This is a genomic window from Ochrobactrum sp. CGA5 (assembly GCF_006345815.1).
Lineage (GTDB): Bacteria > Pseudomonadota > Alphaproteobacteria > Rhizobiales > Rhizobiaceae > Brucella.
The window spans coordinates 786,539-842,487 of record NZ_VCIG01000038.1 but is presented as its reverse complement, the minus strand read 5'-3'; the positions used below and the strand labels follow the sequence as shown (position 1 = coordinate 842,487).

Here is a 55,949-nt window from a genome sequence, read left to right as displayed (position 1 = left end):
ATTCCTTATACACTGACCGATAGTTTCGAGGGGTTCCATGAGCGAGAGCATTTTTGAGCGGATTACGGCTTTTCTCAGCAAGAAGAGCGCCGTGCAGCGCGTAGCCGACGATCCGGCTCTCGCGTCTGAACTGCTTTTGCTGTTGCATGTGGTGTTTGCCGATGGTGACCAGCATCCGGCTGAAATAGCCGCGTTCAAGGAAATTGCCGAGAAGAATTTTGGCATTCCACCGGAAGAGCTTCCGGAAGTCGCGGAGTATCTCAAGGACTTTGCCTATGAGACGACAACCAAGCAAGCGGCCAATATGCTCGCGGAGATGGCGCCGGAGCGCCGTCTGGCGTTGCTTGGCGACCTCGTGAAGATTGCATGTTCGGATAACCGGCTGGACCGTTCCGAAGCGACGCTGATCCAGCGCATCGCCGATACGCTGGGCGTGAAACCGGAAGAGCTGCACAAAGCGCGGCAGTCTTCACCCTGTGGGTTCTAGTAACTACAAAACGATCCTTGGCGTGGGCGGTTCGTTGGGCGTGACGCTCGATGAGCTCGTGGCCTTGGCCGACCTCGTGTTGTCACAGGGAGGGGCCCCGCAGCCCGATGCCATAGCGACGTTGAACACCAAGCTCGGTGAGCCGGTATGGAGCGAGCTTGCGGCGCGCTTTAAGTGTCCGCTTTGTTTCTTCGATGCGTGGCATCTGGAGCAGCAAACCCCACGTCTTAAAAATCCATCGGAAGCGGTTTTTCGTTCTGTCGGATGTCATGGCGTAGCGGAAGCAGCGGCGTTAGCTGCTATCGGGGCGAATGGCTTTCTCGTCGTTGGGAAAACCATATCGGGACGGGCGACCGCCGCCTTAGCTGTCGCCCAGTCCTGACTTCGGATTATGCAGGAATGGTCTTGCGTCGCTGAACAATGTAGACGACGAACGTAGCGACCGAGAGCAGAGCTGCGGTTGCTACAATCACAGCAACATAAGCATTTTCAAAGGCTGCCGAGGCCAATGCCATGAGGAGTTGTGCATCAGATGGTGGCAACGATTGAGTCGCTAGAATTGCCTCGTCCAGACTATCGCGTACAATCACCGGAATGCCCGCATCTTCGGGAATCACAAGGCTTGCCGTGTAGAAGACTGACAAGATGCTTCCGAAGATAGTGACCCCAAGAGCGTTGCCGAGTTCATAGGAGACTTCTTCAACGGAAGCCGCCATGCCAGCCTTTTCAGCGGGCGCGTTCGTCATGATGGCGGACGATGCACCGGTCATCGCTGCACCGACGCCGAAGCCCAGGATCGCAAGTCCGGCCAGATAGAGCGAAGCGGAAGTTTTATAGGTCAGGATATAAACGATCACGCCAAGCGCCGTGATCCCGAGCGATGACCACAGAAGCTTGCCCGTGCCAAGACGTGGCAGCATGATGCCTGCGAGTGGACCTGCGACAAAGGCAGCCAGAGGAATGGGCAAGATTGATAATCCAGCATGCAAGGGCGTCATACCTTCGATCAGTTGCATGCGCTGGCTGAAGACGAGCTCCATCCCCGTCATTGAGCCGGACGCTACCAAAGCCGCAAAAACTCCCATAGAAAACAACCTGTTGCTGAATAGGGAAAAATCGATCAGCGGTTCTTGGCTTGCGAGCTGTCTGCGCACAAAGATGGATGACGCCACCAATCCGACAGCCAGGGCGATTGCGAATACGGTCATTGATGCATCGCGCTTCGCGAGTTCCTTCACGGCGTAGGTCAGTGCAATCAATCCGACCATGATCTGGACCGAGCCGATCAAATCCCATTTCCGTTTTAAACCAAGCGGACGGTTTTCGAGCGTAAAGACGGAGAGTAGCAGGGCAATCAGCACGACGGGAACATTGATGAGAAACACTGATCCCCACCAGAAATATTCGAGCAGAATGCCGCCCGCCACCGGGCCGATAGCCGCGCCGCCCGACGCAATGGCTGCCCAGATGCCGATTGCGAGCGAACGTTCCTTGTCATCTGTGAAGGTCAGCCGAATGATCGAAAGCGTTGCAGGCATCATCATGGCTGCGCCACAGGCCAGAAATGCGCGGGCAGCAATGAGGAGTTCCGGGTTGGAAGAGTAGGCTGCGCAAAATGATGCGAGCCCGAATGCCGCCAATCCAGACATGAACATGCGCTTGTGGCCGACCTTGTCGCCGAGCGTGCCGAGGCCGGGCAGAAGGCCTGCAACGACAAGCGGGTAGATGTTCATGATCCAGAGCTTTTCCGAAGCACTGGCCGCCAGATCGTGGGTGAGGCGCGGCAGCGCCGTGTAAAGCACTGTCATGTCCAGGACGATCAGGAACAATGCGCTGGAAACAATAGTTAGAACCAGCCAGCGATTTTTCGGCCACATTGGAAAACACCTTTTCAATACGCTTGTATTCAAACTTGCAAGGAGGGCCCACTTAATATAATTCCGTCTGTATGGAAAGTAATAATTTACACAAATTGGGCCGGCCACGTTCAATCGACCGCGACCATGTGCTCGATATGGCGGAAAAGCTTGTCGCTGAAGGCGGTCTGGCGGCCCTGACGATGGATGCCGTCGCACAGGCTTCCGGTGTCACCAAAGGAGGCATCCAGTATTGCTTCGGCAATAAGGATGGACTTTTAAAGGCAATGATCGGGCGGTGGGGCGACCGTTTCGACGCCCAGGTTGACAAGAAAAAGCAAGGCCGCATGGACGCGCTTTCTCATATCGCGGCTCATATCCGGGTGACGCGTGAAAGCGATGCCGAAGACGACTCACGCTTCGCGGCCATGATGACCAGTCTCATTCCCAACACCGAGCATCTGGATGAAACTCGCCTTTGGTATCGCAAACAATGGGAAGGGCTTGATGTCTCCACGCCGGAAGGGCGCAAGGCTCGTCTGGCCTTCATAGCCAATGAAGGTGCGTTCCTGTTGCGCAGCTTTAATTTCTTCGAGCTGACGGACGAAGAATGGCAGTCGATTTTCAACGATATCGAAGCGCTGCTACCGGAAACAGATTGACTTTCGATGCCGCGGAAAGCCATGTCTGCGGGTCAGGAAGGGAAAATCGTGACTGTTCATTTCATTGGAGCCGGTCCCGGCGCGGCTGACCTTATTACTGTGCGCGGATTGCGTCTGATCGAGCAATGTTCTGTTTGCATCTATGCTGGATCGCTGGTGCCGAAGGAGGTTGTTGCTGGAGCGCCGAAGGGCGCGCATCTTGTCGACAGTTCATCGCTTACCCTTGATCAGATTATCGCTGAGATGGAAGCCGCCCATGCACAGGGACTCGACGTTGCGCGAGTGCATTCGGGCGACCCGTCGATTTATGGCGCGATGGCTGAACAGATGCGTCGGCTGGACGGCCTCGGTATTCCATATGACGTGACGCCCGGAGTACCTGCTTTCGCGGCTGCGGCCGCTGCCATGAAGCAGGAGCTGACTATTCCCGAGGTCAACCAAACCATCATTCTGACCCGCACCTCAATGAAATCGTCTGCCATGCCGGAAGGCGAAGACCTTGCCACGCTCGGGCGGTCGGGTGCGACGCTGGTGATTCATCTTTCCATTCGGAACCTCGGTAAAATCGAGGCAGAGCTGACTCCGCTTTATGGTGCGGATTGTCCGGTGGTGATCGCCTATCGCGTTGGATGGCCAGACGAACAGATTCTGAGAGGGACGTTGTCGGATATGGCGGGGAAAGTGGCTGCGTCCGGACTGACACGCACGGCAATGATTTTTGTCGGGCGCGGACTGGACCCCAAAGGCTTCCGCGATTCTGCGCTCTATCATGAGGCGCATGGCCATACAGCGCGTTCAAAAGCCTAGTACCGTGCGGGCCAATGCAATTGCATCTTCTGGTGAGGCGACCACGTTTTTGGCTGCAACTGGTGGCCGGGAAATCATCATGACCGGCAGTCCCAGCGCGCGGGCAGCCTCGATTTTTGCATAGGAAATGCTGCCACCTGAATTGCGACTGACAATCAGCCCGATCCGGCGGATTTCCAGAAAATGCTTCTCTGCGGCGTAATCGCCAGGTCTCGCCAGCACGATCTCGCAATCCTGCGGGACGGTTACCTCGGGAGGATCGATCATGCGCATGACGAAATGCACGTCGGCGCGCTCCGCGAATGGGGCGATATGCTGGCGACCGAGCGCCAGAAACACACGTTCGCCGGATGGGATCGCGGTTGCCGCTTCAGCTTCATGTGAGATATTGATCCAATGATCTCCCGGCTTTTCCTCCCATGCCGCGCGCTCCAGCCTCACTAATGCTATGCCGCGCATGCTCGCCGCCTGAACTGCATTTTGTGAAATGCGCACAGCATAGGGGTGGGTTGCATCAATGACGAGATCGATACCTTCGCTATCGAGATAAGCGGCAAGGCCGTCGGCGCCGCCGAAGCCACCGCTTCGAACCGTGCCGGTCAGGTTCGCTGGATTTCTGGTGCGTCCGGCAAGGGAGGTAATGGCATTGACGGGCAGTTCCGCAAAGGCGGCTGCAAGTGCGGCAGCCTCAGTCGTCCCACCGAGAATGAGAATCCTAGGGTCAGACGCGCGCAAGGATATTTCCACTGCGGTCGGTCACGATAATTTCCACTTCCACAGGCGCGCCGCGAAGGGTTTCAAGTGCTGTTTCTCTCGCTTTAACAGCGATTGGCGTTGCCATGTCGATGCCAATTGATCGAGTCAGTTCAAGGACTTCCAAGGCAGTGTTTGCAAAGAGAATCTGATCCTTCATGCTTTCCTGGGCACCGGCCTTTTCAGCGATGGTCCATAGGAAATTCTTGTCCACCTGTGACCGTGAGGAATGAAGATCGAGCGCACCTTGTGCAAGCTTTGTCAGCTTGGCGAAGCCGCCTGCGATCGTAAGTTTTTCGATGGGGTGATCACGTAGATATTTGAGCACACCGCCTGCGAAATCACCCATGTCAAGAATGGCAAAATCCGGTAGATCATAGAGCGCCAGAGCAGCGTCTTCGGACGTAGAGCCAGTCGCACCAAGGACATGTTTCTGCCCGGCGGCACGCGCGACGTCAATGCCGCGATGGATTGAATGAATCCACGCTGAGCAAGAAAAGGGGTGGACCACACCGGTGGTGCCGAGAATGGAAATACCGCCGACGATACCGAGACGCGGGTTCCAGGTCTTCTTGGCAATCTCCTCGCCGCCCGGCACCGATATTGTAACAACGAGGTCAGCGGGCAGGCCATATTCGGCGCATATCTGCTCGCAGATTTCCGTCATCATGCGGCGCGGGACCGGATTGATGGCAGCTTCGCCCGGAGAGATTTGCAAGCCGGACCGTGTCACTGTTCCAACCCCTTCACCGGCGCGAAAGACGACGCCTGTTCCGGGTGGGGCCGGGAATACAGTCGAGATGATCGTTGCGCCATGGGTCACGTCAGGATCGTCACCCGCATCCTTGACGATGCCTGCCATCGCATAGCCTTCGCCCAGCCCCTCATAGGCAAGCTGAAAATAAGGTACATCGCCTTTGGGCAGAATTATGCCGACGGGGTCGGGAAATTCTCCGGTAATGAGCGCCGTCAAGGCCGCCTTGGTGGCAGCCGTCGCGCAGGCGCCAGTGGTCCAGCCGCGGCGGAGCTCGACTTTTTTCTGGCTTTTATTCGTTGGAGCGGTTTCGTCATTCATGGACGCCTTATAATGTATCTGATAGCTGTGCCGCCAGATAGAATAGTGGTTGATGAAAATGAATAAGGCTGAAGAATCGGCGGCATGTGTCATTGCGCGAAGCAAAGTGCCCCTGCCTGTGATGGAGCCCGGCCATGTCTGGCTCGTTGGTGCAGGGCCGGGCGATCCCGGTCTTTTGACGCTTCACGCCGTCAATGCGCTGCAGCAGGCGGATGTCATCGTTTATGACGCGCTGGTGGATGATGCCTGCCTTTCTCTCAAAAATGCCGCTGCCGTTCTGGAATATGCAGGCAAACGCGGCGGCAAACCGTCGCCGAAACAGCGTGATATTTCCCTGCGACTTGTCGAACTTGCGAAACAGGGCAAGAAGGTGTTGCGTCTGAAAGGTGGTGATCCCTTTGTGTTCGGAAGGGGTGCAGAGGAGGCTTTGACGTTGGTGGAACATGGCGTTCCGTTTCGCATCGTTCCAGGAGTTACCGCAGGGATTGGCGGCCTTGCTTATGCCGGTATCGCCGCTACCCACCGCGATATCAATCAATCGGTGACATTCCTCACCGGTCACGACGCCAGCGGCTCAATGCCTGACGGGATCAACTGGGCTGGCATCGCCACGTCAGCGCCGGTTATCGTTATGTATATGGCGATGAAGCATATAGACCTTATCGCCAGGCGGCTGATTGAGGCTGGGCGTTCGCCGGAAGAGCCTGTCGCCTTCGTATGCAATGCAAGTCTCCCCACCCAGACCGTGCTTGAAACGACATTGGCGCGGGCGGCCAAAGACGTTGAAGCTGGAGGGCTGAATCCGCCTGCAATCGTGGTTGTGGGCGAAGTGGTTCGCTTGCGCCCCGGGCTGGACTGGATGGGCGCGTTGAACGGTAGAAACCTTTCCAGTGACCCGCTTTCCAAACGAAACCAGAATGAAGGAGTGCAAAGCGCATGAAGGGTTTCATGATAGCAGCGCCAGCTTCCGGGTCTGGCAAGACAACGGTAACGCTGGGTTTGCTGCGCGCCTTGAAGCGGAGGGGAGAAGCGCTTGCGCCGGTGAAGGTCGGTCCCGACTATATCGATCCTGCCTATCATAAAGCTGCGAGCGGTACGGATTGCTTCAATCTCGACCCGTGGGCGATGCGCGGTGAACTCATTAGCGCGTTGTCCTCCCGCATGACGGAAAGCGGCGCCAAACTTTTGGTTGCTGAGGGCATGATGGGGCTCTTTGACGGTGCGATAGACGGCAAGGGTTCTTCTGCCGATCTGGCTCGCCTCATCGATCTGCCGGTGGTGCTGGTGGTGGATTGCGCCCGACAATCGCACTCCATTGCTGCACTGGTGTGGGGTTTCAGCCAGTTTCGCACGGATGTGCTGATTGCGGGAATTATTCTCAATCGCGTCGGTAGTTCCCGGCACGAGGCAATGTTGCGCGGTGCGCTTGAACGTCTCGGTATTCCGGTTCTTGGTGCCTTGCCTCGTGATGCAGCTCTTTCGCTGCCAGAAAGGCATCTGGGACTGGTGCAAGCGGGCGAGCATTCCGATCTTGAAAGTTTTCTCGAACACGCTGCCGATGTGATGGAAACGCATATCGACTTGAACGCGCTGCAAACAATTTGGTCGCGACAGAAGCGTTACGATGCGATGGCAAATGTTCCACGCCTGGAGCCGCTTGGCAACCACATCGCCGTTGCTCGCGACGATGCGTTCGCCTTTGCTTACGCGCATTTGTTTGAAGGCTGGCGTCGGCGCGGGGCGGAAGTTTCGTTCTTCTCGCCGCTCGGCGATGAGGGCCCGAAACACGGGGCCGACGCTATCTATCTGCCTGGCGGCTATCCTGAATTATATGCAGGACGTTTGGCACAGGCTGAGCGTTTTCAGTCGGGGATACGCGAAGCCGCAGCGCGTGGGGTAACGGTTTATGGCGAATGCGGCGGCTATATGGTTCTTGGCGAGAGCTTGCGGGATGCCGAGGATGTCGCGCACCCGATGCTTGGTCTTCTGCCCCTTGAGACAAGCTTTGCGACAAGAAAGCTGCATCTTGGCTATCGTGTGCTGGAACCGCTTGAAGGTTCACCCTGGGCGAGGTCGCTAAAGGCCCATGAGTTTCACTATGCCAGCATCGTGCGCGAAGGAAAGGCGAAGCGTCTTTTCCGTGCGCGTGATGCTGCCGGCGACGATATTGGTGAGGTTGGCCTGCGGGTCGGTTCCGTTGCTGGCTCGTTTATGCATGTCATCGATTCTTGCGGAGAGAAGGCTTGAGTGCAGAAATCGAGCATGGCGGTGCGCTCGACAAGGCTGCCGCGCGTTTTGGTGGCAGACCGCAAGATTGGCTCGACCTTTCGACGGGCATCAATCCAGAGCCGTTTCCACTTCCTGAACTGACACCGGCAATCTGGAACCGCTTGCCGGACGAGGGGCTGTTGCAGGAAACTCTGCGGTTGGCCCGCAGCTATTATCGTTTGCATGAGAAAGCGCCAATTGTTGCATCGCCTGGTACGCAGGCCTTGATCCAGCTTGTCCCGACACTGGTTACCCCGTCGACAGTTGCCGTCCTCGGACCGACCTATCAGGAACATGCGGCCTCATTCGCGGCTTCCGGCTGGAAGGTCATGCAGTGCACGACGATTGATGAAATTCCACACGATGCAACTGTCGCGGTCATCGTTAACCCGAACAATCCCGACGGTCGGGTGATTTCGAGTGAGACTGTCCTGCATCTTTCGCAAAAGCTCGGTGCTCGCGGTGGATTTCTGGTCGTTGACGAGGCTTTCGCCGATGCGAACGAGGCCGTCAGCATTGCGGCAAATGCGGAAGATGCACCGATGATCGTGCTGAAATCGTTTGGCAAATTCTTCGGGCTCGCGGGCGTTCGCTTGGGCTTTGCAATTGCATGTGCTCGTTTTGCGGATGTGTTGGAGCGGCGGCTTGGGCCCTGGGCGGTTTCCGGCCCGGCGCTGGCAGTCGCCAATCATGCTTTCAGCAATTCCCGAGAGCTCGTGGCATATCGCGCCCGTATTGATCTGCGGCGGCTGGAATTATCAGCGGCTTTGGAAAGAAGTGGCCTGAAGGAGATTGGCGGAACGGCGCTGTTTTCTCTCGTTGAAAACGCGAATGCACTCAAGATTTATACCAGATTGTGCGAGAGACATATTCTGGTCCGGAAATTCGATTATGCCCCGCGCTGGCTGCGCATTGGTTTGCCTTTGGATGATCTGGCAGTTGCGCGGTTTGAAAAGGCGTTGAAATTTTGATTCAGTTTTTCTGGTCAAGCTCATGGAAATAAAGCTTATTGTTCTCTCGCTGGCGCTTCTCCTGGATCGCTTTGTAGGCGACCCTCCACAACTATGGCAGAGGGTGCCGCACCCGGTTGTCTTGTTTGGGAAAGCAATCTCGTGGGGCGAAAAACGTTGGAATAATCCGAGTCTCTCCGCCTCGGTGCTTTACCGAAATGGTATGTGGCTGACGACTGGGCTGGTGATGGGCTGCGTCGTTCTGGGGCTTATCCTTCAACTTTCGTTACCTTTCGCCGGTATCGCTGGTGCCATTGCCGAAATCCTGATCGTGACGGTGCTGCTTGCGCAGAAAAGCCTTGCCGATCATGTACAGGCAGTCGCACTGGCTATGCGTCGGGAAGGGATTGAAGGCGGTCGTCGGGCTGTGTCGATGATTGTCGGGCGCAATCCCGAACATCTCGATGAAGCCGGTGTCAGCCGTGCGGCGATCGAAAGTCTTGCCGAGAATGCATCAGACGGCATTGTTGCGCCTGCGTTCTGGTTTCTGGTCGGCGGTTTACCCGGCCTCTTCGCCTACAAGCTGATCAATACTGCCGACTCCATGATCGGCCATCTGAATGACCGTTATCGCTATTTCGGTCGTTTTGCTGCAAAACTGGACGATGTTGCCAATTATATTCCCGCCAGACTGACGGGGCTGCTCGCTTCGCTTGCGATTGCAATCACGAAGGACAGACTTTCTGGACGAGAGGCGTTCTCCGTCATGCGCCGTGACGCGCGTCTGCATCGCTCGCCCAATGCCGGTTGGCCGGAAGCAGCTTTTGCGGGCGGATTGGGATTGGCGCTTGCCGGTCCGCGCCAATATGGAGCTGAAAAAGTCGCAGGGCCAATGCTGAATGCGTCCGGCAAACGTGAGGCCAACGCTGACGATATTGACGCTGCGCTTCACCTTTTCTGGTCGACTATGAGCCTAATGACTGGGCTGGTGATCGCTGCGAGCCTGATTGGTTTACTTGTCGGTTAGCACGAACCGTTTGCCATCGAAACGCTGCAGGCGGTTCGGATTGTCGGTTCGGATACCATTGCCATCAAACTTGATTGTACCAAGCACGGTTTCAAAGGAATTATTGCGGAGTGTGTCGATAATGGGTTGCTTGTCCCTGTCGGCACGCTCGATCACATCCGCAGGAATTTCCGCACTGGCATAGCCTATAATTGCAAAAGCGTCTGCAAGTTTCCCGGCCTGATGCAGCGCATCTATTGCCGGTTTCGCCGTCGAAAGATCCTGGGGGCGAAGGGGAGCGATCATTAACGTGCCCTGAGTTAGAGGCTGGGCACCAGGGGCTGCATCAAGCAGGCTGCCACCTACAATCGTCAGCGGGTAGTTGAGCGCGGCAGCACTAGCACCTATAGCCGCGATATCATCACGCGCGCCGCCGACATAAACATGGGTAGCGCCCGCACGCCGAAGCCGTGCGACCAGCGCATTCTGATTGTCGAGCCCCGGACGGTAGGTATCTGTAAAAACCGGCTGCAATTGTTGTTCTTTAAGGCTGGTCAGAACGCGTGCGGCGCGTTCGCGCCCTTCGATGGTGCCGTCACCGATGATTGCGAAAGCTTGCGCGCGCCAAAGGCTGCCAAGGAAGCTTCCAGTTGCCTGCGTTTCCTTGTCGAGGCCGGTCGCAAGGCGGAATACCTCCATCGGTGCGGCCGCGCGCCTTTCAGTCAGGGTTGGTTCACTGACGCCAGATGTCACAACGGGGATATTGCCGGCTGCGAGAACGGGCAGGGCCGCCTCAAGCGCTTCGGGGCATAGGAAACCGGCTGCTATACGAACGTTTTCCTTCACAAATTGCTCTGCGGCTTCCTTACCGCCTTCGGCATCGCAACGATCATCAAAGATAACGAGTTCTGCGCCTTTCGCGGTCGCCGCGACGCGGGCGCCTTCGGCGAGTTGATTACCCAGTGGAGCGAAGGTCCCGGACAGCGGTGCGGCGAGCCCGACGCGCATATCTTCCGCCTGCGCCAGCATTGAGCTGGCCAGTAATGTCAGGATGATACTTGTCAGCGTTGCGGTCGGACGTCTTCCAAACTCGATCACGTGATCCGTCTTCATTAAACAATTCGTGGCATTTTTAACGGAAAGTGGGTAGCTGTTTCCTGGCCTTTGTGCAATGCCCGTTATGGGGCCTGTTATTTGGGCCGTTATTGCGTGCTTGTTATCGAGGTGGCTGGCTGCAGGTAACAAGCCTTGGAGCGCATTTCGATCTGATTGGATCAGATCGGCGCTCTAACTATTGGTTTTAACGCGCATCTTGTCCGAAAGCCGTTTCACACTTTTCGGGATGCGCTCTAGGGCGAGACGGATTCTGTTTGACGTGCAAACGATTAAGAACATCAATTCAAGTGCAGTTTCGGTGGAATCCAAGTCCTATCGGGATGCGATGAGTCATTACGCCGGGGCAGTGCAGATCGTTACCACAGCCGGTAGTGCGGGAAGGCGCGGTTTGACGCTGACTGCCGCATGTTCGGTTTCGGATAATCCACCGACGCTCTTGATCTGCCTGCAGAAGATACATGTAGAAAACCGGCTGTTCATTGAAAACGGTGTTTTCGCTGTCAACACGCTCGCGGGATCACATCAGCAGCTTGCGGATGCGTTCTCTGGCCGTATCGGATTGACACAGGATGAGCGCTTCGAGCTGGCCCGCTGGGATATTCAGGTGACGGGGGCGCCCATATTGCAGGGCGCGCTTGCTGCTTTCGACTGCCGGGTCGTCAGCGTACAAGATCATTCCACGCATCACGTACTCTTCGGAGAAGTCGTGGGCTTGCGCTCCAAATCCGAGGACGAGGCGCTGGTCTATCTCAACAGACGCTACCATACGCTGGAGCTTTAATCCGATGAGTCATGAAATGTCGAAACATGGAATTGGCAGCCTGTTTGGGGCATTGTTTCTGTTTTCGACCGTGACGGCATCGGGGGCAGCTTCGTTGCCGCCGTATAAGGACGACTATTTCGCCTATCCCGCCATTATCAGCAGCGCTGACAATGGTGATTATAAGGTCATCGATTACAACGAGATGCGTGATATCAATGGGCGCGATGCGGTTCCCGAAAAGCGTGTAAAAGATACCTATGTCTCGCTGAAGGCACGTGCCTACCAGAAGGATGTCACCTTTCAGACCGCTGCCGGGCCGGTGAAGGCTATGGCCGCAGGCAAGCGCGAGGGCGCGTCGTTTATTGTCCTCTATCTGCATGGTCGGGGCGGGAATCGCCTGCAAGGCATGAATGATTTTACCTTTGGCGGCAATTTCAACCGCGTGAAGAATCTCGCCGCACTCAATGGCGGTCTTTATATCACGCCGGATTTCAAGGATTTCGCCGATAAAGGGGAGGCTCAGATCGCCGGGCTGATCGAAGCAGTAAAGGCATCGGCACCGAATGCGCCATTGATCCTGTCCTGCGGTTCCCAAGGTGGGGCGCTGTGCTGGCGCATAGCCTCCAATCAAAAGGCAGGGAGCCAGCTTGCCGGTCTCATTCTGCTTGGCTCGCTGTGGGATGACGGATTTTTCGACTCACCCGCTTTCAAGAAGCGTGTGCCGGTCTTCTTCGGACATGGAAGCCGTGATCCGGTTTTTGCCATCGACAAGCAGGAGGCATTTTATCGCGAGATCCGAAAGCGTGCGCCGGGCTATCCGGTGCAGTTCCGGCGTTTCGAGAGCGGTAATCATGGTACGCCGATCCGAATGTCCGACTGGCGTGAGATGCTGAACTGGATTCTCGCAAAACAGTGATGCCAGACTGTGGATGCGAATCGAAATTCTGGCAATGTGACCTTCCTGCCACTCGACAATCGAGTAAAACCGAATAGTTATCGAACTTAAAATTTTACCTACTCAGCAGACCCTATGAGGTAGATCATGTACGGACGCGCCCGCACTGGAGCCCGTTTTCTTGCCATTGCCATGTTGGCCCCGCTTGCCGCTGCCTGCACGACGACTGTTCCGACCACGACGGCGAAGCCGGGCAAGACCGATGCCCCGATCAGCGCCCCGACGATTTCGATGCCCCGCTTTACGCCGACCAATTATGTCGATCCGGCGCTTGCGCAGCCTTGTATCACTGCCGCTGCCAACAAATATTTCCTGCCGGAGCGGGTTATCTCCGCTGTCAATTCCCGTCCGGGTGCAGCAGGCGGCACTGACGTTGACCTCAAGGTGGACCTCCGCACGGCTGTTTGCCAGCTGACAGCTAACGGCGGTGTGCGCGCCGTTATCGATACGTCGCCGAAAAGCGCAGATCAGGTTGCTGCCGAAGCAGCCGCAGCGAAGGCTGAGGGTGCTAGCGCAGCTCGACCGAAAAAGGCCAAGGCGAAGAAGAACTGATTTAAGGATCAGAGCTGGAACATTAAAAAGGCAGGGTTTTCCCTGCCTTTTGCTTGTCATTTCTTTGGCTTGTCACCGTACCAGCGCGGCGTATAAACCCACTTACGTCCATCAGATTTGGCAAAAGTTTGCGTGTGGGACGAACCGACAATCACTACGGTTCGCATGTCGACGTCATCCGCTGTCAAGGCACCGAGCGTTGTTGTGCGTGTCGTCTCTTCTGGTCTGCCTATGTCGCGCCCCAGAACGACGGGCGTGTCGGCGGAACGATACTGGCGCAGTATTTCAAGCGTACGACCAAGCTGATGCGGGCGTGCCTTGGATATGGGATTGTAGAAGGCCATGACAAAATCAGCCTCGGCAGCGAGCGCAAGACGCTTTTCGATGATTTCCCAAGGCTTCAGATTGTCTGATAGCGAAACAATGCAGAAATCGTGCCCCAGAGGCGCTCCGATGCGCGAGGCGGCGGCCATCGCTGCGGAAATACCGGGCTGGATGACAAGCTCCACGCCGTGCCAGGCCGGGTTATCCGTTTCATGAAGCGCTTCGACGATTGCAGCAGCCATGGCGAAGACGCCGGGATCACCTGAAGAAATCATGGCAACATGCCGACCGGAAGCCGCGAGTTCGAATGCATGGCGTGCGCGCTGCATTTCCTCACGATTGTCGGTCATGTGTAGGGTCTGGTCCGCGCGGAAAGGGCGAAAATTCTCTTCAGCCATCCGCACATAGGTTTCATAGCCGAGGATGTCTTCGGCTTGTTCCAGTTCGTGCTGAACGGCAGGCGTCATCAGGTCTCGCGAACCGGGTCCAAGGCCAATAACGACCAACTTGCCGCGTTTTCGACCGACAAAAAGAACATCTGCCGGGGTGGCCGCCACGGCAATAGCGAGTCCGCTACCCTGTTCCAGTTCAACAGGCTTCTCCACTGAACGAAGGACAAGCTCGCGAGCGTCTATTGGTGCATTCGTTACAAAGCGCAGCGGAACATCGAGTTTCTTTGCCGCTTTTTGAAGCTGTGGAGAAGTACAATCTGTTTCATGAGCGAGAAGGAGTGCCAGAGATGCCGTGGCAATGCCTGCATTGGCGAGAGCGTCAGCAATATCGGTTTCGATGCTATCGCTCACCGTACCAATTGCAATCGCGACACTGCGCGGATGATAAATCAGCTCGTCAGGCCGGGGCGTGCGAATGTGGGGCGTGATACTAATCGTCAACGCGCCATCGTCGGCAAAAGGCAGTTTCGAATTTGCAAGCCAGCGTGAGGTTCCATCAAGCTGTACTTTCTGCCCTGCAAGCAGGTTCGACGTAAAATTCTTGGCGTCGTCAGGGTTGGCGAGAAACAGTTCGGCAGGTGGGTGCAGCAGATTGATCCCGAACCGCAGCTCGCCTGACGTGGTTATAGCAGGTGCAACCTGAAATGCCGCCGCAATCTGCCGGGCCATGTCGTTGACGCCGGAGAGACCGCCCAGAAGAGGCACAACAGCGCTTCCATCTTCGGCCATCGCAAGGACCGGCGGTTCGACGCGCTTGTTCTGCAGAAGGGGCGCCAGTGCCCGGATGACGATACCGGCTGCGCAAAGCGCAATGATGGGCCGGCCTTCTTCGTAGAGCAATCTGATCGCATCTCCGAAATGCCCGAAAGTGTTGTCCAGTGACGCAACACGGTTCTGGAGGCCGAGTATTTCGGCATGTCCCAGCGCTGATGCAATCCGCTGCGCTGTAGGAACCGCGGCTTCGCCGAGTATCAGAATCGCGGGGATCATGCGCCGTTCCATTTTTGCCCCGGAACGAGAATGATCGAAAAATAGGGGCAATCGCTGCTGTCGACTTTGGCGAGTGGCACAATGCGCTGATTGGCCATGGTGGCGCGCTCGACATAGAGCGCACGATCCATAAGGCCGAGATCACCGAGCACAGTGCGAACCTTGTCGAGATTTTTGCCAAGCTTCATGATAGCCGCAGCGCCTGTATCCGCGAGCCGCCGGGTCAGTTCTTCCGCGCTCATAACGCCGGAGAGAATGGACAATGTCTGATTGCGATAGACCAGTGGCGCGCCCAGTACCGCCGCTGCTCCAAGGACAGAGCATACGCCGGGTATGACTTCCGTTTCATACTGGTCAGCCAGCCGGTCGTGAATATACATGAACGAGCCATAGAAAAACGGGTCGCCTTCCGCAATCACAGCCACATCCTGACCGCGATCAAGATGGCTTGCTATCGTGCTCGTTATCTCGCCATAGAAATCGCTGACGATCTGTTCGTAATCCATATTCGCGGGGAGCTTCTCTGTCGTCACCGGATAGATCAGCGGCACCAGTATCTGCTCCGGTGAAAGATATTCCTCAACGATAGTGAGGGCGTTGCCCTTCTTCCCCTTGGCGGCGTGATAGGCTACGACCGGCGCGCTTTTTAGGAGGCGCAGGGCTTTCAGCGTGATCAGCTCGGGGTCGCCGGGGCCGACGCCCAGGCCGAACAGTCTGCCTTTTGCTGCCATTATTCGCGCTCCGAAGCGAGCGCGTTGACCGCCGCTGCCGTCATGGCGCTGCCGCCACGTCTTCCCCGCACAATAACATAAGGTACACCGCGGCTGTTGGCGGCGAGTTCATCTTTGGATTCTGCCGCGCCGACGAAGCCAACTGGCATTCCGATGATGAGCGCAGGTTTTGGCGCGCCAGCGTCCAGCAACTCAAACAGACGGAAGAGGGCGGTCGGTGCATTGCCGATTGCAACAACACTGTTGCCAAGATGCGGAAGCCAGAGGTCGAGCGCTGCTGCCGAGCGGGTATTGCCGATCTTTGCTGCAAGCCCGGGAACGGAAGGGTCGCCAAGCGTGCAGATGACTTCATTATGGGCAGGCAAACGAGATCGGGTGATGCCCTCAGCGACCATGCGCGCATCACAGAGAATGGGCGCACCTGCGAGCAGAGCGTTGCGCCCGGCTTGGCCAGCACCTTCCGAGAAAGCGAGGTCGTTGACCACATCCACCATGCCGCAGGCGTGAATGACGCGGACAGCAAGCTTTTCCAGATCGGCTGGTATACGGCTTAGATCAGCCTCGGCGCGAATGATAGCGAAAGACCGGTCGTAAATAGCCTGTCCGTCGCGGATATAGTCTGTCATGATGACCGCTCTAATCAGTGTCGGGCGTTCAGAAGACGCGCCGCTTCGTCAATAGTGATATCAGTCGCCAATAGCTGTCCGAAGCGCGATGGTCCAGCCCTGTCTTGCGGAAACCTCTCTTCCGCATAAAGATCGTAGCGACCCGTCGAGCATGCCAGAAGTGTGTACGGCAAGGGGGCAAGTGCCGCGCATGACTTACCACATCCTGTGATGTGCACGGGTGCTGTTCCCGGCGCCAAAAGTGTTGCGAGGTTTCTGCCGTCTGTCTGTGTATCGGCAAGTGCGGAGATACAGCCATTTGAACCGGAGCAAGCACGAAGTCGCGCATGTGGGGTTTCGGCTGTCGTTTCGAGGTCAAGCGAACGGAGTTTTTGGGTGAGTTCGACAATCTGAGTTTTACTTACCCAAGGCAGGATAACGCCTTGCCATGGCGTAAGGCGCAGTTCAGACCTTCCGCTATCGCAGAGGTCTGCCAGCCCGATGAGTTGCTGTGTTGTCAACCGCCCCATAAGCGGCATGACACCCAGATAAAACGAGCCGTCAGATTGCTGGCTGTTGCCTAAATGCGATAATGGCGTCGGTGCTTTGCGTTTCCAGCCGGTCGCCGGTTGTATCTGGAATGATAATTCCCGGTTCAGCCCCGCCAGAAACTCCAATGGCGTGGTGATTTTGAACAGATGCTTCATCCGGGCAAAACTGCCTTGTCGTAAAAAATGACGGAGCATCGCTTCGATGAAGGGCAGGGCGTGTTGTGCGCCTATAGCCCCTAGTGCCTCCGCGTCGGGAGACGAGGCAAGGCCAAAAGCAAAGGCTTCACCGTCTATCGCCGAAAACCAGATGTCGCCCGGATGGGAAATCATCGCACAGTCTTCGCCACCGTCGATCTGCAACGAGAATTTCGGAGAAAGGACGTAGAATGCCTCATTCGCCTGCAGCATGTCCAACACAGACGATGCCAGCCCGGTGACGTCGCATATCCGGCCCCGGTCGATACCGGCCGTAGGGCTGACCATTACGTTGCGAATATCATCGGCGCCGGGATTGTTGGCACCAAGGCCAGCCTCATGAAGGGCTGCGACAGCCTCATTCCAATGTTGGGGCGCAATGCCACGCAATTGGATATTGGAGCGAATCGACAACTCAATCGCGCCTGCATCGAAATGCTCGGCTATAGCTGCAATTGAACGCGCCTGATCGGCAGACAGGCGACCGAGCTTTAGTTTGATACGGGCAATAGCCCCATCCCTCGCCATGACCATACGCGAAAGTCCGGGGCAGGCGTTGCGCCTGTCGGATTCTATTGCTGCGATCTTGCTGCTTTTCTGGCTCAACATATTGGCCTTATACGCCTTGCCGCTTGCACTTGCTACTGCCCCGCCATACGAACAGGGGAAAGGAGCATCGCGCATGAAACACTGGCTGACAGTGATCGGGATCGGTGAAGATGGCTTGGACGGGCTTGGGAAAACCGCGCTCGCGGCGCTGGAATCCGCTGCTGTCATTTTCGGCGGCAAGAGGCATCTGGATTTTCTCAGTGATGGTATAAAAGCCGAGCTTTTGGCTTGGCCGTCTCCATTCGACGAAGCTTTCGCGATGATAGAGGCTTATCGCGGCCAGCCGACCGTTGTGCTGGCGAGCGGCGATCCGATGTTTTTTGGTGTGGGGGCAACCTTGTCCCGGCATTTTTCTTCTGACGAAATGCTTGTTCTGTCCTATTCGTCCTCGCTTTCGCTCGCTGCGGCGCGGATGGGGTGGTCGCTTCAGGATGTGCGAACAGTCAGTGTGCACGGGCGCCCGTTCGAACTTTTGTTACCGTATATTCTGCCGGGCGAGAAACTTCTTGTTCTCAGCAATGACGGTTCGACGCCTGCAAAAGCAGCGGCAATGCTCAAGGACAGAGGTTTTGGCCAAAGCTTGATCACCGTGCTTGAGCACATTGGCGGGCCAAAGGAACGTCGGGTCCAGGCTCGGGCAGAAAACTGGCCACATGAGCGATGCGCCGATCTGAATGTGCTGGCGATTGAATGTAACGCATCGCAGCACGCAAATGTATTTTCTCCCGTCTCCGGTCTGCCTGATGAGGCGTTTGAGAATGACGGACAACTGACGAAGCGAGACGTGCGTGCCGTCACTCTACTGCGATTGCAGCCATTACCGCGGCAACTGCTCTGGGATGTCGGGGCAGGTTGCGGATCCATCGGAATTGAATGGATGCGCGTTCATCCCTCTTGCCGTGCGATTGCCATTGAGGCGAATGAACAGCGGCAGGCAATGATCGAGCGAAATCGTGCAGCATTGGGTGTTCCCGGCTTGCAGTTGGTGAGGGGTGAGGCACCCTTTGCACTGGAAGGGCTGGAGGCACCCGATGCGATCTTCATCGGCGGCGGTGTCACGGACGATGGCGTGCTGGAAGCCTGCTGGAACGCCCTGAAACCCGGCGGCAGGCTAGTCGCGAATGCCGTGACCCTGCAAAGCGAGATGCTGCTTTTCAACTGGCGTGAGACGTTCGGCGGAGAATTGACGCGCCTTGGCGTCGCGCAAGCAGGTGCACTGGGCTCTTTCGATGTTTGGCGGCAGGCGCTGCCTGTCACAATTTATTGCGGGTTCAAAGTAAAAAGATGACTTGAATAGTCATGTTATATTCAGGTAAGGCTGGGGAAATTGTTTCCCAAAGGAGGACGGGGCATGTCCGAACTCAACGCCAATACACGCTTTGCACTTACGAACGCCGGTCATGTGGTCAATCAGCTTCTCGATCATTTTGTCGAGCACGCTGACGTGCATCGGCAGGGCAGCACGGCCAAGCTGGTATTGAGCTTCGGCCAGGCCGATGTGCAATGGGATGATGGAACGGTCAGCGTCGACGTTACGAGCGAGGACGAAACCGGTCTTGCCTATATGAAATATTCCATCGCCGAGCATGTGCTGGAATTTCTCGACAAAGGCAGCGCCAAGCCGAAAATTATTTGGGAAGGTGATGGGGCTGCTGGGTTGCCGCTGCCCTACTTCCGAGAGATGCAAGTCGTTGCCGTGTCGAATGTAACGCCGCATATGCGTCGTATTCGTCTCAAAGGGGAAAACCTGTTCCGCTTTTCCCAGTTGGGCCTCCACATTCGTCTGCTTTTTCCACCGGAAGGTCTTGCCAAGCCGCAATGGCCCACAACCGGTGAAGATGGCCGTCCCGTCTGGCCGGATGGCGAAGCCAAGCTTGCGACACGGGTCTATACGATCCGCAATATAGATCCCGCAGCCGGATGGGTGGATATTGATATGGTCGTTCACGGTGATGATTGCGACGCTCCGGGTTCCGGTTGGGCCATGAGCGCCAAGCCGGGCGATATTGTCGGCATGACGGGGCCGGGCGGTGGCGATGCGGGCGATGCGAAGTGGTACTTGCTTGCCGGTGATGAAACCGCGTTGCCTGCTATCGGGCGTATTCTGGAAAGATTGCCGGAAGGCACCAAGGCGGTCGTTCGCGTCGAGATAGGCAGTGCTTCTGAAAAGCAGGAACTTGCCTCGCGAGCCGATGTCGATCTGCAATGGCTGAGCCGAGACGGTGCGGAAGCCGGAACGACAACATTGTTGCAGGATGCGGTGCGCGCGGTTGAACTACCCGAAGATGAGGGTGACATTTACGTCTGGGTCGGTTGTGAGTTCAACGCATTCCGGTCGATCCGCACCTATATGCGCAAGGAACGCAATATTCCGAAGGATCGCCAGTTGATTGTCGCCTATTGGCGGCGCGGGCAGGATGGTGATACACCGCGCAAGGCGTCCGAAGATTGATGCAATGAAAAGGGGACCGGAAGGTCCCCTTGTTTTTCCAATATTTCCCAAACTCGGTTTGCAGTTCTGGAAGAAGGCTTCTGCTTTACCTGCGGAAGCCTTCACTCGCCCGCATCAGGTTCTTCGTATAGTCGGCGTGGATGTTGCCGCTGACAAGATCGTCCGCCTGTAATTGCTCTACGACCTCCCCATTGCGCATGACGGCAAGCCGGTCGCACATATGGGTCACAACGCCAAGATCGTGGCTGACCATGACGAAGGTCAGGTTGCGGTCGCGCCGAACCTGTTCGAGCAGATTCAATACTTCTGCCTGAACCGACGCATCGAGCGCCGAGGTCGGCTCATCGAGCAGCAATATGCTGGGCTCAACAATCAGGGCGCGGGCAATGGCAATGCGCTGGCGCTGGCCACCCGAAAGCTGGTGCGGGTAGCGAAAGCGGAAGCCTGAACCCAAACCGACTTCGTCCAGCGCCTTAACGATACGCTGTTCCGTGTCACCGACGCCGTGGATGGCAAGCGGTTCCAGCAACAGCCGATCCACCGTCTGGCGGGGATGCAGTGAGCCGTATGGGTCCTGAAACACCATCTGGACATTGCGGTAGAATGCTTTGTCACGCGGTGTTTTCAGCAATTGCCCGTCTATGCGGATTTCGCCGTCTTCGACGGGCGCCAGTCCCGCGACAGCGCGCAGGAGCGTGGACTTGCCCGAACCGGACTCACCTACGAGGCCGTAGGATTCACCGCGGGCCACTTCGATGCTGACCGATTTCAGCGCATGGAAATGATCGAAATAGACGTCGATATTATCGACGCTCAGTGCAGATGCCGTGCTCATGGTTTCCCTGGTCATAGCTTCCATGCCTCTTCGCGCTGCAAGGTTGGCAGGGGATGGCGATCGGCTCCGATTTTCGGCATGCAGTTCAGCAATCCTTGCGTATAGGGATGTTTGGCATTGGCGAGGTCCTTCGCTGCGATTTCCTCCACGATTTTGCCCGCATACATCACGATGACGCGGTCGCAGAAAGAGGAAACAAGTCGCAGGTCGTGGCTGACGAAGATCAGCCCCATGCCGCGTTCGGCGACCAACTTGTCCAGGATGCCGAGCACTTCAAGCTGAACCGTCACATCGAGGGCCGAAGTGGGCTCGTCGGCGATCAGCATTTCCGGTTCGGCGACCAGCATCATCGCGATCATGACGCGCTGGCCCATGCCGCCCGAAACTTCGTGCGGATAGAGACTCATGACGCGCTCAGGATCACGAATCTGGACGGCTTCAAGCATGGCGATGGAACGCTTGCGGATTTCGTCGCCGCTGAACTTTCCATGGGCTTTCAGCGTCTCGGCGATCTGCTTGCCGATGGTCATGACAGGGTTGAGCGAATATTTCGGATCCTGCAACACCATGGCTATACGGCCGCCGCGCAAGGCGCGACGTTCACGAGCCGACACTTTGAGGAGATCAATGCCGTCGAACTCAAGTTTCCTGGCAGTGATCTGCGCATGTGGCGGCGTGAGCCCCATGATGGCGCGACCGGTCTGGGATTTGCCAGAACCGGACTCGCCAACAATACCCAGACGCTCGCGCCCGAGTTGGAAGCTGACACCGCGCACGGCCTCAATAGCGCCTGTGCGCGTCGGAAAGGTGACACGCAGGTCTTCGACAGTCAGAAGAGGCTTCATTGGTTGTTACCCCGCGGATCGAGCGCATCGCGCAGGCCATCGCCCAGAAGATTGAAGCCAAGACTGACGATCAGGATCGCAATACCGGGCATCGCGGCAACCCACCACTGGTCGAGAATGAAACGGCGACCGGAAGCGATCATGGCGCCCCATTCAGGCAATGGCGGCTGTGCGCCGAGGCCGAGAAAGCCGAGACCGGCGGCGGTGAGGATGATACCCGCCATGTCGAGCGTCACGCGGACGATCAGCGACGATGTGCAGAGCGGCATGATGTGACGCAGGACGATACGGATCGGCGAAGCTCCCATCAGGCGAACAGCGGAGATATAATCCGAGTTGCGCACGGTCAACGTTTCTGCACGGGCAATACGCGCATAAGGCGGCCATGAGGTGATCGCGATGGCGATGATGGCATTTTCGATGCCTGGTCCGAGAGCAGCAACGAAAGCCAGGGCCAGAATGAGCTTCGGGAAGGCAAGGAAAATGTCGGTGATGCGCATCAGCACGGCATCGATCCAGCCCCCAGCATAACCGGAGACTGTTCCGACCAAAAGGCCGATAGGGGCGGCGATGATAGCAACCAGAAGCACCACATAGAGGGTGAGACGGGATCCATAGATCAGACGCGAGAGAATATCGCGGCCCTGGTCGTCCGTGCCGAGCAGATAGCCGGGCGTTCCCGGCGGCAGAAGACGTGCATTGGCGAGATCGCCAACAACCGGCGAATGCGGCGCAAGCACATCTGCCAGTGCGGCAACGACGAGCAGTCCGATGATGATCAGAAGGCCCAGAACAGCCAGCTTGTTGGCGGTGAAACGCCGCCAGACCATATAGGCACGACCGAGACGGGCTTGAGCGCGCGACTGTGGCCGCTCGGTAAGCAGCCATTCGCGCCATGAGAGGTTGGAAGTATCTGTCATTTGGCTCATCGTACGCGCGTCCTTGGATCGAGAAGCCGATAGAGAAGATCGGACACGAGGTTGAGCGCGATAAAGACCGACCCAATGACAATAGTGCCACCGAGAACGGCATTCATATCAGCGTTTTGGAGTGAATTGGTGATGTAGAGTCCAAGGCCTGGCCAGGAGAAGATGGTTTCGGTCAGAACCGAACCTTCCAGAAGCCCGGCATAGGAAAGCGCGATCACGGTCACGAGCGGGACGGCGGCATTGCGCAACGCATGCCCCCAGATGATGCGAGTTTCCGAAATGCCCTTGGCGCGAGCAGCAACGATGTATTCCTGTTCCAGCTCATTGAGCATGAAGGATCGCGTCATGCGGCTGATGTAAGCCAAGGAGAAGTAGCCCAGCAGCGCCGATGGGAGGATAAGGTGGGAGATAATATCCCTGAGGGCGGGCCAATCGCGCTGGAGAATTGCGTCGATCAGGTAGAACCCGGTAATCGGCGTGAAAGTGTATTCAAATGTGATGTCGATACGTCCGGGACCCGAGGTCCAGCCAAGCCGCGCATAGAAAATCAGAAGCGCAAGCATGCCGAGCCAGAAGATCGGAACGGAATAGCCGACGAGGCCGATCACCCGCACAATCTGGTCGACAATGCTGCCACGCTTTACGGCGGCGAGGACGCCGAGCGGGATTCCGAAGAGGGCGCCGATTATCGTTCCGACCGTAGCAAGCTCCATTGTTGCGGGGAAAACACGGCGAATATCGGTCATGACTGGATTGGTCGTGAGCACCGAAGTGCCGAAATCGCCTTGTAGTACGCCTTTAACGTAGAGATAGAACTGCTGGTAATAGGGTAGGTTGAAACCCATTTCTTCCCGTACGCGCGCCACGACATGCGCGGGAGCGCGGTCACCAACGATGGCGAGTACAGGGTCGATGGGCACCACACGGCCGATAAAGAACGTGACGGCCAGAAGGCCCAGATAGGTCGTGATGACGATAACCAGAAAGCTGGCCAGCGACGCGGCAAGGACCGTTGAGCGTCGCGGCGCTCGCCTTACCTTTTTGGTGGTTACAGTGTTACTCAATGTTTTGACCGCTTCCGACAATGAGAGCATTTCAGAACAGGTCCTGGTCTGACGTCTCAGTCATCTTTGCTTGAAAAGCTCTAGAACGGTTTCTGCGAGCCGTTCCATTTTCTGTTGGGATGCATTTCTGGATGCGAAACCGCTTCGCTCGAAACGCTCTGGAGCGGCTTTCCTTTTGATTCAGAAAACCGCTCCATCTGCTTGTTTTTAGGTCGATTCAGCGCATGAAAAGCTTTCAGGCGCCGGGCGTGATCGACTATTCCTTGCTGATGGGAGCGAGGAAATTGGAATCGAATGTCGGACCGAGCTTGTAGCCCTTCACGTTGCCGCCAATGCCCGCAACTTCAACCTGCTGGAACAGCATGACGAACGGGCTCTGGTCGAGAGCTTCCTGCTGAAGCTTTTTGTACTCTTCGGCACGCTTGTCGTTGTCGCGTTCCAGAAGAGCTGCCTGCGTCTGCTTGGTCAGCTCAGGAATGTCCCAGGCGTTGCGCCATGCAAGCGTTTTGGATGACGCGTCGTCGCTGTTGTCCGGGTTGCTGGTGAAAGCTTCGGCATTGGAATTGGGATCCCAATAATCCATGCCCCACTGGCCGATATACATATCGTGATTACGGGCACGATACTTGGTCAATGTCTGCTTGCCATCGCCGGGGATGATTTCGATCTTCACGCCAGCTTGTGCAGCGCTCTGCTGGAAGGATTCAGCAATACCGGTCACGGGCTGCGTGTTGCGCACGTCGAACGTCACTGAAAGTCCATCCTTCAGGCCTGCCTTGGCGAGCAGCTCTTTCGCCTTGGCGATGTCGAACTTGTAAGGCGCAGCGTCCAGAGCGCCAAGTACCCCCTTCGCCTGATAGGTCTGGCGGACTTCACCGATACCCTTGATGAGAGTCGAACCGATTGCATCGTAGTCAACCAGATATTTGAACGCTTCGCGAACCTCTGGCTTGGCCAGATTCGGGTTCTTCTGGTTAAGGCTGATGTAATAGACCGTGCCCTTGGCGGCGCTGACGGTGGTCAGCTTGTCATTCTTCTGGACGGCTTCGTAGTCGCCCGGCTCCAGATTGCGTGCCACATCGACATCGCCGGATTCAAGCATCAGGCGCTGTGTCGCGCTTTCCTTGACGTGACGATAGAAGACGCGCTTGAGCTTGGCCTTTTCGCCATAGTAATTGTCATTACGTTCCAGAATGACAACTTCATTGGCGCGCCACTCGCGGATCGAGAACGGACCCGAGCCTGCCGACTTGGTCTTCAGCCATGCGTTGGCATAGTCGGTGTCGTACTTGTAGTCGTCGGTGGGCGTAACCTTCTCGGCATGTTCTTCGAGAAGCTTCTTGTCAACAACTGCGGCGACGGTCGCGGTCAGGCAGTTCAGCACGAAGCTTGGTGCATATGGCTTGTCAACGGTGAATACGAAAGTGTTGTCGTCTACTGCTTTCGCCTTTTCGGTCACATTGTCCTTGGTCAGGCCAAACTGCGTCAGAATGAAGGCCGGGCTCTTGTCGAGGCGTACTGCACGCTCGAAGGAGTAGGCGACATCGGCTGCGGTGATCGGATTGCCGGAAGCGAACTTGATGTCCTTCTTCAGCTTGAACGTATAGGTGAGGCCGTCGTCGGAAATGGTCCAGCTCTCAGCCACGCCCGGCACCACTTTCGATGTGTCGTTGATGTCCAGGCGAACGAGCATGTCATATGCGTTACCGATAAACTCGGCCGGGCTTAGTTCAAATGATTCCGCCGGGTCGAGAGTGATCGTGTCGTCGATGGCCCATGCCTGGACCAAGGTGTCGGCAGGCGTGGCCGACCATGCCGGATTTGCGGCCAGAACGGCAGCAAGTGCTGCACCGGCAGCCAGAATACGAAAACGTCCGAAGTGCATCATGTTAAGAGTTCCCTTCCTGTGATTTTGTTTGGTTCGATCAGGTTGGTTAGTGCCAAGCCTGTTTCAGAACACGACCCCAATTGTCTCGGCAAAGTTTTGCTAGCTCGTCTTCACCATAGCCTGCTTTACGCAGTGCATCGACAAGGTTTTGCGTGCCTGCTGCATCGCCGATTCCGGCTGGAATGGTTGCCCCGTCATAGTCCGAGCCAAGCGCAACGCAGTCGATGCCCATACGTTCAACCATGTAATCCACATGGCGAACCACATCGGAAAGCGGCGTATTGGCGTCTTCCTTGCCATCGGCGCGCAGCATCGTCGTGGCATAATTCAGCCCGGCAAGGCCCTTGCTATCGCGGATGGCATCAAGCTGACGGTCGGTCAGGTTGCGGGCGACAGGGGTGAGAGCGTGCGCGTTGGAATGGCTGGCGACAAGGGGTTGATCGCTGAGTTTGGCCACATCCCAGAACCCTTTTTCCGTGATGTGTGCCAGGTCGATCAGGATGCCCTTGGCGTTGCACGCTTTGACCAGACGCTTGCCCGCATCGGTCAGGCCGGGGCCAGTATCGGGGCTCATCGGATAAGCGAACGGGACGCCATGGGCGAAAACGTTGTTTCGGCTCCAGACCGGGCCGAGCGAACGCAAGCCGGCAGCATAAAAGACTTCAAGTGCAGCCAGATCTGCATCGATGGCTTCGCAGCCTTCCATATGCAGCACGGCGGCGAATGTGTCGCTGTTCAATGTTTCGTCGAGTTCGCGACCGTTGCGGCAAAGCTTCCAGCCGCCAACGGCTTCCAGCTTTAGCGCGATGGCTGCGATTTCGAGAGCGATATCAAGGGAAGGACTGCGTTCCAGCGGTGATGAAAGCGGCGTTTCGTAATGTCCGTTGGCATCGGGCTTGCCCAGTTCGATATGCTCGCCTGAAGGTATGTATATGGCGCATATGCCACCGGCGAGACCGCCTTTGCGCGAACGCGGCAGGTCGATATGGCCAATATCCGTGCCGTCGATAAATTCCTTGATCGGGTCCTGACCCTTTCGGGCATTTTCCCAAAGCCGCAGAAGGACATCGTTATGTCCGTCGAAAACGCGCTGCATTCTTTCATTCCTGACTGCATGGTCTACGAGAGCAGAGCCACATATCCAAGTGTTCAGGTGCAAGGAGACAATACGGCAAGGTGAGATAACCTCCCGATATGATGGTTGAGCTTTTCGCTCTTCATTGTTCCCCGCACTTCCACTACCGGTTTATAATCGGTTAGTGCGTGTCGGAGTCAAGCCACCGAATGACGGAGTCGGACGGCGAAATGAAGATAAATTGATGCAGAACGAAAGGGCTGCGCTATGAAACGCAGCCCTTGTGCAAATACAGAATTACTTGATGCGAAAACAGAATGAAGTTTCGCGTCAGATCGAATGGCCTAGAACTTGTAGTTTAAACCGGCCTTGATCGAATGGTTTTTCAGATTGTTGGTTTGTTCAACGCCGTTGACGCGGGACTTCACATCGTTGAAGCGCTGGAAGTCATATTCGGCCTTGACGGAAAGCGGGCCGGACAGTGCCTGTTCAACACCAGCGCCGATCAGCGCGCCACCTTCCCAACCCGGAGCCGAAGTGGTGTTGTCCTTAGCCTTGAATCGGGTCACGCCATAGCCAGCGGTGCCGTAAACAAGCGTCTTGTCGAAAGCATAGCCGACCTTGCCTTTGGCGTTGCCGTTCCACGATTGCTGAAGGCTGCCGCCATTCCCGATACGGTGTTCAGCTTCGGCGAAGTTTCCTTCGAGTTCTGCACCGAACACGACATTGCCGCTTTGCATGTTCTTGCCAACGACAACGCCGCCCAGAGCGCCGGTGCGGTTGGTGAAGGGGCCTGGGACTTTCGATGAAGAAGCGCCGATCTGTGCGCCGATATAATTGCCGGACCAGTCATGCGGGCCGCTGGCAACTGGTTCGTTGTAGGAATAATCCGTTGCTCCCATCATGTCGGCTGCGAAAGCCGCACCTGCAAAGGCAACGATTGCGGCGCCAAGCGCCATTGCGGTGATAGAACGCTGCAACATTTTGTACTCCGATTTTCCCGTCTAGAAGCGCTGGCGGGAAACATGCCTGAAATTCTTTGGTAGCCGTTGGAAGGCGCAGCCCTCGAACGACTTTCGTCTCACTTCTGATTGTGTTCAAATTTAAGAAAATTCGAGTGAATTCCAGGCATTGCGCAACCATTCTTCACGCTATGCTTAACAATCGGTAACTGGCCGGCGCTGATACTATTGCTAGATCAATCCCAGTCCACGAAAACTGGCATGGCCATGCTTTCCGACAATCACATGATCATGCACTGTGATGTTGAGCGCTTTGGCAGCATTGACGAGCTGTTTGGTCATGTCGATGTCGGCGCGTGAAGGTGTCGGATCGCCGGAAGGATGATTGTGGACCAGAATAATGGCTGTGGCGGAGAGCTCCAGCGCCCGTTTGACGACCTCGCGCGGATAGACGGGTGTGTGATCCACTGTGCCCGTCTGCTGCACTTCATCGGCAATCAGCTTGTTCTTTTTGTCGAGGAACAGAATACGGAACTGTTCGCGGGTCTCGTAAGCCATGGCCGCGGTGCAATATTCAATCACCTTGTTCCATGAGCCGAGCACTTCGCGCTTCATGACCGTGCTTCTCGCGCTTCGCTTGGCGACGGCTTCAACAAGCTTGAGTTCGTGTGCGACGGTGGGACCTGCACCGGGAACTTCGGCAATCAGCTTTTCAGGGGCGGCCAGTACTTCGGCAATCGAGCCGAACCGCGTCAGCAGAGCCTTGGCGAGCGGCTTGGTATCGGCGCGGCGGATGGCGCGAAACAGCAGCATTTCGAGCAGCTCATAATCTGCCAGCGCATCGGGAGTGTCCCTGAAACGCTGTTTGAGGCGATCACGATGTCCGGCATAATGCGGCTTGTCGATCTTCGGCGTCAGTTGCAGTGTGTCGCTAAAGCCGGGCAGCTCGATGCTACCGGGCTTGTTCTTGTGCTTTGCCATCCTGTTTAAACCCCCGCAAAAACAGACCAGACAATTATCGTGGCGATATCTCTTCGCCGTTATCTCATGGAAGGCGGGCCGAAGACATTGGCCGGAGACAGCGTGAATATCTCGCAGCCGTCTTTCGTGACGCCCACCGTATGCTCATATTGTGCCGTAAGCGAACGGTCTCTGGTAACCGCTGTCCAACCGTCGGCGAGAACCTTTACATGCGGCTTGCCGAGATTGATCATGGGCTCGATCGTGAAGATCATGCCTTCCTTGATTTCGACGCCTTCATTCGGTGTGCCGTAATGGAGAATATTTGGTGCATCATGGAACAATCGTCCAACACCATGACCACAGAAATCGCGTACGACGGAGCAGCGCTCGCCTTCGGCATAGGTCTGGATCGCAGCGCCGATTGCGCCGGTCTTCGCGCCCGGTTTGACGGCTGCGATACCGCGCAGCAGGCTTTCATAGGTAACTTCAAGCAGCCGCTCAGCAGCGCGCTTGATTTCGCCTACGGCATACATGCGGCTTGAATCGCCGTGCCAGCCGTCGAGTAGATAAGTCACGTCAATATTGACGATATCACCCTCGCGCAGTGGCTTTTCGTTCGGAATGCCATGGCAGACGACGTGATTGATCGACGTGCAGGTGGATTTCGTGTAGCCGCGATAGTTGAGTGTGGCCGGAAACGCGCCGTGATCCATGCCAAACTCGAACACAAAACGGTCGATTTCATTGGTTGTTACACCCGGCTTGACGATTTCGTTGAGGGCATCGAGACAACGGGCCGTCAAATTGCAAACCGTGCGCATACCCTCGAAAGCCTCGGGACCATAAAGCCTGATCTGGCCCGTGTATTTCATGGGTGCACTTGTCGCTTCGATATAAGTTACCATCACTCGATCCGTCTCAATCTATTCAATTGGCACCAACTCAGCGGCGTCAATGCTGTTATCCGTTATGTGGCACCGAACTGCCCACGCCTCAACCCCGTTTGCGCGCGCACGTTCAAAAGCGCGTGCGTAAGTGGGATCGAGATCACCGGAAATGCTGAATCTGCTGCAATCGTTTCGCTGGATAATAAACAGCATCACGCCCCGATGACCAGCGGCAACAACGTCGACCAGTTCATCGAGATGTTTTGCGCCTCGCGCCGTCACCGTATCAGGGAATTCCGCCAATCCGAGCGTACGGATAAAATGTACATTCTTGACCTCGACATAGGCCCGTTGACGTGGACCATCATCCAGCAAGAGGTCGATGCGTGAATTCCTGCCATACTTTTGTTCGCGCTTGAGGCTGGCATATCCCGCGAGCCCCGGAATGAGGCAGTTGAGGATCGCTTCCTCGGCGATCCGGTTCGGCAAGCCGGTGTTAACACCAACCAGCGTGTTGTCAGCCTCAACGATTTGCAGTGTATGAGCATGTTTTCGGTGAGGGGCACCTGAAACACTCAGCCAGACGCGAGAGCCCGGAGCGGTCAAACCGAGCATGGAGCCGGTGTTGGGCACAAAAGCTGTAATAAAACGCCCATCGTCAAGCGTGACGTCAGCGAGAAATCTCTTGTAGCGACGTTCCAGTCTGCCGGTAACCAAGGGTGTTTGAAAAATCATGTGCCGATTTAGGATGGTTCGGCGAGTGTACGAAAGGCTTTTCTGTCAGATTTGCGAAAATAGTCGGTGAATGTGGCCAGGCTGCTTAGAATAAGCTCTTGATGACGTCGGCCCAACTTAAATCCGCGCCGAGAACCATCGCGGCTGCAACGAAGCCGGCACCGAGAAAGGTGAGGGTGGTTCTTGTTTCGCTTGTCATGATTCTTCCCCATCGATATCTCTTGTTCGAAGTTGGGAAGAATTTCGCGGGGGAATTTGCCTGAATTGTGATGCGATAATGGCTATTCCGGGCAATTTTCTGACTTTTTACAGATGGGTAAATGCGCCCGCAGTTCTTATTGTTTCACCCAGTTAAAGACGAGCTCCTCGCGAAAAGCGAAGCGAACCACATGGCTCGCCACCACCTCTTCCAGGCGGGCGAGGTTTTCTTCCGCAGTTTGAACAGTGGCGGTCAGTTTTTCCGCATCGGCATCGAGAATCACGAGACGATCTTCGCCAAGATCAATGGTGCCATGTTCTGGCGTGAACTCGACTGTGAATTTGTGGGCCCAGTGTTTGCAGAGCTGCTGGAGGTAGCGGCTGGCATGAGCCGTGGGAACGATTGCTGTTGCTTTTGACATTATGCTGTTCTTCCGAAAAGGTTACAGCTTCGCGCGTAGCAACATCCTGGTAATTCAGCCAGTAATATTTGCGTTAATTCTAAAGGAAAGAAACCAGAAATGGTACGCCCAAGGGGAATCGAACCCCTGTCTGCGCCGTGAAAGGGCGCTGTCCTAACCGCTAGACGATGGGCGCCTGCTGGTGTGGGGCGCTTATAGTCAGGAAACTTCTGATATGCAAGCCCCTTTTTCACTTGTCTGTGAATAAGTTCTAACAGCACCAAAGAGCGCCTATTGGGTGCTAAAAGATTGAATTGTAAGGGAAAACAGAAACCTAGAAATGGTACGCCCAAGGGGAATCGAACCCCTGTCTGCGCCGTGAAAGGGCGCTGTCCTAACCGCTAGACGATGGGCGCCCGCCGGTGTGAGTGGGCTTATATTCAGGAAGGTTCTGACTCGCAAGCCCCAAAAAACACTTTTCTGAAAAAAATCGAATGTACTGAAAGAATGGGGAAAATTCGGCGGTGGTCAGTATTTCCTTGGAAACAAAGACAAAAGAAAAGCCGGATCACGTGACCCGGCTTTGGTATATTCTTTCTCAGCCTTTGCAGCGCCAGTTCCAGTCGCGCTCAGGCCCGATGTCGACGTGAACAGACTTCGTATGGCAATAGGTGCCCACACCGCCACGTCCTTGCATGGAGCGGGCGAAGCGGGCAACTTCCCACTTGGAAACGCCATCGATCTGAATATCTGCGGCCGCACAGATCATATGGAGCGATTTGCGAGCGCCGTTGACCTTGCGGTTGTAGGATGGGCTGCGATAGCCGGAGGTCACCATAACCGGGCGACGGAAATGCCGCTCCATAGTTTTCAGCATGGATACGAGCTGCGGCTTGAGGCAGGCAACATCTACGGTCTGTCTTTGGACTTTGAGGCCATTGGGTGCAAGGCGGGCGAGGCCCGGAGCCGATGCAAGCGTTACCTTTGCAAACTCATCGTCTTCGTTCGCGTCAATGTCGCTGTCGTCGTAAAGGCTGTTGCGATGCTTGATTTCGAAGCCGCCATTGGCGCGCACACCTGGCAGCGAGTAATTATATTCGTGCTTCGTAGAAGGTGAAACCGGCTTTGCGACTACAAGCTTCTTATTTTGGGTTTTGTCTGATCGCCCACCGGTCGATTCGTCGGAGAAAAGCCGAGCTATGCTGCCTTGTGAGGCTGTAGGGCGCTGCGGCGAGGCGTAAGCGCTCTTCGTTGAGCCGAACAATGAGGCAACCTGAACAGGCTTTTCAGCGTTGTCAGGTTTCGCGGCTGCGGTTTGCGATGGTTCTGCAACTTCGGCAGGCTTTTCTTCCTTTGCCGGTTCCTGCTGCTTTTCCATGCTTGCAGCTGGAGCAGTCGTTGCAGGCTGTTCCGCGACTTGCGCAGGTTCTGGATCGGTCGTTTTTTTGCTGCCGAAGATTCCAAAAAGCGATGAACTCTTTGGCTGTTGCGGGGCGAGGGCTGCGACTTGTGTTTCTTGCTGTTCAGCGGCTGTTGCGACTTCGGCCGGCTTTGCCTGCGCTTTATTATCTGTGTTTGTCGCCTCCGCCGCGGTTGCAGGCTTTGTTTCAACCGCCTTGGTTTCCGTCTTCTTTTCTTCTGTCGAAGAAGTCCCTGTTGCCTCTGCTGCAGCTGTCTGATCAGCGGCACTTTGCAAAGTGTCAGCAATCACAGAGCCATCGGAGGCGGAGGTCATCCGAAGCGGATTTCCGTCAAGACCTGTACCGGTTGAGGTGCAGGACGCCACAAACAACGCCAGCAAAGCCACGCTGCCTGAAAGAAACCTGCCGGTGATCCGGTGTGTAGAATGCGCAAATTTCAACAGTCTGCTCCAGCTCGATTTCCCTGACCAGTTTGGCGGCCCGAAATCCATCGAGCCTACCTGGTTTCGGGAGATCGGCTCTCCCGCGCGGGGCTGACATCATTCCTGATGATGATCATCCCCACAGCTCCCGACTGTTTGTGCCGGGAAATAAATTCAGAAATATCAGCGGTTTATGATGGCCGTTTCAGAGTTGCGACTGTCATTTCGCTGTATTGGCAAATCACCTGATTGGCAATTGGTTACCAATTTTTAAGATTTTTAATCGTCGAGCGCAACTATTGAAGCACATTTAGCGTTAAAAGACTTCATATTCAGCGTTGCTTATTCATAAATAACGTAATATTACTTCATGTAAATATTGGTTACATTCGCCAATCTTGTATGGCAGACGAGATAGTCTGCTAGCCGCGTCAATCCCTCAGACTATGGCGAATTTCCGATTTACATCACTCACTTGTTGACAGGATGCCTCGACTTGGTGCTATCCCTTGGCAATTGCTTTATCTTTGTCAGGCGCCGTGGCCAACGGCACCTTATGCGGCATTAACCGGGAACAGAAACATGACCAAGCGCACGCGGCAGATCGCCAATCTCTTGCTGGCAGCAACAGCGGCGGCGATGCTTACAGCATGCGCGGGTGGAAAAGAGTTTCAGGGCGCGCCACAGGAAGGTGCTTCCCGTACTGGTGTTTTTCCGACATTCGGCCACATGCCGAAGGCTGCGACCACGCAGATCACTGTAGAGGAAAAGCAGCAGCTTACGACCAGGCTTGATGCCGACCGCACTCGTCTGGCGGCATCCAGAGGCACCGGCGCTGGCTTCACGCCCGCCGAGGCTGCGAGCCTGCGCCAACAGGCGCATCAGGAAACGGACGCTACCCTGAAACAGATCGAAAGCGGGGAAGAATAAATCCTCTTCCATAAAGACGAGAACTGCATCCTTTGATGCGGCAACACGTCTCGACCCGATTCGAGAACAGGTGTATAGCTCCAATGCGGCGCATACGCGCCATTACGTTCAACCCTCCACTGGAACAGGATCATGTCGGAAGAATTCCATAAAGTCCGTCGTTTGCCGCCTTATGTCTTTGAACAGGTCAACCGTCTGAAGGCATCGGCGCGAGCGGCGGGCGCCGACATTATCGATCTTGGCATGGGCAATCCCGATCTCCCGACCCCGCAGAATATTGTCGACAAGCTGTGTGAGGCCGTGCAGGACCCACGCGCGCATCGTTATTCCGCATCCAAGGGCATTCCTGGGCTGCGCCGTGCACAGGCGCAATATTATGCGCGCCGCTTCGGTGTGAAGCTCAATCCCGATACGCAGGTCGTCGCGACGCTCGGTTCCAAGGAAGGTTTCGCCAATATGGCGCAAGCCATCACTGCGCCGGGCGATGTGGTTCTGTGCCCAGACCCGACCTATCCGATTCACTCATTTGGATTCATCATGTCGGGCGGCGTGATCCGTTCGGTTCAGGCAAAGCCGGACGAAAGCTTTATTCCGACGCTCGAGCGTGGCGTGAAGCACTCGATCCCGAAGCCGATTGCGCTGATCCTGAACTTCCCGTCAAACCCGACGGCCTATGTGGCTACGCTCGACTTCTACAAGGATGTCGTGGCATTTGCCCGCAAGCATGACATCGTCATCCTGTCGGACCTTGCCTATTCCGAGATCTATTTTGACGATAATCCGCCGCCATCTGTGCTGGAAGTGCCGGGTGCCATGGATGTGACGGTTGAGTTCACCTCCATGTCGAAGACATTCTCCATGCCAGGTTGGCGTATGGGCTTTGCGGTTGGTAACGAACGCCTGATTGCGGCTCTGACCCGCGTGAAGTCCTATCTCGACTATGGCGCGTTCACGCCGATTCAGGTTGCCGCAACCGCAGCCCTGAATGGTGATGGAAGCGACATTTCCTATGTGCGTAATGTCTACAAGCAGCGGCGCGACGTGCTGGTTGAGAGCTTTGGTCGTGCGGGTTGGGATGTTCCATCGCCAGCGGCGACCATGTTCGCGTGGGTGCCGATCCCGGAACGCTTCCGTCCGCTGGGTTCGCTCGAATTCTCCAAGCTTTTGGTGGAGCAGGCCGATGTGGCCGTTGCACCGGGCATCGGTTTTGGCGAACACGGCGATGATTATGTGCGTATCGCGCTGGTCGAGAACGAGCATCGCATCCGCCAGGCCGCGCGCAACATCAAGCGGTTCCTCTCCACGAAGGACGACAATCTGCAAAATGTGATTCCGCTCGAAGGTCGTCGCGGATAATATTTGCACCATTGCCACGGGCGGCACCATGCAAGCCCGTGGTTTCCCCACCCGATTAAGCCACTCCATACAGAAGGTCGATATAATGAGTGATGCATTACGGATCGGCGTTGCCGGCCTCGGCACCGTTGGTGCTTCGGTGTTGCGTATCCTGCGTGACAAGTCCGAAATGCTCACGCGCCAGTGCGGCAAGCCTGTAACGGTGACGGCGGTCAGCGCCCGTGACCGCACGCGGGATCGCGGCATCGATCTTTCCGGTATTGTCTGGTTCGATGACCCGGTCGAACTGGCCAAATCTGCCGATATCGACGTTTTTGTCGAACTGATCGGTGGCGAGGACGGTCCGGCCAAAGCATCTGTCGAAGCCGCTCTGCGCGCCGGTCGCCATGTCGTCACGGCCAACAAGGCCCTGCTTGCGCGCCATGGTGTTGCGCTTGCGAAGATTGCCGAGGACAAAGGCGTTCTCCTCAATTTCGAAGCGGCTGTTGCAGGCGGCATTCCGGTTATCAAGGCGATGCGTGAATCGCTGACCGGCAATACGGTTTCACGCGTCTATGGCATCATGAATGGCACCTGTAACTACATCCTGACCCGGATGTGGGAAGAGGGCATTTCGTTTGAAGCATGTCTCAAGGATGCCCAGCGCCTCGGCTATGCCGAAGCCGATCCGACTTTCGACATTGAAGGAAACGATACAGCGCACAAGCTGGCGCTTTTGACCAGCCTTGCTTTCGGGACGCAGATCGCTGCCGACGACATCTATCTTGAAGGCATCAGCAATATTTCTCTGGCCGATATTCGCGCCGCCGATGAACTGGGCTATCGCATCAAGCTTCTGGGCGTGGCGCAGAAAACCGATACGGGCATTGAGCAACGCGTGCATCCGACCATGGTGCCGACTTCATCGGTAATTGCGCAGGTCCATGGCGTGACGAATGCCGTGGCCATCGAAACAGATCTTTTGGGCGAGCTTCTGCTTTCCGGTCCCGGAGCAGGCGGCAATGCGACGGCATCCGCCGTGATCGGCGACGTGGCGGATATTGCCAAAAGCCGTCCGGGCTTCCAGCATGGTCCGGTGTTCGGTACGCCTGCCAAGGCTTTGCAGCCTTACAAGCGTGCAAAGATGCGCAAGCACGCTGGAGGTTACTTCATCCGCTTGACGGTACTTGACCGCATCGGTGCTTTTGCCGCCATCGCCAAGCGCATGGCTGAAAACGACATTTCGCTGGAATCGATTGTTCAGCGTCCACCGATGGGTGATACCGCCAAAGAAGGCATCAAGACGGTTATCCTTGTCACGCATGAGACGACTGAATCGGCCGTCAAGAAGGCCCTGGAAGCGATTCTCAAGGACGATCACCTGGTCGACAAGCCTCAGATGATACGTATCGAACGCGCTGGCTGACAACAGGAGCGCCTGCCGCTCTTGCGGGTTCGACCCGTCTTTGTTATGAAAGCCGGGTCGGGATTTGGCCCGGCTTTGTTCGTTTCAAGAGATAAACAGGAAAAGGAGGGCTGTACGATGTATGTGACGCGTCATGATCATCACCGTCAGTACGGCCCCGATTTTGCCCTGCATAAGTAATTTGTGCAGGGCGGAAAAAGACTAAAATCATGGTCTTGTTCTGCCTTTCCTGAAGGCGCGGTCGTTGAGCCGCTGCCGGACATTCGCCAGCACATATATCCGTGTCACGGTTTGGAAACCGGGGCATTCGTGCGTGGCAGAATTGGGCTGATTGCCATGTCTCTTATTTCTATTCAGAATCTTTCCCTGACACTTCATGAACCTTTGTTCGCCAATCTCGATCTCGTCATAGGCGAGGGCGAACGGCTGGGGGTCGTCGCTGCCAATGGGCGGGGTAAGACCAGCCTTCTCCGCCTGCTTGTCGGCGAGGGTGATCCAACGCTAGGCACGATCACGCGGTCGCGCGGGTTGAAGATCGGCTATGTCAGCCAGTATGTGCCCGAAAATCTGTTCAATCGCAGTTTTTATGAAGTTGTGCTGGACGGGCTCGACGAAGAAGCACGCGATTATGAAAGCTGGCGCGCCGATATCGTTCTGGATGATCTCAACGTCACGGAAGAACTGCGCCAACGCGCCATAGGACAGCTCAGCGGTGGCTGGCAGCGGATTGCGCTTCTGGCTCGGGCATGGGTTTCGGAGCCCGATGTCCTCCTTCTTGACGAACCGACCAACCATCTGGATCTTGAAAAAGTGCGGCTGCTGGAAGATTGGCTGAATGCGCTGCCGCGCTCGGTGGCGGTGGTTGTCAGCAGTCACGACCGCGCCTTTCTTGACGCGGTAACGAAACGAACCCTGTTTCTGCGAGCGGAAAAATCACCGGTTTTTGCTTTGCCATACAGTCAGGCGCGCGTTGCGCTCGATGAAATCGATGCGGCCGATGCCCGGCAGTTTGAAAAGGACATGAAAACAGTCCAGCAATTGCGCAGGCAGGCGGCGAAGCTTAACAATATTGGCGTCAATTCGGGCAGTGATCTGCTCGTGGTCAAAACCAAGCAGTTGAAGGCCCGGGCCGACAAGATCGAGGAAAGCGCCAAGGCTGCACATGCGGAGCGTTCTGCTGGCAGGATCATCTTAAACAGCCGGGGCAGTCATGCAAAGGCTCTCGTAGTTCTCGACCAGGCCGACATTGCCACCCCTGATGGAAGACTTCTTTTCAAGACAGGTCAGCTCTGGATCAATCCGGGTGATCGAATCGTCCTGCTGGGCGCCAATGGCATGGGCAAAACCCGATTGCTGACGCTGGTGCGTGAGGCCATCCTTGCACCGGACCAAGCGCAGGCCGGGATCAAGGCGACACCGTCCCTGGTGCTCGGCTATAGCGATCAGGCCTTGTCGGAGCTTCGTCCCGACTGGACACCATTCGAGACGATTGCCGAAAGGTTCGATATCGGCGACCAGCGGACAAGATCCTTGCTGGCCGGCGCGGGCATGACGCTTGAAATGCAGGCCAAGCCGCTGGAGCGCTTATCTGGCGGGCAGAAGGCGCGACTTGCCATGCTGGTTTTGCGGCTGACCAATCCGAACTTCTATATTCTGGATGAACCGACCAATCATCTCGATATCGAAGGTCAGGAAGCGCTGGAAGTGGAACTGCTTCGAAATGAGGCGGCGAGCCTTCTCGTCTCGCATGATCGTAGTTTTGTTCGCAATGTCGGCAACCGATTCTGGGTGATCGAAAGAAAAAGGCTGGTCGAAGTGGAAAGTCCAGAGTTTTTCTTTGATGGAATCGCAAGCTGATTGCCTGCAACGTCTTTTGGTTGTTTAAAAGTTTCTGCAACTTCTGGCCGGGTGTGGCGTTCACATCCGACCGGGACATGAAACGAAGCGTGTATAGCTTAAATCGATTAAGAGTTTGAGCGTACAATGTTTTTAGCCTTCTCACCCTTGCGAGGGGCGGGGGACTTTGACAAAAGGTTTGCACAGCGTCGCTATAAGAGGCGGCAATCGCGGTCTTATGCGCCGCACTCACGCAATTCGAATTCAGGACTTTGTTCAAATGGCCAAGACCGCAGAGCAGCACCCCCACGGACTGGATCGCATTCTCACACTCGAACTGGTCCGCGTGGCCGAGCGTGCAGCGGTAGCCGCGGCGAGGCTGCGTGGCCGTGGCGACGAAATGGCTGCCGATCAGGCCGCTGTTGATGCCATGCGTCAGGAATTGAATCGTCTTCCGATTGCCGGAACGGTTGTTATCGGTGAAGGTGAACGCGACGAAGCGCCGATGCTCTATATCGGCGAAGAAGTTGGAACCAAGCAGGGCCCGGACGTCGATATTGCGCTTGATCCATTGGAAGGCACGACGATCTGCGCCAAGAATTTGCCGAACTCGCTCGCCGTCATCGCGATTGCCGAGAAGGGCAATCTGCTTTACGCGCCTGACGTTTACATGGAAAAGATCGCTGTTGGTCCTGGCTACTCGAAGGGTGTGGTGGATCTTGACGCCAGCCCGACGGATAACATCATGTCCGTTGCCAAGGCGAAGGGTGTGAAGCCGAATGAAATCACGGCCTGCATCATGGACCGTCCGCGCCATGCGCGCCTGATTGAAGAAGTGCGGGCAACCGGCGCTGCGATCCGCCTTATCGGTGACGGTGACGTGGCCGGTGTGATGCACACGACAAACCCGGACGAAACCGGCATCGACATCTATATCGGTATTGGCGGCGCGCCGGAAGGCGTTCTGGCCGCAGCCGCTCTGCGCTGCATTGGCGGCCAGATGCAGGGACGTTTGCAGCTCAATACCGATGAAAAAATCGCTCGTGCCGCGAAGATGGGCATTGCAGACCCGAAGAAGGTCTACACAATGGAAGAAATGGCGAAGGGCGACGTGCTTTTTGCCGCTACCGGCGTAACGGACGGCAACATGCTCTCCGGTGTTAAGTTCGCCCGCGATTATATCCAAACCCATACCATCGTCATGCGTTCAAGCTCCCAGACGGTTCGCGAGATCAAGGCACGGCATCAGGATCTGTCAAAGTTCTAGACTTCATAGCGTTAAAACTAACGATGGAATTCCGATCCCGGAAAGCCCTGCGCTTTTCGGGATTTGCATTTTATGGTCCTTTCCAGAACGGTCCAAGATTTGTCATTTTGTTCGGGACTAAGTGCAATTCTACAACCATGGATATTTGGAGCGGGCATGACCGGAACGTCGAACAAGCTGCGTATAGCCGTACTCTTTGGCGGACGTTCCGCCGAGCATGATGTGTCGATCCTTTCCGCAACGAATGTCATGAAAGCGCTGGATGCGGCCAGATACGAAGCTGTTCCTGTGTTCGTTACGCGTGAGGGCCGGTGGCTTTTGACGCGTTTTACCGATGGTGAACTGGCGCGTCCGTCGCAAGGCACGGAGATTTCTTTACTTCCGGGCGGGAGAGGGCGCGCTATCGCGATTCCCGCAACCGGGACGCCTTATGAGCTTGCAAAGATCGATGTCGTCTTTCCGGTCTTGCACGGTCTGCATGGCGAGGACGGCAGCGTGCAGGGGTTGACGGAAGTTGCGCGTGTGCCGCTGGCGGGCTGCGGTATATGTGGATCGGCCAATGCGCTCGACAAGGATATTGCCAAGCGCCTGCTGAGGGAAGCGGGTATTCCGGTGGCTCGTGCAGTGACGATCACACGCCATGCGGCCCCGTCTTTCAATGAATTGAAAGAGGCGCTGGGCCTGCCCATTTTCATCAAGCCTGCACGGCAGGGGTCTTCGGTCGGCGTCAGCAAGGTGCAGACGGAAGCAGATTTTGATCATGCGCTTTCCCAAGGTTTTCGCCATGACGACAAGCTTCTGGCGGAAGAGTTCATTCAGGGGCGCGAGATAGAATGCGGTGTTCTTGAAGACGAAAATCGTGGCCTGTTCGTCTCGCGAACCGGGGAAATCGTTCCGGCGGAAAGCCACGGCTTTTACACCTACGATGCCAAATATATCGACGCGGATGGCGCTGCGCTGAAAGTGCCCGCCGAACTGCCGCAAGAAATCGAGAATGAAATGCGTGGCGTCGCTGCAAAAGCATTTCTGGCACTCGGTTGTGACGGCATGGCGCGTGTTGATTTCTTTGTCACGACCGACATGCGCTTCCTTCTCAACGAGATCAACACCATTCCCGGTTTTACCGATATCAGCATGTATTCCAAGGTGATGGCGATCAGCGGCATCAGATATCCGGAAGTCGTCAACCGGCTTGTGGCGCAGGGGCTGGCGAGGGCTGCCCGCACGAACTGAGGCGAGTTGCGTGCCGATAAATTGCAGGCGGCATTGCCAAGGTGCCGCCTTTTGTGTCTTTAAGGGATCATGACGACAGATCGCTTTTTCCTCGGAATAAAACAATCCGCAACCGGACAGAAATGGGTCGACCGGCTTGGCTTGCGTGAGGCCAATACGGCGCTTGCCATTGCACAGCACCACGGCATTTCAGATCTGGTTGCCCGCGTGCTTGCCGGGCGGGGGGTGTCGGTTGAAGGCGCGCCGGAATTCGTCGATCCGACGCTGCGCAACCTCATGCCCGATCCGGCGACGCTCACCGATATGGAGAATGCGGCAGGGCGGATTGCCGATGCCATTCTGCGCCGCGAGACTGTGGCTATTTTCGGCGACTACGATGTCGATGGGGCATGTTCTTCTGCCCTGATGGCGCGTGTTCTCAAACATTATGGCATTCAGCACTCCATCTATATTCCCGACCGGATTTTTGAAGGGTACGGTCCCAATCCAGATGCCATGCGCGATCTGGTGGCCAAGGGTGCGACCCTTATCGTTACGGTCGATTGCGGCACCAACAGTGCACCGTCCATCACGGCTGCCAGGCAGGCAGGGGCGGATGTTGTCGTTCTCGATCACCATCAGGTCGGTGGCGATCTGCCGGAAGATGCGGTGGCTATCGTCAATCCCAACCGCGAGGACGATATTTCGCAGCAGGGGCACCTTTGTGCTGCGGGCGTTGTCTTCCTGACTTTGGTACAGGTGAGCAAAATCTTGCGCGAACGCGGCAAGGGCCCGGGCCCTGACCTGCTTTCCCTGCTCGATCTCGTGGCGCTTGCAACTGTCTGCGATGTTGTGCCGTTAACCGGCGTCAATCGCGCTTTCGTGGTCAAAGGGCTGGTTGTTGCGCGTTCGCAGAGCAATGTTGGGCTTGCTGCCTTGGCACGCGTTGCCCGTATCGGCGAGCCGCTTAATGTTTTTCATCTAGGCTATCTCATCGGACCACGTATCAATGCTGGCGGGCGCATCGGCGATGCGGGGCTTGGCGCTCGACTGCTGACACTGGATGATCCTGCAACAGCGGATCGTATTGCTGTGGAACTCGACCGGCTCAATCAGGAGCGTCAGGCGATGGAAGCCGAGATGCTTATGGAAGCCGAAGCTGAAGCTTCGCTGGAAATCTCTGGCGGTGCAGGTGCATCGGTGATCGTGACGGCAAGTGACCGCTGGCATCCGGGTATCGTCGGGTTGCTGGCCTCAAGGCTCAAGGAAAAGGCCCGCAGGCCCGCCTTTGCCATTGCTTTCAACGCCAATGGTGTCGGATCGGGTTCCGGTCGTTCCATCATGGGGCTTGATCTGGGCAAACTGGTCCGGGGCGCGATGGAGCGGGGACTGCTCGTCAAGGGGGGCGGCCACGCCATGGCGGCTGGCATCACCATCGAGCGCAGCAATCTTGGTGCGTTGCGCGCTTATCTCGAAGAAGAATCGGCGCATATCGTTTCGCGCCTGCGTGAAAACCAGAGCCTGTCTATCGACGGTGCATTGGCTGCGTCGGGCGCAACGGTATCGCTCTATGAAGCCTTGCAGAAGGCTGGCCCATACGGTTCGGCGCATCCGCAGCCAATATTGGCGCTGCCGCATCATGTATTGGTTGATGTGCGCGGCGTCGGACGAGATCATGTGCGCGTTGCGTTGCGTGGTGCGGACGGAAAGCGCGTCAACGCCATAGCCTTCCGGGCGGCTGAGGGTGACTTGGGGCGCTTCCTCTTCAACAATATCGGCCAGAGCGTGCATGTGGCAGGCAATCTGTCGCTCAATCATTGGAATGGCTCCGTCACGCCTCAGATACAGATTCTGGATGCGGCGTCGCCCGTTTAACAATTCTGGGTCTATTTGAAATTTCTGTATTTTTTGTCTTCACGCTCTTGTGAGGCGAGGGGGCGAATTCCCATATGTGCATTTAAACATTCAAACATGACTCTAAGTGGAGAAACCGATGCCGGGTTCTGGAAGCCGCCTGACCAAACTGACTGCTGCGATGGTGTTGGGCTTGATTGCCACTTTTGCTGCGGTTGATTTCGCCGAGGCTCGCCGCGCGGGCGGTGGCGGTTTCGGCAGCCGAGGCGCGCGTACCTATCAGGCGCCAGCGCCAACACGCACCGCACCTAACAACGCTGCCCCGATGGAACGTTCCATGACGCCGAATACCGGTGCGACCCAGACCAACCGTCCGGGTGCCGCAGGTGCACAGAATGCCGCGCAGGCGCAGCGTTCCGGCGGCATGTTCGGAAATTTCGGTCGTTCCATGTTGGGTGGTCTTCTGGTCGGTGGTCTGATCGGCATGCTGCTCGGTAATGGTCTTGGCGGTCTTGCCGGTATGTTCGGGCTGATCCTGCAGGTCGCCGTGATTGCGCTCATTGCAATGTTCGTCATGCGCATGTTCGCAAATCGCCGCCAGCCGGCTGCGGCAGGCGCTGGCAACGCAGGTGCACAGCCTTTCGGTGCGGCAAAGACCGCAGCACCGCAAGCCAGTTCTCGTGCCAGCTCTCAGGCCGGTTCTGGCGGCCGCACGCCATCAGTGAACCCGTTCGAGACCAAGCAGACAGGCACTCCGGTAACGCCTGCCGCCCCGGCAGTCGAAGATGAGCCGATGGACGTCGGCCAAGAGGATCTGGATCGTTTTGAACAGATGCTTTCTGAAGTCCAGACTGCCTATGGCCGTGAGGATTATGCAGCGCTGCGCAAGCTTGCCACGCCAGAAGCCATGTCCTATCTGGCCGAAGAACTGGGCGAGATCGCTTCCAGCGGCATGCGCAATGAAGTGAAGGACGTCAAACTGTTGCAGGGCGATGTTTCCGAAGCCTGGCGCGAAGGCAATGTTGAATACGCAACCGTTGCAATCCGCTATTCGGCGATCGACGTGATGCTGGACCGCAATACCGGTGCAGTCGTTGAAGGCAATCCTGATGAGCCGGTCGAAAGCGTCGAATTCTGGACGTTCACGCGTACAGATGGTGGGGAATGGCTTCTCGCAGCCATTCAGGGAACGGAATAACCTTTCAGTATTGAAAAAGCCCGGTCTCGCGACCGGGCTTTTTGTTTGCGCATGTTTTTTCCCGAAACCGGTTCTCACTTTCGGGAGACGGCTCTGTTACCAGCTACCGACGTTTTCGGCGGAAGCCCATGGTTCCTGTGGAGCCAGACGGTCACCCTTCTGGATCAGCTCAATGGAGATACCATCGGGCGACTTGATGAAGGCCATATGTCCGTCACGCGGTGGACGATTGATGGTGACACCTGCATCCTGCAGCTTCTGGCACGTGTCATAGATGTCATCGACCATATAGGCGAGATGGCCGAAATTCCGCCCGCCGGTATAGGTTTCCGGGTCCCAGTTGAAGGTGAGCTCAAGTTCCGGTGCCCGCTCTGCCTTTGCCCGGTCCGTATCGGAGGGAGCTGCGAGAAAGATCAGCGTGAAGCGGCCTTTTTCATTGTCGGTGCGACGGATTTCTTCAAGGCCGAGTTTGTTTACATAAAAATCGAGAGATTCGTCGATGTCGCGAATTCGGACCATCGTGTGCAGATAGCGCATAGTCTTTTCCTAGGCTGTTGTAATTCGGGCGGCTGACGTTCGGACAACACAATTACGTCGAATCCGATGTCGGAGAGTGAACATCAGGCTATCACGGACAGAGTGACGTTCAAAAACTTTGAGCGGCAGATGTGACCGGAAATCTCCCGGATATATCATTGCCAATTCGGTGACCGGCCATATTTCAGGGGGTGGGGCAGTTTCAAATTGTTGTCGGGCCGGGAAAAGTAACCATGAAACTGTGAAGTCTGTAGTCTTCATGGGGACGAACGCAAGTTTGGGCTTGCCGCCTCCGGTTAAGGAAGTGTTATTCTTTGGACAAGAATCAGGTCGGAATCGCAACAGAAGAACAGAGGAGGGGCGAACGCATGGCGGACAAGTCTGTGTCAAATGACCAGTTTCACAGCCAGCACGCCTCGGACGAGTTGGGCGATATCATCGAAGTATCGGGCCATATCAAATGGTTCGACGTAGCAAAAGGCTACGGCTTCATTGTTCCAGACCAGCCGGGCCTCAATGATGTTCTTCTTCATGTGACGTCACTGCGTCGCGATGGCTTTCAGACTGCTCTGGAAGGTGCGCGCATCGTTTGTGAGGTGCGCAATGGTGATCGCGGCCTGCAATGTTTCCGCGTCCTGTCGATGGATACTTCTTCCGCTGTTCACCCGGCGCAGATGCCACCGCAGCGCACCCATGTGACTGTTACACCGTCTAGCGGCCTTGAGCGGGTGATCGTCAAGTGGTTTAACCGCACCAAGGGCTTCGGTTTCCTGACGCGCGGTGAAGGGACGGAAGATATATTCATTCACATGGAAACGCTGCGTCGTTTCGGCATGATGGAACTTCGACCGGGTCAGGTCGTGCTCATCCGTTTCGGTGAGGGTGACAAGGGCCTGATGGCTGCTGAAATCCACCCGGATATTGGCACAGCAATCCCGGTTTCCCATTAGAACACGCCAAAATCTCAATTCTTGTAACAAGCAGGTGAAGGTCGCTTTGTGCGGCCTGGGTGGTCTTGTCGTCATCCTGTCCCATTGATAGGTTTCGAGCGTGTTTGTTAATCTGATTGGGCAGGGTATGGGCCGCATTTTTCTTGCTTTAGCATTTGTTTTCTTCGCATTCGCAGCTCAGGCCGATGAAACACAGCCGATGCGGCTGCCGGTAGACAAGGAACCGCTGACATTCATCACCGCCAGTGGCAATAAGGTGAATTTTGCGCTGGAAGTGGCAGAAAGCGAGGATGCGCGTATGCGCGGCCTGATGTGGCGTACGGACTTTCCCAAGGATCGGGCGATGATCTTCGTGTTTGGCGAAATGCGCCGGATTATGATGTGGATGCAGAATACGCCGCTGCCGCTCGATATGGTCTTTCTTGACGATAAGGGGCGTGTATCGGCTATTCACGAAAATGCAGTGCCCTTCTCCGAAAATATCATTTCATCTGAAGTTCCAGCGGCGTATGTCGTTGAACTTCTGGCCGGTACGGTCAAACGGACTGGTATAAAGCTTGGTGACAAAGCTATCCATCGCGTGATCTGCAGTGCGTGCAAGTCTTGATATCAAGACAATACGATTAAAAGGAATAGACAGGTGAGTGCCCTCGACATCGAATATTTCGAACATGATGGCTTGCGTCTGGCATACCGTCAGGACGGAGAAGGCGATCCGATCCTGCTCATTCACGGCTTTGCGTCTTCGAGTCTCGTCAACTGGGTTTCGCCCGGCTGGTTCCGTACGCTGACCGAAGCTGGATATCGCGTCATTGCCATTGATAATCGCGGGCATGGACTTTCAGCGAAACCCCATGATGCGGATGAATACACGCCCACCAAAATGGCGTCAGACGCTGCAGCACTTCTAGACCACCTGGGGATCGAAAGAGCCCACGTCATGGGTTATTCGATGGGCGCGCGCATTTCCGCATTTCTGGCAATTGAACATGCCGCGCGCGTTCAGAGCGCTGTTTTTGGTGGCCTTGGCATCGGTATGGTGACGGGCGCTGGCGATTGGGAGCCGATCGGTGAGGCGCTGCTTGCAGAAGACCCAACCACGATCACCCATCCACGTGGACAGATGTTCCGCAAATTTGCCGATCAGACCAAGAGCGACCGTATCGCCCTTGCGGCTTGTGTGATTACTTCCAAGGAGTTGGTTTCAGCTGCCGCGATAGCACGCATTATCCAGCCTGTTCTCGTGGCTGTCGGCACGACGGACGATATTGCTGGCAGCGCGCAGGAACTCGCCGATCTTCTGCCAAATGGACGGGCCGTCGATATTCCGGGTCGCGACCATATGCTGGCGGTGGGTGACAAAGTTTACAAGCAGGCGGTGTTGCAGTTTCTAAAAGAAAATCCACTTTTATAGGGATTTGATCCTGCACAAAGAGCGCACTTAAGGGGCGCGTCAAATTCAGCTGTGTCAAGGTAAAGCATTTTAAGTTATGCTGCGCACCGAGCTCGTATTGCGGTGCAAGGGCTGAGCGGGAAGTTCGACTGCCGTCTCCCCTTCCACGGTGCAAAACTGGAGTATGCATATGTCCGTTCGCACATCAGCGAAAGCCACCCCCGGTCTGGGCCAGGTCGATCCCATCTGGCATTCTGTCCGTGCCGAAGCGGAGGAAGCAGCCAAGAACGACCCCGTGCTGGGTACGTTTCTCTACGCCACGATCCTCAATCAGCCGAGCCTTGAAGATGCGGTCATGCATCGGATTTCCGAGCGTCTCGGTCATGCCGATCTGAGCGCCGATATTTTGCGCCAGACCTTTGATGCCATGCTGGCTGCCAATCCGGATTGGTCGCAGATTGTGCGCGTCGATATTCAGGCGGTTTATGATCGCGATCCGGCCTATAGCCGCTTTATGGACCCGATCCTTTATCTGAAGGGCTTTCATGCGATTCAGACCCATCGTCTGGCGCATTGGCTCTACAATGAAGGACGCAAGGATTTTGCCTATTATCTTCAGAGCCGTTCGTCCTCGATCTTCCAGACCGATATTCATCCAGCCGCGCGGCTTGGCAGCGGCCTGTTCCTTGATCATGCGACCGGGCTTGTTGTCGGCGAAACGGCCTCGGTCGAAGACAATGTTTCGATCCTCCACGGTGTCACACTTGGCGGCACAGGGAAATCGAGCGGCGACCGCCACCCGAAAATCCGCCATGGCGTGCTGATCGGTGCTGGCGCGAAAATTCTCGGCAATATCGAGGTCGGACACTGCTCCAAAATTGCAGCCGGTTCGGTGGTTCTGAAACCCGTACCGAACAATGTTACGGTTGCCGGTGTACCGGCCCGTATCATCGGCGATACAGGCTGCGCCGAACCTTCCCGTGTCATGGACCAGATGCTGGGCGAAGGAATTTAGGCGACACGCCGTTTCGTTGCAGGCTGGACGGGCCGCTTGCTGGTTTTTTCCGGTATGCGGCCTATATTCTGTCAAAAGAAGCTATTAACTGCCCACAACCCTTTGGCACTGCTTTGCCGGGGGTTTACATAGGAAATGGCCGGGTGCAATAAACCGGCTCAATTCAATATCAGGAGAAGCCGGTTGAAACCCGAAGAACTCAAAAAGCTGGACGCCTATTTCAAACGGACCTTCAACAATCCCGGCCTGCAGGTGAAGGCGCGTCCGCGCAAGAACGACTCCGCCGAGCTTTACCTCAACGACGAATTTCTGGGCCTCGTCTATAAGGACGAGGATGAAGGCGAACTCTCCTACAATTTCTCTATGGCCATTCTCGACGTCGATCTTTGATCGCTCACGGAAATCGCGTCTCGAAGGACGCTGATGTCGGGCAGGAATGCCTTTCGACGCCCTTTCCAATGGAGAGGGCGTTTTATTATTCAGACATGACGACGGCATCGGGCTGAAAATCGGGATCGATGTTGGAAAATGCGATAGGTTGGAGCGTCCGTTTTAAGTCTGAACAGACGCGGCGCGTAAAGAAAGCTCGGTCCAGATTCCAGCACCTGATTGGGCAACAGGATCAGTTGATCTGCTTCGTTTCGTTTCCCAGAAGATGCGCATTCGCAAAATCGACAACCGCCTTGTCCAGCGACTGCCAATCGCCAAGCATGGAGCGGGGGAAGCGATAGAGTATCTGCAGGTCGCGACCGAACTGGACATCGCGCTCGCATGAATTGAAGCTCTCAGCAGCACTGTCCACAAGGCATCGCGCAACGAAATCCGGCTTGCCGCTGCCTGGATCGGACATGACCAGTTCCTCGCCTTGATAACCGCTGTTTTCGAGAAAGCGGTGCACCGTCAGGTTTCCTGGGGCTGGTTCCCCATTCAGGTCTATCAGCTCGGCATAGATCGGCAGGTAACGCCCGCTCATGTCGCGGGACATGGTGCGCTGCTCAATGGACATGAAAATGAGAAGGCGCTTCGGAGTGAGCAGGTTGAATATGGCACGGTCGCGCTCCGTGTAACCGGTAAGGCCCGGCCAACGCGCATAAAGATCCAGACGCGCAGTCACTCCGTCGCGTCGCTGGTTCGAAAAGCGGATCATGTTGGCTGGAATCGACAGGACGTTGTTGGCTATGATGATTTCATAAGCGTGCGTATTGTCAGAGTGCCCACCCCGCGCGATCAGCGGACCCAGCAGACGTCCGCCGACATTTACGGCAACTGAAAGCAGAATCAGAACGATAATCGCCAACAGCAGCCAGCCAAAGAGGCGGTTCCCAATTTTCGAGGCTGTGTAATCGGGTGCTGTTTCCATATGGGTGTCACGGTGATGATATTGCAAAAGAATATCTGTCTTTTATGGTTAACAGAGCGTGAAGTCGTGCTTGTATGAATGCTTGAACCGGCTTGGCGATTCGATTTTGCTGATGGAGGAAAAACATGCCGATTTATGCTTATAACGGGCACAAACCGCTATTTGTGGACCGCAGCAGCAACTGGATCGCGCCCGATGCGACCCTGATTGGCAAGGTTATCGTTGGTGAGAATGCCGGTTTCTGGTTTGGCGCTGTTTTGCGCGGCGACAATGAGCCGATCACTATTGGCGACGATACCAATGTTCAGGAACACACCATCATGCACACAGATATCGGTTTTCCACTGACAGTCGGTGCGGGGTGCACCATCGGACACCGGGCCATACTTCATGGCTGTACGGTTGGTGACAACACATTAATCGGTATGGGAGCCATCGTTCTCAACGGTGCGAAGATCGGAAAGAACTGCCTCGTTGGGGCAGGGGCGCTTGTGACCGAGGGCAAGGAAATACCGGACAACTCGCTGGTGGTCGGATCGCCCGCGCGCGTCCTGCGGGAACTGGATGCTGCTGCGGTCGAAAAACTCAGGCTTTCTGCGGAGCATTATGTCGAAAAGGCTCGGTCCTTCATGCGTGGGCTGGAACCTGCCTGAAACAAGGACGGGGTCAGAGGGAGGCTGACGGCCCGTCCTTGTTCGATCTATCTTTTGATCAATTCTTGATGCTGCCGACGAGGAGTTCTCGGTCGCTCTTGATCGAGACCCAGCTTCCGGTGTTCGTGGTCGACTGACGCTTGAGATATGTGTAGTCGGTCTTGTTCCAGGCGAGGACGCGGGTGTTGAGATTGTCGAGAATGAAGTCGCCGCGGTCGGTGCGGACGGTCAGAACCGCATGGCCTTCACCATTTGGCTGGCGGACCACCGTGAAAAGCAGCGTATTTGCCGGGATGCCGAGCGCCATCAACTCACGACGCTTCAAAAGCATGTAGTCGTCGCAGTCGCCCACTGTGGTCGGATATTCCCAGTATTCCTCGCGTCCCCAGGCTTCCATATCGGTCATCGGCGCAATTTTTTCATTAACGCTCGAATTGACCGTGATGATCTGTTTCCAGATTTTCGGGGTGAGCTTCAGCATATTGCTGTTGCGGCTGGTGATGTTGCATTCGGACTTGTAGCGCTCGCAGAATTCATAATGGCCAATGGGCTGTGAAGTGCGTTCGCCGGTCGTCATCCATGGTGAATTGGAGGCGGGGCTTGCTGCCTCTGCCAGTCCGATTCCCAGCAGCACCAGAATGGCTGCGATGATGGTTTGCTTTGTCATTCTTTTGTCTCCCTGTTGGAGACCAAGATGACCGAGACAATTTGAAGGCACGCAAATTTGCGTGCGAAAATGCGAGTCAAATTCGATTAAAACTGAAAATAACGCTGAAACTTTTTGTCAACGAACGGACAAATTCGGGGCAAATCGGGCTGATTTTGTGGCTTTTCCGTGATTTCTGGCATTTTGCAGTTTGCCATTCCGTAACCTTGACGCGTGTTCATCTTTTGGGCGGACGCTTTTAACCGAAAAGATTGTCCAGTGTGGTGCTGGTCTGAACGGTGGCGAATTCGATTGCGAAACCGCCCTGAAAATGACGGACGACGGTTCCACGGATGGGGCCTAGCATGACGCCGCTCCTGATCGCGGGCTTGAACTCGCTTTCTATGGCTGCGCCGGAAAGCGAAAGGTCGGTAATGCGGCACAGTCTTTGGTCACCGTCGGCAAAAGTAACGTTGTGCTGGGTCTTGCGCGGGACGATGCGTTCGTGACGGCGGTCTTCCGGTAGGGCGAGTTCGTGCTTGTTGGCAAGCCACGTTAACTGTGCGGAAAGCTTGTCTTTCTTCTGTTCAGACGTCGACAGCAGAATGTGGAAACCTTCCGATGTGACTTCGTTGGCAATTCCTTCGATACGTCCCACGTGGTCGATATAGGCGATGATCCGTTCGCCGTTGCGCGGCGTTGCGATTCCACTCATCAGAACAGTTCCGGGTGACATGCGCTTGATGATGCAGGGAAATTCGCTTCGATTTTCGAGCATGTAGCGACCGTTGAGATCGACATTCACGGCGTTGAAGTTTTCCTGCCGCACATTGCTTGTAGTGGATGCCGCGGCAAATCTGTTCATCAAAGTCGATCCATCTTGAAATTTGGCACGCCCGTTGCGCGTTACAATACCGTAGCCATCAATAAAGAGAAATCGCAGATTTCAATCCGCTTCATGCCGCGTCAGGCTTTGCCGCCCTTTATGAGGCGCAATTTCGGAGCGGCATGTTCCCGTGGCTGTGTCAGGCGAACATTAGTCCACTCCCGGGCTGCTCGCGGCGAGTTTACCGTGATGGCAGCCGATTTTAGAACGTTATCAGCAAGAATCAGATCGGGAGCGATCGGTTCGACCGAATTCAGGTGGCCGAGGACGATTGGATCAGCTCCCACCCATGTGACAGAATCTAGCACGGCGATGCTGCCTAGAAGGTTGATCTGACCGTTCGGCGCTTCAAGCGGAGCAAGAAACATTTCCAGACCGAGGCTTCGTCCAGTCATGCTGATTCCAACATGTGAAACGAGCGCGGGGACTTCCAGCTTACTTACATTCTCCGACATTTCTCCAAGAGCCGCTCGATCCCGCTCGGACCAGAGCGAAAGAAACCGTGTGTTCTTCAGTTCGCGACCGAAAAGGGTGCAGATGCGTGTTCCTGCCAGACGAAACGATAAATCGCCATATTTTTCAGCTTCGAGGAAAAACAAGTCGGACAAATGGCGCCCCAGCCTGCGAGGTTCGATCTGCTCGCGCATCGGCGCACGGAAGAAACCACTGTCCGTGCGGGCCAAGCGCTGCCATTCGCTAAAAATCGCGATCGTACTGCGGTGTTTCATCATACGCCGTTGATTTGTCCGTTGTACGCGGAGGCTGGCTCCGCCGTTGAACGCATTAAAATAGTATTAACAGCATGGATGCCAGTTTAACCCTTTCTTCATCCACCGGGCTCGTCCGTTAAGGTTAATAATAAGCAATGGTTGCACGGCAAAGAAAGACGCGCTTTGATAAGACATCAGACGAAGGCTTTGACTTGGTTGGCGTTTTTCTGAGCTCCAGATTAAATTTCGCGAAAGATTTATGTTCGCGTCAAGGCTGACCGGGAACCTCCGGCGGCCTTTATTTTTAACAAATTCTGCCCTATCAACATGCATCGACCAGACGCAAAAGGCTCCTTCGGTCCGATTGCGGTGCTTCGCATAAAATAGAAAGCAGCAGTTCATGAGTGTTCCCCAGCCGGAAATGAACGGCAGTAACCGCCGGTCGGGCGGTGGTGAGCCGATATTCAATATTCCGGGCGTTGTTCTCGCTCTGATTGGCCTATGCGTCGCGGTCTATATCTATCAGAACTACCTTATAAGCGAGCAACAGAACTACGAGTTCATGCTGAATTTCGCGCTCATCCCGGCACGGTTCTCGCTTGCCGATGGGTTTAGTGATCCCGCTGCACTTTTCACGCTTATCAGCTATTCGTTCATGCATGGGGGCATCGCCCATATCGCCGTCAATATGATCTGGCTTGCGGCTTTCGGCTCTCCGCTCGCTGGACGCCTAGGTACGGGAAGAATGATCGTTTTCTGGATATTCACTTCGGTGTTCGCTGGATTGACCCATTATGCGATCTACCCGGAAAGCGTTTCGCCTTTGGTGGGCGCATCAGGCGCGATTTCGGGAATGATGGGTGCTGCCGCTCGCTACGGTTTCCGACGCATCGGTCACGGTCGCAGATCGGAATTTGCAGGCCCCGTACTTCCTATCGGGCTGACTCTGACATTGAAGCCCGTTCTGACCTTCGTTGGTGTCTGGTTCCTGATCAATATCGTTACCGGACTTTATTCGACCGGTGGCGCGGATTTTTCCAGCATTGCCTGGGAAGCGCATATAGGCGGTTTCATAGCTGGGTTCTTCGGTATTTCACTGATCGACCGTCCACGCAGCTATGATGCTGTGTTGAGGCGCTAGGTTCGGTACTCTTTTACCTTTGACAAACTCTTCTCCCCATTTGATGCCACTTGCTAATCTGTAGTTTGGAGCGCACCATCATGGAACGTGGTGGGAGGAGCTGCGTTCTGCTTCAAATGGCTTATGAACGCCGGAGGCAGCGAGTGCTAAATCTTGGAGGGACTTTGGCATGACCGTAAGATCGATTCTCGAAACTAAGGGCAGGGATGTGGTCGTTATCGCGCCTGCTGATACGCTATCCCACGCCGTCGCCATGTTGAACAAACATAAGATTGGCGCGCTGGTAGTGTGCGACGAGGCCGGTCGAATCAAGGGTATTCTTTCTGAACGCGATGTTGTGCATGCTGTCGCGGCACAAGAAACCAAAGCTATGAGCATGCCGGTTGCCGAAGTGATGACGGCAAAAGTGCAGGTATGCCGCGAACATCACACCATCAACCAGGTGATGGAGATCATGACACGAAGCCGATTCCGCCATATGCCGGTGGAAGAAGGTGGAATGCTCGTGGGAATCATTTCGATCGGTGACGTCGTGAAGCGACGCATCGAAGATGTTGAGCGCGAGGCGGAAGATATCCGCACTTACATCGCCACAGCCTGAATCGGAGCGATCCGATTTTTAGTCATTCTCCCGGTGCAAAGGCCAGCCGGGAGAGCCTCTACAGGCGAATCAACGTGCGCGGAGATACCGTTCTGCAGCGTAGAGCGAGATAGCAGCCGCATTTGAAACATTGAGCGATTTGATCGCGCCCGGCATGTCGAGGCGGGCAAGCGCGGTGACGGTTTCGCGCGTCTTTTGACGCAGGCCTTTGCCTTCTGCACCAAGCACAAGAGCGATTCGTCCGCCGGACAAGGTGGCCTCCATTTCCAGTGGCCCCTCCGAATCAAGGCCGATAGTCTGGAATCCGAGGCTGTGCAGCTCTTCGATCGCCTCGGCGAGATTGCGCACTTCGATATGAGAGATCATTTCAAGCGCACCGGAAGCAGCTTTAGCCAGAACGCCGCTTTCCTGCGGGCTATGACGGCTTGTCGTGATCAGCGCGCCAGCACCGAAGGCGACGGCTGAACGCATGATGGCACCGACATTGTGCGGATCTGTCACCTGATCGAGCACGAGAAGCAGCGGGCTATCCTTCAGTTCAGACAGTTTTCTGGCGCGCAGTGGCTCCGCTTCGATCATAACGCCTTGATGGACGGCTTCGGAACCGGTTTCCTTGTCGATATCTCGCGGATCAACGATTTCGACGGGGAAGGGAAGAGATGCCGTCTCTCCAATTTCAAGTCGGGCAAATCCGTTTCGTGTCGCGCGCATGCGCAATATATTGCGTTCTGGATTTTCCACAGCTGCGCGGACTGTATGGAGGCCATAAAGCCGAACGGTTCCCTCGGTCACGGCGCTTGCGGAAATGGAAGGGCGCAGCGGCTTGCGCGGTGATTTGCCTTCTGTCACGGCCTTCTGGTCGCGATGCTGGCGACGCAGGCGTGCATAATGAGAATCTTTTGGTGTGCGGGGTGAGTTCTGATCGGTCATGGCGTGCTTATAACTCTTTAAGTGAACGGAAGATAGCGACTTCACCTGCGATTGCTATCAGGCTGTTCTGATTGTCAAAAAGTCTCTGTCTGCTCGAAATTCCTGAGAAAACAGAGCGTTTAGCCCCATGGGGCGGGGGTGCGGAAGGCGCTCTTTCCACGACGTTGTGGACGGACATGCATTCTTTTCGCTTTTACCCTGTTGACAGGGGATAAGCTTATCGTCATAAGGCCCCTCGCGGATCGACGGCTGGCCCAGCAGTCAGCCAGAAGACCCGCAGAAATGCCTAGTCGCTCGACTCTGCTGATAGTGATATCTGGAGGGATGCCCGAGTGGTTAAAGGGGACGGACTGTAAATCCGTTGGCTATGCCTACGTTGGTTCAAATCCAACTCCCTCCACCACTGTCGGAATAGAGTTAAGAGTGCGCGGGTATAGCTCAATGGTAGAGCAGCAGCCTTCCAAGCTGAATACGCGGGTTCGATTCCCGCTACCCGCTCCAAATTTATCGAGCGGTTTGGCGTGTAAGGAATCATCGACGGGCGGTTCGCCGTTCCGTTTTGGCATAAATGCTGGCCCGGAAGCCAAAAAGGCTTTTGTGCTGGCGCTTGAGCGGTTCTAGAACAAAGAGAACAACGGCGATGGCAAAAAGCAAATTCGAACGTACGAAGCCCCACGTTAACATCGGCACGATTGGTCACGTTGACCACGGCAAGACGTCGCTGACGGCAGCGATCACGAAGTTTTTCGGCGAGTTCAAGGCGTATGACCAGATCGACGCGGCTCCTGAAGAGCGCGCCCGCGGCATCACGATCTCGACGGCACACGTCGAGTATGAAACCGCAAACCGTCACTATGCACACGTCGACTGCCCAGGTCACGCTGACTATGTGAAGAACATGATCACCGGTGCTGCCCAGATGGACGGCGCGATCCTGGTTGTTTCGGCTGCTGATGGTCCGATGCCGCAGACCCGTGAGCACATCCTGCTCGCCCGTCAGGTTGGCGTTCCGGCGATCGTCGTGTTCCTGAACAAGTGCGACCAGGTTGACGATGCAGAACTGCTCGAACTGGTTGAACTGGAAGTTCGCGAACTTCTGTCGAAGTACGACTTCCCGGGCGATGAAGTTCCGATCATCAAGGGTTCGGCTCTTGCTGCTCTGGAAGATTCCTCGAAGGAACTCGGCGAAGACGCAGTTCGTTCGCTGATGGCCGCCGTTGACGACTACATTCCGACCCCGGAACGTCCGATCGACCAGCCGTTCCTGATGCCGATCGAAGACGTG

General features: G+C 55.9%; 56 protein-coding genes and 4 tRNA genes. 32 read left to right on the top strand and 28 right to left on the bottom strand.

Annotated elements, in window-relative coordinates; translation table 11 throughout:
* Positions 1-37: 37 nt before the first annotated feature.
* Positions 38-487, top strand: a complete 450-nt coding sequence (locus FJQ48_RS17230) for a TerB family tellurite resistance protein (protein WP_139976134.1) — start codon at positions 38-40, stop codon at positions 485-487.
* The gene (locus tag FJQ48_RS17225) at positions 477-869 is read left to right on the top strand and encodes a cobalamin biosynthesis protein (RefSeq protein ID WP_247870404.1); all 393 of its coding nucleotides are present in this window, start codon (positions 477-479) and stop codon (positions 867-869) included. Before FJQ48_RS17230 ends, FJQ48_RS17225 begins: the two co-directional genes overlap by 11 nt.
* 7 nt (positions 870-876) lie before the next feature.
* Here the strand turns inward: FJQ48_RS17225 and FJQ48_RS17220 are convergent, their stop codons facing one another.
* On the bottom strand, positions 877-2,364 hold the full coding sequence (locus FJQ48_RS17220) for an MFS transporter (protein ID WP_139976133.1): 1,488 nt from the start codon (positions 2,362-2,364) through the stop codon (positions 877-879).
* Between the two features lie 137 nt (positions 2,365-2,501).
* Here FJQ48_RS17220 and FJQ48_RS17215 point away from each other — a divergent pair, with 137 nt between their 5' ends.
* Positions 2,502-3,005: a TetR/AcrR family transcriptional regulator gene (locus tag FJQ48_RS17215; protein ID WP_247870403.1), complete on the top strand. Its 504-nt coding sequence runs from the start codon at positions 2,502-2,504 to the stop codon at positions 3,003-3,005.
* 48 nt (positions 3,006-3,053) lie between these two features.
* Positions 3,054-3,812: a precorrin-4 C(11)-methyltransferase gene (cobM, locus tag FJQ48_RS17210; protein ID WP_139976131.1), complete on the top strand. Its 759-nt coding sequence runs from the start codon at positions 3,054-3,056 to the stop codon at positions 3,810-3,812.
* Here cobM and FJQ48_RS17205 read toward each other — a convergent pair.
* A complete protein-coding gene (locus tag FJQ48_RS17205) occupies positions 3,801-4,547 on the bottom strand; it encodes a cobalt-precorrin-6A reductase (RefSeq protein WP_139976130.1) in 747 nt (248 codons plus the stop codon). The genes cobM and FJQ48_RS17205 overlap by 12 nt on opposite strands.
* The gene (locus FJQ48_RS17200) at positions 4,534-5,640 is read right to left on the bottom strand and encodes a cobalt-precorrin-5B (C(1))-methyltransferase (RefSeq protein ID WP_139976129.1); all 1,107 of its coding nucleotides are present in this window, start codon (positions 5,638-5,640) and stop codon (positions 4,534-4,536) included. The genes FJQ48_RS17205 and FJQ48_RS17200 overlap by 14 nt, the downstream gene beginning before the upstream one ends.
* 58 nt (positions 5,641-5,698) lie before the next feature.
* Between FJQ48_RS17200 and cobA the strand changes: the two genes are divergently transcribed.
* Genes cobA through cbiB form a run of 4 tightly spaced genes read left to right on the top strand, consistent with a single transcriptional unit; the run spans position 5,699 to position 9,885 of the window.
* Positions 5,699-6,580, top strand: coding sequence for a uroporphyrinogen-III C-methyltransferase (gene cobA, locus FJQ48_RS17195; protein WP_139976339.1), 882 nt, complete (start codon positions 5,699-5,701; stop codon positions 6,578-6,580).
* Entirely contained in the window at positions 6,577-7,887 is a 1,311-nt protein-coding gene (locus tag FJQ48_RS17190) for a cobyrinate a,c-diamide synthase (protein ID WP_139976128.1), read from the top strand. Before cobA ends, FJQ48_RS17190 begins: the two co-directional genes overlap by 4 nt.
* Entirely contained in the window at positions 7,884-8,879 is a 996-nt protein-coding gene (gene cobD / locus FJQ48_RS17185) for a threonine-phosphate decarboxylase CobD (RefSeq protein WP_139976127.1), read from the top strand. The genes FJQ48_RS17190 and cobD overlap by 4 nt, the downstream gene beginning before the upstream one ends.
* Before the next feature lie 22 nt (positions 8,880-8,901).
* Positions 8,902-9,885 carry an adenosylcobinamide-phosphate synthase CbiB gene (gene cbiB / locus FJQ48_RS17180; RefSeq protein WP_139976126.1) on the top strand — a complete coding sequence of 328 codons (984 nt, stop codon included), beginning with the start codon at positions 8,902-8,904 and terminating at the stop codon, positions 9,883-9,885.
* Here cbiB and FJQ48_RS17175 read toward each other — a convergent pair.
* Positions 9,871-10,962, bottom strand: a complete 1,092-nt coding sequence (locus FJQ48_RS17175) for an ABC transporter substrate-binding protein (RefSeq protein WP_139976338.1) — start codon at positions 10,960-10,962, stop codon at positions 9,871-9,873. The genes cbiB and FJQ48_RS17175 overlap by 15 nt on opposite strands.
* 277 nt (positions 10,963-11,239) lie before the next feature.
* Here FJQ48_RS17175 and FJQ48_RS17170 point away from each other — a divergent pair, with 277 nt between their 5' ends.
* The 3 genes from FJQ48_RS17170 to FJQ48_RS17160 all read left to right on the top strand — a co-directional run bounded on the left by FJQ48_RS17170 (position 11,240) and on the right by FJQ48_RS17160 (position 13,250).
* Complete coding sequence (locus FJQ48_RS17170) at positions 11,240-11,761, top strand: flavin reductase (RefSeq protein WP_139976125.1); 522 nt, start codon at positions 11,240-11,242, stop codon at positions 11,759-11,761.
* Positions 11,762-11,777: 16 nt separating this feature from the next.
* Positions 11,778-12,659, top strand: coding sequence for an alpha/beta hydrolase (locus FJQ48_RS17165; protein ID WP_139976124.1), 882 nt, complete (start codon positions 11,778-11,780; stop codon positions 12,657-12,659).
* A 126-nt stretch (positions 12,660-12,785) separates the two neighbouring features.
* The gene (locus FJQ48_RS17160) at positions 12,786-13,250 is read left to right on the top strand and encodes a hypothetical protein (protein WP_139976123.1); all 465 of its coding nucleotides are present in this window, start codon (positions 12,786-12,788) and stop codon (positions 13,248-13,250) included.
* Positions 13,251-13,306: 56 nt separating this feature from the next.
* On the opposite strand, the gene cobJ is transcribed toward FJQ48_RS17160, so the two are convergent.
* The 4 genes from cobJ to cobG are packed head-to-tail and all read right to left on the bottom strand — an operon-like array spanning position 13,307 to position 17,707.
* Positions 13,307-15,016 (bottom strand): precorrin-3B C(17)-methyltransferase, encoded by a 1,710-nt coding sequence (gene cobJ / locus FJQ48_RS17155; protein WP_180350229.1) that lies wholly within the window; start codon positions 15,014-15,016, stop codon positions 13,307-13,309.
* Complete coding sequence (locus FJQ48_RS17150) at positions 15,013-15,747, bottom strand: precorrin-2 C(20)-methyltransferase (protein WP_139976121.1); 735 nt, start codon at positions 15,745-15,747, stop codon at positions 15,013-15,015. Before FJQ48_RS17150 ends, cobJ begins: the two co-directional genes overlap by 4 nt.
* Positions 15,747-16,373 (bottom strand): precorrin-8X methylmutase, encoded by a 627-nt coding sequence (locus FJQ48_RS17145; protein WP_139976120.1) that lies wholly within the window; start codon positions 16,371-16,373, stop codon positions 15,747-15,749. The genes FJQ48_RS17150 and FJQ48_RS17145 overlap by 1 nt, the downstream gene beginning before the upstream one ends.
* Positions 16,374-16,387: 14 nt before the next feature.
* Positions 16,388-17,707, bottom strand: coding sequence for a precorrin-3B synthase (gene cobG / locus FJQ48_RS17140; protein ID WP_139976337.1), 1,320 nt, complete (start codon positions 17,705-17,707; stop codon positions 16,388-16,390).
* A gap of 73 nt (positions 17,708-17,780) precedes the next feature.
* Here cobG and cbiE point away from each other — a divergent pair, with 73 nt between their 5' ends.
* Positions 17,781-18,995 carry a precorrin-6y C5,15-methyltransferase (decarboxylating) subunit CbiE gene (cbiE, locus tag FJQ48_RS17135; RefSeq protein ID WP_139976119.1) on the top strand — a complete coding sequence of 405 codons (1,215 nt, stop codon included), beginning with the start codon at positions 17,781-17,783 and terminating at the stop codon, positions 18,993-18,995.
* 63 nt (positions 18,996-19,058) lie between these two features.
* A complete protein-coding gene (locus tag FJQ48_RS17130) occupies positions 19,059-20,159 on the top strand; it encodes a siderophore-interacting protein (RefSeq protein ID WP_139976118.1) in 1,101 nt (366 codons plus the stop codon).
* Between the two features lie 85 nt (positions 20,160-20,244).
* On the opposite strand, the gene FJQ48_RS17125 is transcribed toward FJQ48_RS17130, so the two are convergent.
* From FJQ48_RS17125 to FJQ48_RS17060, 14 genes are all read right to left on the bottom strand, one after another.
* Positions 20,245-20,994, bottom strand: coding sequence for an ABC transporter ATP-binding protein (locus FJQ48_RS17125; protein WP_139976117.1), 750 nt, complete (start codon positions 20,992-20,994; stop codon positions 20,245-20,247).
* An 11-nt stretch (positions 20,995-21,005) separates the two neighbouring features.
* The gene (locus FJQ48_RS17120; RefSeq protein ID WP_139976116.1) at positions 21,006-21,839 is read right to left on the bottom strand and encodes an ABC transporter ATP-binding protein; all 834 of its coding nucleotides are present in this window, start codon (positions 21,837-21,839) and stop codon (positions 21,006-21,008) included.
* Complete coding sequence (locus FJQ48_RS17115) at positions 21,836-22,768, bottom strand: ABC transporter permease (protein WP_139976115.1); 933 nt, start codon at positions 22,766-22,768, stop codon at positions 21,836-21,838. Before FJQ48_RS17115 ends, FJQ48_RS17120 begins: the two co-directional genes overlap by 4 nt.
* Complete coding sequence (locus tag FJQ48_RS17110; RefSeq protein WP_139976114.1) at positions 22,765-23,832, bottom strand: ABC transporter permease; 1,068 nt, start codon at positions 23,830-23,832, stop codon at positions 22,765-22,767. The genes FJQ48_RS17115 and FJQ48_RS17110 overlap by 4 nt, the downstream gene beginning before the upstream one ends.
* Positions 23,833-24,088: 256 nt before the next feature.
* Positions 24,089-25,720, bottom strand: coding sequence for an ABC transporter substrate-binding protein (locus tag FJQ48_RS17105; protein ID WP_139976113.1), 1,632 nt, complete (start codon positions 25,718-25,720; stop codon positions 24,089-24,091).
* A 46-nt stretch (positions 25,721-25,766) separates the two neighbouring features.
* Positions 25,767-26,816 carry a dipeptidase gene (locus FJQ48_RS17100; RefSeq protein WP_139976112.1) on the bottom strand — a complete coding sequence of 350 codons (1,050 nt, stop codon included), beginning with the start codon at positions 26,814-26,816 and terminating at the stop codon, positions 25,767-25,769.
* A 323-nt stretch (positions 26,817-27,139) separates the two neighbouring features.
* Entirely contained in the window at positions 27,140-27,778 is a 639-nt protein-coding gene (locus tag FJQ48_RS17095; RefSeq protein ID WP_139976111.1) for an outer membrane protein, read from the bottom strand.
* A 210-nt stretch (positions 27,779-27,988) separates the two neighbouring features.
* A complete protein-coding gene (gene radC / locus FJQ48_RS17090; protein WP_139976110.1) occupies positions 27,989-28,738 on the bottom strand; it encodes a DNA repair protein RadC in 750 nt (249 codons plus the stop codon).
* A 59-nt stretch (positions 28,739-28,797) separates the two neighbouring features.
* Positions 28,798-29,625, bottom strand: coding sequence for a type I methionyl aminopeptidase (gene map, locus FJQ48_RS17085; protein ID WP_139976109.1), 828 nt, complete (start codon positions 29,623-29,625; stop codon positions 28,798-28,800).
* Between the two features lie 18 nt (positions 29,626-29,643).
* Positions 29,644-30,342 (bottom strand): DNA/RNA nuclease SfsA, encoded by a 699-nt coding sequence (gene sfsA, locus FJQ48_RS17080; RefSeq protein WP_139976108.1) that lies wholly within the window; start codon positions 30,340-30,342, stop codon positions 29,644-29,646.
* Positions 30,343-30,677: 335 nt separating this feature from the next.
* Positions 30,678-30,962 carry a DUF2218 domain-containing protein gene (locus FJQ48_RS17075; protein WP_139976107.1) on the bottom strand — a complete coding sequence of 95 codons (285 nt, stop codon included), beginning with the start codon at positions 30,960-30,962 and terminating at the stop codon, positions 30,678-30,680.
* Positions 30,963-31,062: 100 nt separating this feature from the next.
* A tRNA-Glu gene (locus FJQ48_RS17070) sits at positions 31,063-31,137 on the bottom strand.
* A 145-nt stretch (positions 31,138-31,282) separates the two neighbouring features.
* Positions 31,283-31,357: transfer RNA gene (locus FJQ48_RS17065), tRNA-Glu, on the bottom strand.
* A 182-nt stretch (positions 31,358-31,539) separates the two neighbouring features.
* Positions 31,540-32,802, bottom strand: coding sequence for a YcbK family protein (locus FJQ48_RS17060; RefSeq protein ID WP_139976106.1), 1,263 nt, complete (start codon positions 32,800-32,802; stop codon positions 31,540-31,542).
* A 564-nt stretch (positions 32,803-33,366) separates the two neighbouring features.
* On the opposite strand from FJQ48_RS17060, the gene FJQ48_RS17050 reads away from it, so the two are divergent.
* The 8 genes from FJQ48_RS17050 to FJQ48_RS17015 all read left to right on the top strand — a co-directional run bounded on the left by FJQ48_RS17050 (position 33,367) and on the right by FJQ48_RS17015 (position 43,842).
* Positions 33,367-33,714: a hypothetical protein gene (locus FJQ48_RS17050; RefSeq protein ID WP_139976104.1), complete on the top strand. Its 348-nt coding sequence runs from the start codon at positions 33,367-33,369 to the stop codon at positions 33,712-33,714.
* 132 nt (positions 33,715-33,846) lie between these two features.
* Positions 33,847-35,070 (top strand): LL-diaminopimelate aminotransferase, encoded by a 1,224-nt coding sequence (locus FJQ48_RS17045; RefSeq protein ID WP_139976103.1) that lies wholly within the window; start codon positions 33,847-33,849, stop codon positions 35,068-35,070.
* 85 nt (positions 35,071-35,155) lie between these two features.
* Positions 35,156-36,475 (top strand): homoserine dehydrogenase, encoded by a 1,320-nt coding sequence (locus tag FJQ48_RS17040; RefSeq protein ID WP_139976102.1) that lies wholly within the window; start codon positions 35,156-35,158, stop codon positions 36,473-36,475.
* A gap of 336 nt (positions 36,476-36,811) precedes the next feature.
* Positions 36,812-38,332 carry an ABC-F family ATP-binding cassette domain-containing protein gene (locus tag FJQ48_RS17035; RefSeq protein WP_139976336.1) on the top strand — a complete coding sequence of 507 codons (1,521 nt, stop codon included), beginning with the start codon at positions 36,812-36,814 and terminating at the stop codon, positions 38,330-38,332.
* A 259-nt stretch (positions 38,333-38,591) separates the two neighbouring features.
* The gene (gene glpX, locus FJQ48_RS17030) at positions 38,592-39,578 is read left to right on the top strand and encodes a class II fructose-bisphosphatase (RefSeq protein WP_139976101.1); all 987 of its coding nucleotides are present in this window, start codon (positions 38,592-38,594) and stop codon (positions 39,576-39,578) included.
* Between the two features lie 156 nt (positions 39,579-39,734).
* Positions 39,735-40,811: a D-alanine--D-alanine ligase family protein gene (locus tag FJQ48_RS17025; protein WP_139976100.1), complete on the top strand. Its 1,077-nt coding sequence runs from the start codon at positions 39,735-39,737 to the stop codon at positions 40,809-40,811.
* A gap of 69 nt (positions 40,812-40,880) precedes the next feature.
* Positions 40,881-42,665 (top strand): single-stranded-DNA-specific exonuclease RecJ, encoded by a 1,785-nt coding sequence (gene recJ, locus FJQ48_RS17020; protein ID WP_139976099.1) that lies wholly within the window; start codon positions 40,881-40,883, stop codon positions 42,663-42,665.
* A 118-nt stretch (positions 42,666-42,783) separates the two neighbouring features.
* Entirely contained in the window at positions 42,784-43,842 is a 1,059-nt protein-coding gene (locus tag FJQ48_RS17015) for a Tim44 domain-containing protein (protein ID WP_139976098.1), read from the top strand.
* A 96-nt stretch (positions 43,843-43,938) separates the two neighbouring features.
* Here the strand turns inward: FJQ48_RS17015 and gloA are convergent, their stop codons facing one another.
* Positions 43,939-44,379: a lactoylglutathione lyase gene (gene gloA / locus FJQ48_RS17010; RefSeq protein ID WP_139976097.1), complete on the bottom strand. Its 441-nt coding sequence runs from the start codon at positions 44,377-44,379 to the stop codon at positions 43,939-43,941.
* A 368-nt stretch (positions 44,380-44,747) separates the two neighbouring features.
* Here gloA and FJQ48_RS17005 point away from each other — a divergent pair, with 368 nt between their 5' ends.
* The 5 genes from FJQ48_RS17005 to FJQ48_RS16985 all read left to right on the top strand — a co-directional run bounded on the left by FJQ48_RS17005 (position 44,748) and on the right by FJQ48_RS16985 (position 48,127).
* Positions 44,748-45,329, top strand: coding sequence for a cold-shock protein (locus tag FJQ48_RS17005; RefSeq protein WP_139976096.1), 582 nt, complete (start codon positions 44,748-44,750; stop codon positions 45,327-45,329).
* A 127-nt stretch (positions 45,330-45,456) separates the two neighbouring features.
* Entirely contained in the window at positions 45,457-45,936 is a 480-nt protein-coding gene (locus FJQ48_RS17000; RefSeq protein ID WP_139976335.1) for a DUF192 domain-containing protein, read from the top strand.
* Positions 45,937-45,969: 33 nt separating this feature from the next.
* Positions 45,970-46,743 (top strand): alpha/beta hydrolase, encoded by a 774-nt coding sequence (locus FJQ48_RS16995; RefSeq protein ID WP_139976095.1) that lies wholly within the window; start codon positions 45,970-45,972, stop codon positions 46,741-46,743.
* Between the two features lie 169 nt (positions 46,744-46,912).
* Positions 46,913-47,737 carry a serine O-acetyltransferase gene (gene cysE, locus FJQ48_RS16990; protein WP_139976094.1) on the top strand — a complete coding sequence of 275 codons (825 nt, stop codon included), beginning with the start codon at positions 46,913-46,915 and terminating at the stop codon, positions 47,735-47,737.
* A 183-nt stretch (positions 47,738-47,920) separates the two neighbouring features.
* The gene (locus FJQ48_RS16985) at positions 47,921-48,127 is read left to right on the top strand and encodes a DUF3126 family protein (protein WP_010659890.1); all 207 of its coding nucleotides are present in this window, start codon (positions 47,921-47,923) and stop codon (positions 48,125-48,127) included.
* Positions 48,128-48,359: 232 nt separating this feature from the next.
* Here FJQ48_RS16985 and FJQ48_RS16980 read toward each other — a convergent pair whose 3' ends face one another.
* Positions 48,360-49,097: a hypothetical protein gene (locus FJQ48_RS16980; RefSeq protein WP_139976093.1), complete on the bottom strand. Its 738-nt coding sequence runs from the start codon at positions 49,095-49,097 to the stop codon at positions 48,360-48,362.
* A gap of 125 nt (positions 49,098-49,222) precedes the next feature.
* On the opposite strand from FJQ48_RS16980, the gene FJQ48_RS16975 reads away from it, so the two are divergent.
* Entirely contained in the window at positions 49,223-49,750 is a 528-nt protein-coding gene (locus tag FJQ48_RS16975) for a gamma carbonic anhydrase family protein (protein WP_139976092.1), read from the top strand.
* Positions 49,751-49,808: 58 nt separating this feature from the next.
* Here FJQ48_RS16975 and FJQ48_RS16970 read toward each other — a convergent pair whose 3' ends face one another.
* The 3 genes from FJQ48_RS16970 to FJQ48_RS16960 all read right to left on the bottom strand — a co-directional run bounded on the left by FJQ48_RS16970 (position 49,809) and on the right by FJQ48_RS16960 (position 52,010).
* Positions 49,809-50,417: a transglutaminase-like cysteine peptidase gene (locus FJQ48_RS16970; RefSeq protein ID WP_139976091.1), complete on the bottom strand. Its 609-nt coding sequence runs from the start codon at positions 50,415-50,417 to the stop codon at positions 49,809-49,811.
* A 238-nt stretch (positions 50,418-50,655) separates the two neighbouring features.
* On the bottom strand, positions 50,656-51,261 hold the full coding sequence (locus FJQ48_RS16965; RefSeq protein ID WP_139976090.1) for a PilZ domain-containing protein: 606 nt from the start codon (positions 51,259-51,261) through the stop codon (positions 50,656-50,658).
* Positions 51,262-51,362: 101 nt separating this feature from the next.
* Positions 51,363-52,010: a PAS domain-containing protein gene (locus FJQ48_RS16960; protein WP_139976334.1), complete on the bottom strand. Its 648-nt coding sequence runs from the start codon at positions 52,008-52,010 to the stop codon at positions 51,363-51,365.
* 382 nt (positions 52,011-52,392) lie between these two features.
* Between FJQ48_RS16960 and FJQ48_RS16955 the strand changes: the two genes are divergently transcribed.
* Positions 52,393-53,133, top strand: coding sequence for a rhomboid family intramembrane serine protease (locus FJQ48_RS16955; protein WP_139976089.1), 741 nt, complete (start codon positions 52,393-52,395; stop codon positions 53,131-53,133).
* Positions 53,134-53,302: 169 nt separating this feature from the next.
* Positions 53,303-53,734: a CBS domain-containing protein gene (locus FJQ48_RS16950; RefSeq protein WP_139976088.1), complete on the top strand. Its 432-nt coding sequence runs from the start codon at positions 53,303-53,305 to the stop codon at positions 53,732-53,734.
* A 69-nt stretch (positions 53,735-53,803) separates the two neighbouring features.
* On the opposite strand, the gene FJQ48_RS16945 is transcribed toward FJQ48_RS16950, so the two are convergent.
* On the bottom strand, positions 53,804-54,664 hold the full coding sequence (locus FJQ48_RS16945; protein WP_139976087.1) for an RNA methyltransferase: 861 nt from the start codon (positions 54,662-54,664) through the stop codon (positions 53,804-53,806).
* Positions 54,665-54,982: 318 nt separating this feature from the next.
* On the opposite strand from FJQ48_RS16945, the gene FJQ48_RS16935 reads away from it, so the two are divergent.
* The 3 genes from FJQ48_RS16935 to FJQ48_RS16920 all read left to right on the top strand — a co-directional run.
* Positions 54,983-55,067: transfer RNA gene (locus tag FJQ48_RS16935), tRNA-Tyr, on the top strand.
* Positions 55,068-55,091: 24 nt separating this feature from the next.
* Positions 55,092-55,165, top strand: a tRNA-Gly gene (locus tag FJQ48_RS16930).
* A gap of 139 nt (positions 55,166-55,304) precedes the next feature.
* Positions 55,305-55,949 (top strand): GTP-binding protein (locus tag FJQ48_RS16920; RefSeq protein ID WP_139976333.1); only part of this gene is annotated, 645 nt, incomplete at its 3' end.

Excerpts from the sequence above, each read along its gene's own strand:
- FJQ48_RS17230 (WP_139976134.1), top strand. The coding sequence starts at position 38 with ATGAGCGAGAGCATTTTTGAGCGGATTACGGCTTTTCTCAGCAAGAAG.
- FJQ48_RS17220 (WP_139976133.1), bottom strand. The coding sequence starts at position 2,364 with ATGTGGCCGAAAAATCGCTGGCTGGTTCTAACTATTGTTTCCAGCGCA.
- FJQ48_RS17215 (WP_247870403.1), top strand. The coding sequence starts at position 2,502 with ATGGCGGAAAAGCTTGTCGCTGAAGGCGGTCTGGCGGCCCTGACGATG.
- FJQ48_RS17200 (WP_139976129.1), bottom strand. The coding sequence starts at position 5,640 with ATGAATGACGAAACCGCTCCAACGAATAAAAGCCAGAAAAAAGTCGAG.
- cobA (WP_139976339.1), top strand. The coding sequence starts at position 5,699 with ATGAATAAGGCTGAAGAATCGGCGGCATGTGTCATTGCGCGAAGCAAA.
- FJQ48_RS17190 (WP_139976128.1), top strand. The coding sequence starts at position 6,577 with ATGAAGGGTTTCATGATAGCAGCGCCAGCTTCCGGGTCTGGCAAGACA.
- cbiB (WP_139976126.1), top strand. The coding sequence starts at position 8,902 with ATGGAAATAAAGCTTATTGTTCTCTCGCTGGCGCTTCTCCTGGATCGC.
- FJQ48_RS17165 (WP_139976124.1), top strand. The coding sequence starts at position 11,778 with ATGTCGAAACATGGAATTGGCAGCCTGTTTGGGGCATTGTTTCTGTTT.
- FJQ48_RS17160 (WP_139976123.1), top strand. The coding sequence starts at position 12,786 with ATGTACGGACGCGCCCGCACTGGAGCCCGTTTTCTTGCCATTGCCATG.
- cobJ (WP_180350229.1), bottom strand. The coding sequence starts at position 15,016 with ATGATCCCCGCGATTCTGATACTCGGCGAAGCCGCGGTTCCTACAGCG.
- FJQ48_RS17150 (WP_139976121.1), bottom strand. The coding sequence starts at position 15,747 with ATGGCAGCAAAAGGCAGACTGTTCGGCCTGGGCGTCGGCCCCGGCGAC.
- FJQ48_RS17145 (WP_139976120.1), bottom strand. The coding sequence starts at position 16,373 with ATGACAGACTATATCCGCGACGGACAGGCTATTTACGACCGGTCTTTC.
- cobG (WP_139976337.1), bottom strand. The coding sequence starts at position 17,707 with ATGTTGAGCCAGAAAAGCAGCAAGATCGCAGCAATAGAATCCGACAGG.
- cbiE (WP_139976119.1), top strand. The coding sequence starts at position 17,781 with ATGAAACACTGGCTGACAGTGATCGGGATCGGTGAAGATGGCTTGGAC.
- FJQ48_RS17130 (WP_139976118.1), top strand. The coding sequence starts at position 19,059 with ATGTCCGAACTCAACGCCAATACACGCTTTGCACTTACGAACGCCGGT.
- FJQ48_RS17125 (WP_139976117.1), bottom strand. The coding sequence starts at position 20,994 with ATGAGCACGGCATCTGCACTGAGCGTCGATAATATCGACGTCTATTTC.
- FJQ48_RS17120 (WP_139976116.1), bottom strand. The coding sequence starts at position 21,839 with ATGAAGCCTCTTCTGACTGTCGAAGACCTGCGTGTCACCTTTCCGACG.
- FJQ48_RS17115 (WP_139976115.1), bottom strand. The coding sequence starts at position 22,768 with ATGAGCCAAATGACAGATACTTCCAACCTCTCATGGCGCGAATGGCTG.
- FJQ48_RS17105 (WP_139976113.1), bottom strand. The coding sequence starts at position 25,720 with ATGATGCACTTCGGACGTTTTCGTATTCTGGCTGCCGGTGCAGCACTT.
- FJQ48_RS17100 (WP_139976112.1), bottom strand. The coding sequence starts at position 26,816 with ATGCAGCGCGTTTTCGACGGACATAACGATGTCCTTCTGCGGCTTTGG.
- FJQ48_RS17095 (WP_139976111.1), bottom strand. The coding sequence starts at position 27,778 with ATGTTGCAGCGTTCTATCACCGCAATGGCGCTTGGCGCCGCAATCGTT.
- radC (WP_139976110.1), bottom strand. The coding sequence starts at position 28,738 with ATGGCAAAGCACAAGAACAAGCCCGGTAGCATCGAGCTGCCCGGCTTT.
- map (WP_139976109.1), bottom strand. The coding sequence starts at position 29,625 with ATGGTAACTTATATCGAAGCGACAAGTGCACCCATGAAATACACGGGC.
- sfsA (WP_139976108.1), bottom strand. The coding sequence starts at position 30,342 with ATGATTTTTCAAACACCCTTGGTTACCGGCAGACTGGAACGTCGCTAC.
- FJQ48_RS17075 (WP_139976107.1), bottom strand. The coding sequence starts at position 30,962 with ATGTCAAAAGCAACAGCAATCGTTCCCACGGCTCATGCCAGCCGCTAC.
- FJQ48_RS17050 (WP_139976104.1), top strand. The coding sequence starts at position 33,367 with ATGACCAAGCGCACGCGGCAGATCGCCAATCTCTTGCTGGCAGCAACA.
- FJQ48_RS17045 (WP_139976103.1), top strand. The coding sequence starts at position 33,847 with ATGTCGGAAGAATTCCATAAAGTCCGTCGTTTGCCGCCTTATGTCTTT.
- FJQ48_RS17040 (WP_139976102.1), top strand. The coding sequence starts at position 35,156 with ATGAGTGATGCATTACGGATCGGCGTTGCCGGCCTCGGCACCGTTGGT.
- FJQ48_RS17035 (WP_139976336.1), top strand. The coding sequence starts at position 36,812 with ATGTCTCTTATTTCTATTCAGAATCTTTCCCTGACACTTCATGAACCT.
- glpX (WP_139976101.1), top strand. The coding sequence starts at position 38,592 with ATGGCCAAGACCGCAGAGCAGCACCCCCACGGACTGGATCGCATTCTC.
- FJQ48_RS17025 (WP_139976100.1), top strand. The coding sequence starts at position 39,735 with ATGACCGGAACGTCGAACAAGCTGCGTATAGCCGTACTCTTTGGCGGA.
- recJ (WP_139976099.1), top strand. The coding sequence starts at position 40,881 with ATGACGACAGATCGCTTTTTCCTCGGAATAAAACAATCCGCAACCGGA.
- FJQ48_RS17015 (WP_139976098.1), top strand. The coding sequence starts at position 42,784 with ATGCCGGGTTCTGGAAGCCGCCTGACCAAACTGACTGCTGCGATGGTG.
- gloA (WP_139976097.1), bottom strand. The coding sequence starts at position 44,379 with ATGCGCTATCTGCACACGATGGTCCGAATTCGCGACATCGACGAATCT.
- FJQ48_RS17005 (WP_139976096.1), top strand. The coding sequence starts at position 44,748 with ATGGCGGACAAGTCTGTGTCAAATGACCAGTTTCACAGCCAGCACGCC.
- FJQ48_RS17000 (WP_139976335.1), top strand. The coding sequence starts at position 45,457 with ATGGGCCGCATTTTTCTTGCTTTAGCATTTGTTTTCTTCGCATTCGCA.
- cysE (WP_139976094.1), top strand. The coding sequence starts at position 46,913 with ATGTCCGTTCGCACATCAGCGAAAGCCACCCCCGGTCTGGGCCAGGTC.
- FJQ48_RS16980 (WP_139976093.1), bottom strand. The coding sequence starts at position 49,097 with ATGGAAACAGCACCCGATTACACAGCCTCGAAAATTGGGAACCGCCTC.
- FJQ48_RS16975 (WP_139976092.1), top strand. The coding sequence starts at position 49,223 with ATGCCGATTTATGCTTATAACGGGCACAAACCGCTATTTGTGGACCGC.
- FJQ48_RS16970 (WP_139976091.1), bottom strand. The coding sequence starts at position 50,417 with ATGACAAAGCAAACCATCATCGCAGCCATTCTGGTGCTGCTGGGAATC.
- FJQ48_RS16965 (WP_139976090.1), bottom strand. The coding sequence starts at position 51,261 with ATGAACAGATTTGCCGCGGCATCCACTACAAGCAATGTGCGGCAGGAA.
- FJQ48_RS16960 (WP_139976334.1), bottom strand. The coding sequence starts at position 52,010 with ATGAAACACCGCAGTACGATCGCGATTTTTAGCGAATGGCAGCGCTTG.
- FJQ48_RS16955 (WP_139976089.1), top strand. The coding sequence starts at position 52,393 with ATGAGTGTTCCCCAGCCGGAAATGAACGGCAGTAACCGCCGGTCGGGC.
- FJQ48_RS16950 (WP_139976088.1), top strand. The coding sequence starts at position 53,303 with ATGACCGTAAGATCGATTCTCGAAACTAAGGGCAGGGATGTGGTCGTT.
- FJQ48_RS16945 (WP_139976087.1), bottom strand. The coding sequence starts at position 54,664 with ATGACCGATCAGAACTCACCCCGCACACCAAAAGATTCTCATTATGCA.